A 57671-nucleotide genomic window follows, 5' to 3' on the forward strand; every position below is an offset into this window, starting at 1 on the left:
CAGGCCGACCGGAGAGCAGGATCTGTCCGATGCTGAGTCGTCAGCGGTCGATCGGGGGCACCTTGTCCAGGCCGCTCTCGCACAGGATCCGCTGGATGGTGTCGTCCAGGGTGCTGGTCGCGTCGATGACGGTCTCCAGGGCGTTGGGCAGGAGATCCTTCTCCCGGTACCAGTCGCGCAGGTGGTCGGGGGTGACTTGTTCGAGGTACTCGGCATCGGCCTTCGTCGCGTGCCTCCGCACCGTCTCCGCGTAGGACACGTCGAGGTAATAGCAACGCGAGGCGCCACGGTGGGCGCGCACCAGGTCCTGGAGCATCGTGCCGTAGCGGTCGGCGTACAGGATGCCTTCCACGACGACGTGGAAGCCGTTGTCCAGGGCGTAGCGGGCGGTGAGATCGATCAGGCCGATGTTCGCAGCCCCGGGACGGTCGCGTTCTCGCAGTACGGTTCGGCGCAGATTGTCCTGGCCGACGATCGCGAGGTTACGGCCGAACCTCTCCCTCAGTCCGGCCGCGACGGACGACTTGCCCGAGGCGCTGTTGCCCCGGACCACGATCAGGCGTGTGTCTTCGTTTCCCACCACGCCCGGCACGATAGCGGCCCCTCGTAGGACCTGCTTGGACCGTGTCGCACCTGGCGGTCTTGCTCGGTACGACGTCGACGGCCCCCCGTGCGCGTCCAGCCAGCGTGCGCGCGAACCGGTGCACTGCGCGGACCCCCGGCGTCTCGCCCGCGCCGTTCTCCGGCCGCGGCTCAATCGGCGTCGATGCCGCCTGTGTCCGCGTCGCCTTCGGTGCCGTCGTCGCCGTCATCCCCACCGTGCGCGCCCGCCGCACGGCGCCGCGCCCGCACCTTGTCGGAGACGAGCGCTCCGGCGAACAGGCCGGCGATGCAGGCCAGGATGAGGGACGTCGCCGAGAAGAGCACGGCGCCCCACGGGGGCTCGTCCACGTCGCCGCCGAGGAAGATGAGCAGCATGAGACCGGGGAACACGGCGAGGAGCAAGGTGCCACAGACAGTGGTCAGCGTCAGACTCTCGTGGATGCCGGCGTATCGGGTGACGTCCTGTGGTGTCGCCGTCCGTCCCGGCACCACGACGGGATACAGGGCGAGTGCCTGGCATGCCAGGCAGGCGAGTTGGACGGCTCCGTAGTCGGCGAGCGAAAGCGGAGTCGACCAGTGCAGCACGATCCCGGTGACGGCGCAGACAACGGTTCCCGCGTTGCCCACGAGCACCCAGACCCAGCGGGACACCACGACGTCGACCAGGGTCTCGAACACGACCTCCCAGAAGGATCTCTGGGTGAACTCCCCGAGCCTGTGGCTGTTCCTCATCCTGTCGAACATGCGCCCCCGCGTCCCCTCGTCACCACCCCTGCAAGGCAGGCTTCCCGCGCAGAGCACGCGGAATCCGGGCGCTGCGCTGCGGAGGATGCGCGACGGCCCGCCCGCCCCTTGGTCGGGGGCGGGCGGGCCGGTTACTCGGTCAGCGGGTCACTTCAGGCCGTTGCTGATCGCGCTCACGAGTTCGCCGTCGACGGTGTCGCCGTTGAACTCCCAGAAGAACGCGCCGCCCAGGCCCTGGTTCTTGGCCCACGTCATCTTGGTGCCGACGGTGGCCGGGGTGTCGTAGCTCCACCAGTCGGTGCCGCAGTGGGCGTAGGCGGTGCCGCCGACGGTGCCGGTGGCGGGGCAGGTGGTCTTGAGGACCTTGTAGTACTGGTTGCCGGGCTCGACGCCGGCGGCGGGTCCGGTGGCGCTGCCGCCGGGGGCGGACTGGGTGACGCCGGTCCAGCCCCGGCCGTAGAAGCCGATGCCGAGCAGCAGCTTGGAAGCCGGGACGCCCTTGGCCTTCAGCTTGGCGATCGCGTCGGCCGAGTTGAAGCCCTGTGCGGGGATGCCGGGGTACGAGGTCAGCGGGGAGTGGGGGGCGGTCGGGCCCTGCGCGGCCCAGGTGCCGAAGTAGTCGTACGTCATCACGTCGTACCAGTTGATGTACTGGGCGGCGCCGCCGTAGTCGGCGGCGTCGAGCTTGCCGCCGCTGGAGCCGTCGGCGGTGATGGCGGCGGTGAGCAGGTTGTTCGGGCCGAACTTGGCGCGCATGGCCTGCATCATGTTCTTGAAGGACGCGGCGCCGCTGGTGTCGCAGGTGAGACCGCAGGCGTTCGGGTACTCCCAGTCGAGGTCGATGCCGTCGAAGACGTCGGCCCAGCGCGGGTCCTCGACGAGGTCGTAGCAGGACTGAGCGAAGGCGGTCGGGTTCTGCACGGCCTGGCCGAAGCCGCCGGACCAGGTCCAGCCGCCGAAGGACCAGAGGACCTTGATGTTCGGGTAAGCCTTCTTCAGCTTGCGCAGCTGGTTGAAGTGGCCGCTCAGCGGCTGGTCCCAGGTGTCGGCGACGCCGTCGACGGACTGGGCGGCGGTGTAGGACTTCTGGTAGTCCTCGTAGGGGTCGCCGATGGTGCACTTGCCGTTCTGCACGTTGCCGAACGCGTAGTTGATGTGCGTGATCTTCGAGGCGGAGCCCGAGGTCACGAGGTTCTTCACCGTGTAGGAGCCCCAGTTGGTGAAGTAGCCCAGGTTGATCTTGCCGTTGCCGCCGGGGTTCTCGCCGCCTCCACCGCCTCCGGTGGTACGGACCGGGGTGGCACCGGAGGCGGGGCCGGTCTGGTCGGCGGTGTCGCGGGCGACGACGGTGTAGCTGTAGTCGGTGCCGGCGGTCAGGCCGGTGTTGGTGTAGGTGGTGCCGGTGACGGTGGCGACGGTGGTGCCGTCGCGCTTGACGTCGTAGTTCTTGACGCCCTTGTCGTCGGTGGCGGCGGCCCAGGTGAGCTTCACCGAGGTGTCGGTGATGTCGGAGGCGACCGGGGTGCCGGGGGCGGAGGGGGCGTTGTCGCCGGGGTTGGTGGTGCCGCCGTCGCAGGAGGCTCCGTTGAGTTTGCAGCCGGTGGGGGCGCCGGTTCCGCTGCCGTTGAAGCCGAAGGAGACCGAGGCGCCGGGGGCGAGGGTGCCGTTCCAGCCGAGGTTCTTGGCGGTCCAGTGGTTCGCGGAGTTGGTGACGGTGGCGTCCCAGGCGGAGTCGACCTTGGTGCCGGTGGGGAAGTCCCACTCGACGGTCCAGGAGGTGAGGGTGGTGGTGCCGGTGTTCTTCACCGTCCACTTGCCCTCGAAGCCGGAGCCCCAGTCGGATGCCTTGGCGTACGTGGCGGTAGCGGAAGTCGCCGCCTCCGCGGGCGCGGCGAGGCCGACCATGGCGGCCAGCGGGAGGAGCAGCGCGGTGGCGCCCGCAAGGGCCTTGGACCGCGTGTTCGGGACGATGCTCCATGGCGATCCGGTACTGCGCCGTCGCGTGTGAGTGCTCAAGGATGCTCCTCGGGAGGGGGTCAGCGCACAGGGGGGTCCCTGGCCTGTCGACCCTGCGGGTCCCTGGGTACGTGGTGTCCCTCCTTTGCACCCACCGCAGTGTTGTCGTGACCCTAGGAAGGACTAGACCAATCGTCAAGTGGTCTGGACCAAAAGGCTGTTATGCGCCACCGCGCCCGTCCCGCATCAGGTGCTCCTCCCCGTCCGGCCGCGGGGATTGAACATTCAGGACCGGCGACGGTGGGCGACGGCCCGGCATCTCCGGGGCCTGCTGGGAACCGCGTCCTGGAGGTCCCGTCCCGCGTCGGCGGCGGCCGGGAGGCTGGGAGGGGTTCCTGCGAGGCGTTCCCGGGCGGAATCGAGGTGTCGGGCTCGGGTTGTGATGTGGGTGGCGCGGCCGCAGCGGGTGCGGGTGGAGTGGTCGCGGGCGCGTCGGTTCTCGGGTCAGCGCGTCCGCAGCTATTGCAGGTCCGGGGTGGAGGCCGGGTCGGCGACGGTCACCTTGGTCCCCCGCTGGAGTTGCTCGATCTGGCGGTGGATCGCGCCGAAGCCGACACCGAGGATGGCCCGATTCGATCTGCCCTTCGCCTTCACATTGCGGCCGGAGCGCTCCGCTCGCCGCGGGCCGAGGCGGTCATGACCTTCACCCGCCGGTCCTCAAGGGCAACGTGGCCATACCGGGTCGCGATCCGCTTGGTGAGCAGGCGTCCGGTGGAGAACTTACGCGCTGCCAGCAAGGCATGCAGGCGGTCTCGCCGCTGTACCGGACGGAGTGCTTTGAGCCATCCCCACACGCGCAGGAAGCAGTTTCCCGGCCCCGAGCGTCCTCGGCCGCCGAGGAGCCATCCCTGCGCGAGCGAGGAACGGGATCGGCGCACACGGGAACGAGCGCCGACTTTCAGCGGAGAGGGACGTCGCCGAGTCTTGGGTTCTGGCACACAGCTTGGGGAGCGGTCGCGGAGCGTCACCTCGATGTTCGGGTGCGCTCGTTGATCGGCTACTCAAGGGCTAGGACTTGTCCGGGCGATCACGTGCGGAGCCAGATCGTGAGGGCTGCGACGGTTGCGGTGCCGAGGTAGACGTATCGGCGCTTGTCGTAGCGGGTGGCCACGGCTCGGTGGTGCTTGAGCCGGTTGATGGCCCGTTCGACGGTGTTGCGTTTCTTGTACTGCTCTTCGTCGAAGCCGGGTGGTCGGCCGCCGTATGAGCCTTTGCGGAGCCGGGAGGCCTGGCTGTCGGTCTTCTCCGGAATGGTGTGCCTAATGCCCCGGCGTCGCAGGTACTCGCGGCAGGGTCGGTTGCTGTAGGCCTTGTCGGCGGCGACGCTGTCGGGCTTTTTGCGGGGCCGGCCCGGCCCGATCTTCGGGACACGGATCTTCTCCAGAACCGGCTTGAACTGCGTGCAGTCAGCCCGCTGACCTGGCGTGACGATCAGGGACAGCGGACGGCAGCGGCCATCTGCACTCAGGTGGAGCTTGGTGGTGAAGCCGCCGCGCGAGCGGCCCAGGCCCTCACCTCCTGCACCACCTCCGCCAGGCGGGCCTGCAGGCTCTGCCACGGCGTTTCGTCCTGATGTTCTGCCCCTTCGGCCCCCTTTGAGGTGGGGGCGGGAGGTGGGCCGGTGCGGGCACCCGCGGCATGCTGATGCGCCCGCACGATGGTGGAGTCAACGGAAACATCCCAGTCGATCTCGCCTGCGGCGTCGGCGGCGGCCTGGACCTGCTGGAGCAGAAGCTCCCACGTCCCGTCGGCCGACCACAGCCGGTGCCGTTCATAAACAGTCTTCCAAGGCCCGAATCGTTCGGGCAGGTCACGCCACTGCACGCCGGTCCGCACGCGGTGCAGAACCCCGTCGATCACCTGCCGGTGGTCCCGCCACCGGCCACAACGCCCGTTGCTGACCGGCAGGAACGGCCGCAGCCGTTCCCACTCAGCATCACTCAGATCACCCCGCCCCATGGCCGGAAGAACGACCCGGGCAGACGGCAGTCACAAGATCACACGAGCCTTGACCCCTACTCCGTGACGAAGGGTGCGTATCCGACCGGGACCTCGCTCACCTGAAGGTCCGAGAAGAGCAAGGTCACGTTGTGCGCGTTGGTTTCCATGCGCACCTCGTGAAAGTCGATCCCGAGGGCCTTCGACCAGCGGCGGGTTGCCTCGGACTCAGGAAGGAGTTTGGCTCCCGGGTACAGGGCGTGCCACTTCACGCCCCAGACGTATCCGTCGAGGTCGATACCGGTTTCGTGGTCGATGAGCCGGTCGTCCAAGGAGACCCGCCAGGTCTCCGTCGGCACTGAGGTCTCACACCGGGCCTCAACGCAGTACCGGAAGAGATACCGCAGGTGGGACGACGCGATGCCGGTACTGGGATCAGCCGTCGCGTAGACGATGACCTCGTAGTCGCGCATGTAGTTGGTGTATCCGTGGTGCACAACAGCGTGATCGAAGGTCTCGTCCAGCATCTGCTCAAGTACGGCGGTGTCCATGCCGCCCTTCTACCTCACTCGACGAGACCTTCGATAACGAGATTCACGGGTGTTGGGCGCCGTTGCCTCAAAGATCGCCCGGACAAGTCCTAGGTAGCCAGGTGACGGATGAACCAGCTCGGGGTGTTCCACTACGTACCGATCCCCGTGGATCGACATCATTGCCCAGTGCCATGCCTCGTCGTGAAAGATCAGCCCGCGGAACGACGTCTCAGCCGACTCGTACGGGTAGTGCGCCAGGGCGGCCTCCCTCGCCTCCTCCGGCGTCCGCCCACCGTGATGCTGCATTACCCATGCGTAGGCACGCCGCTCGGACTGCAGGTAGTCGACGTACTCAGCTTCGTTCCATGTCACGGCGTAGAGGGTAGACCGGTCGCCGAAGGAGGCGGCGCTCAGATGATGTCCACGCCGGGGTGATGGACCGGCCAAGGGGCCGGCGGACCGGCCTCACGCGTCGGGAGCACATCGACCACGCGATGGTCCTCGACGCAGGTCAAGACGGTGGAATCCGTCTGGCCTTGGCGGATCGCGAGGTCGTCCACGCCCAGCACCCGTGGAGTGCTGGGCGTGGATCGGGCCATGCCATGACCCTGCGTGACAGGGTTGTCCTGCCCGTGCCGAGACCCAGCTGGGCCACCGACCGAGCGCCGGCCCGCCCCGCGAGGGCGATCCCCACGCGCTCCAGGACGTGGTTGAGCCGCGTGATGAACCGTGCGTGCGGGGCGGCCAGCCGGGAGAACGGCTCGGCGAACGTCCGGCGTGGGCAGTCCGCCGACCCGCAGATGAAACGCCGGACCGTCAGCCGGATCACGAAGCCCTGCTCGGCGAGCGGAAGGTCCTTCAGCCTGCGCTGGTAACGGTCGTACATCCGGTCCGAGATGTGGCCGCGGTCCGGAGACATGCCGCCCCGGCCGTGCGGCCTCTCGCCGGCACCCCGACCGTGCCGAACACGGCCGTAACCGCCTCGACCTCCACCTCGTAGATCCCGCCGAACACCAGCGAGTCCCAGGACGGTGCATCGGTCTGCATGACCAGCGCCGTCCACAACCGACCGGAACAGCGACGAGGAAGGATCTGATGGAGCGCGATTTCCGGACGCCAGCCGGCAAGGTGTACGCGGTCTCACGCCACCGAGCCCCTCACCATCGCATCCCAAGGTGACGCTCCGTGACAGCCACCCAAGGTCTGTACCAGAGCCGAGTCTTGAGATCGACGGGGAGCTCGCTTCGTGGCCGTCATCGACTCCTGTCGCCTCGCCACGACCCGCGCCCGCGGCGGGCAGCAGGCTGCCGCCTGAACATCCGGACAGTGAGAGGCCACCCGCCACTCAGTTCTCCGTGAATCGCCGGCGCCCAATATCCCCAGGCACCGAACGGAGCTGTCGGCGTGAGGTGAAAGCCGAGGGAAACAGCCCTGCGATCGAACTCGGCGTCCAACCTGGCAACGAGTCTGCCGAGGTCAGCGCGAGCACCACCCGGCAGCCACAGCAGCACATCTTCCAGACAGTCTCTCGCCACCAGAGGATCACACCAGTCGCAACCCGTCACCGGATCCGGCAGAAAGCCCCCTGGCTGCTGCCTCAGATACCGCCGGCACTCCGCCAGGGCAGCGGCCACAGCTCCCGGCCACAGACGCTCTTCTTCCAGCTTCCGGATCGCTACACGAGTCGCCGCAAAAACACCACGGATCCGGCGAACCGGAACCCCTCGCCTGGGCCGCCGGCGCTCCGCGCGCAGACCCTTCGGATGCCTACGCGGCATCAGCCCTTCGGATCGACATGCCGTCATCCTGCCACGGCCCCACTACCCCACACACGGCACCGCGGGTCCATCCCCCATGCAAGCAGGGAGCCGACCAACAGCATCGGACCGTCACCAGTTCCGGTGCGATCGTCCTCGCGCGTCGGCTGAGGTCTGACCCACATCGTCACCAGGACTCACCCGCGTGTGCGCCGAGAGGGCTGGAGAGACGGCGCGGCGGCCGCCGTGTCCGCCGTCTTCGCACGTGTGGAGGCGCCTCGTATGCTGGCCCCGTGGAGCGGGGAAAGCTGATCGCGGACCGTTACGAGCTGATCGGTCGTCTGGGGCGGGGCGGCATGGGCGAGGTGTGGGCCGCGCGGGACCGCGTGCTCCACCGCGAGGTCGCGCTCAAACTGCTGGATCTCGACGGAATCACCCATGCCGACCTGCCCCGGCGGTTCGAGCGCGAGGCGGTGGCCGCGGCCCAGATCGTCCACCCCAACGTCGCCGCCCTGTACGACCGGGGCGTCCACGACGAGGTGTTGTTCCTGGTCATGGAGAAGGTGGACGGCCAGACGCTCGCAGCGCGTCTCCAGGCCGAAAGTCCATTCCCTCTGACGCGTGCCGTGGCGATCGCCAGCGGCGTCTGCGCAGCGCTGGAGGCCGCGCACCGGGCCCAGGTCATCCACTACGACATCAAGCCCCACAACGTCATCCTCACCGGCGACGGGCTGGTGAAGGTCATCGACTTCGGGATCGCCGGGTTCGTCCAAGCCGCGTTCACCGTGGCGCGTTCCTCCCAACTGGCCCCGGCCGGAACACCGGAGTTCGGCGCGCCGGAGCAGTTCCTCACGGAACGCGGCGACGAACGCTCCGACCTGTACGCACTCGGTGGGATGCTCTTCGCGATGCTCGCCGGCCGGCCGCCCTTCACCGGGCACAACAGCATCGCCGTCGTCCGGCGCAAGCTCGACGAAGGGGCCCCGCCCCTCGACGCGCTCCGCCCCGGCCTGCCGCCCGAGGTGACCGCGCTCGTCGCCGAACTACTGGAGCGCGATCCCGACCAGCGCCCCCAGTCGGCACACCAGGTCCAGCAGCGGCTTCAAGCACTCCTGGCATCGTGCGCGGCAGCCGAGGCTCCCACCACTGTGGTGCCCCCGACCCCGCGCACCCGCCTGATGGACGACACACGGCGCGAGCCTCGGCCGCCCTCTCCCGACTCCTGGAACCACGCCTCCACCGACGAGACGCCGTTCACCGCGGACGCCTTGCTGCCGCGGCGCTTCACCAACGACATGGACATCGAGTTCGCGCGGATCGCCGAGGACACCGGCCACTCCCGTGAAGCAGGCCCCAGCGACCTGGTCGGGGAACTCGCGCGCCGCGACTGTACCGGAATGGTCGTCGGCGTCTACGTGGAGCAGCCCGGTCCCCACGCCACGCCCGAGAACCCTCTCTACGTCTGCCTCCAGGTCTTCGCGTTCCCCGACTGGGCGATGGCCCGGGACGCGCACGGGTACCTGGGCGACGGGGGCGGCGCCTGGCGCCTGACCATCTGGAGCGCCCGCGACGGGGGTGGCCTCGTCCCCTGTCCCGACGAGGTCCACCGCAGCCACCGACGGCGGTACAGCTGGAGGGCAGACCGCTACGTGAGACTGGCGGTGGCCTACCGTGCTGACCTCACCAACGAAGGCTCCATCTGGCCCTGGCTCGATTCAGCCGCCCGCAGGGCCGCGCTCTCCGCCGGGCCGCAGAACCACCACGGCTAGGCAGTGCCTGCAAGATGAACACCGTGGCGGATCATGGTGTCGTGATAGGTCGCCATGAACTGTTCGCTGCCGAGCGGGAGTTCGTCCGGCCGTTGCTGCCGGTGTCGTTGCGGGGGCGTAAGCGGCTGGATGACCGCCGGGTCTGCTCCGCCGAGTCCAACGGGTGCTGGAGTGCTGGACGGGAAGGAGTCGACGTACCGGCAGTCCGTCGGCCACCCACGCGGGCGCGACCATCTCGTCCGTGGTGCAAGCGCGTGACGCACACTGCCCGTCACAGGAGGCGTCGCACAGCCTCCACGATCGCGCTACGGCATTCCGCCAGGTTCGACGTCAGGACAGGCGTCGCCGGCATGCTCGCGGCGTTCGTCGGGCTCCAGGCCGAGGCGATGGCCAGGACGAGGGTGAGAAGCGTGGCCGGGGCGAGGCCCGGTGTGCCCTCTCGGTCCTTCCGGGCCGCTTCCAGCGAGGCGAGCTTGTCGTCACGGGCCGGTTGGGCGGCGGCGGGGTCCCGTTCCACGGCAGTGCCGCGTTCCAGTCGGTTCCACGTCGCCAGTCGGAGCACCTCAGGGTGCTTCTGGTAGAAGTCGAACAGTCGCCCCGCATAGTCCGGCAGGTCGTCAGGTGTGAAGGGCACCATGTCGAGGCCCCGCCCGACGTGTGCGTCGAAGACGGCGTCGAAGAGACCGTCCTTGTTGCAGAAGTAGACGTAGATGAGGTTCTTGTTGGCCGAGGCAGCTTTGGCGATCCGGTCGACGCGGGCTCCCGCGATCCCATACGCCGCGAATTCCTCGGTCGCCGCCTGGAGGATACGCGCCTTCGTGGCCTCGGCTCGGGACATGAGAATCATGCTAACAGCGCCTCATGGACCCTTGCCGGGGCGTCGAGACGCGTTGCCGCTGCCGCCGGTGGGGTGAGCCATTAGCCGCCGGAACCATGGTGAGTCTGCGGTCGGACCGTGCCGCCGATGGTCTGCCGGGAGGCCGGACCGCTGGTGGGGGCGAAACCAGCCGCCGGTCGTGGGTGCAGGCTACTGAGCGCCGCCGGTACCAGGTCTGCGCGATCAACCCGAGGCAGGTCGCCCGTTTGAAGGGGTGGAACGGCACCTCCAGGGCCAAGAGCAAGACATGCGACGCGCACACGGTCGTGTTCCGCATCGTCATCACTCGCGCTCTCCAGACCCCGTCGCCCGCCTCCGCGGGTACCTGTTGTGCCTCACCGCACTCCCGCTGGACCTCGCGGCCCCGGGCCGGTCAGGGGCGTGTGTCGTCACCGCAGGCCGAAGGCGTCGATCAGCGCCTCGGAGGCGAGCAGCATAACGGTGCACCACAGGGTGACGCCTGCCATGAGCCAGCCGATCAACCGCCACCGGGGCAGGCCGAGCGCCGTGCCCAGCATGGCCGATCCCCAGGTGCCGAAGAGCGCCGGCCCGATGATGCCGAAGCCGATCACGCCGTACCGGTTCACCACACGTCGGGCCCGCAGGCCGGCGCGTCCGTCGATGCGGGGGCGACGGCCCCCGGGCGGCGACCCGGTGGTGACGGGCCGCCGCTGTGAGCGCCAGATCAGCCATCGGGTACGCAGCCACCCGGCCGCGAAGACGGCGGACAGCAGACACCCGGCCGCACCGAGGAGCACGGCGACGAGAGCGATGGGTGGGGCAAGGGAGATCGAGAGTCCGAAGGGTACGGCCGGGGTGCCCAGGGCGAACCCGGCGAGCACTGCCCAGGCGAACTTCAGCACGTAGCACTCCTCGTCATGGGAACGGACGCCACGTCGGTTCGCGGCGACAGTGAATTAACTAACCAGTTATGCTAGAGCAATGAACACCTCACCATCTCCCTCAGCACCCTTACCGGGCAGCCAAGTTGAGCGACTGTCGGCTTCTCGTTACGTCCTTCTCACGACGTTCCGTCGGGACGGGCGGGCAGTGCCCACTCCGGTGTGGGCGATGAGAGACGGGGACTGCCTGGCCGTGTGGAGCGCAGCCGACGCCGGCAAGGTCAAACGGATCCGCAACAGCGGCCGGGTGACCGTCGCCCCTTGCGACTGGCGAGGGACCCCGAGGGGGGAACCCGTGCCGGGTATCGCCGAGTTGCCTGGCGACCAGGACACCGTTCACTATCTCGACCTGATGAAGCGCAAGTACGGTCTCGTCGCGCGGGTCGGCTTGCTGGGCAGCAGACTGAAGGGGCCCGGGCACCGCACGGTGGGCATCAGGATCCGACTCACGGAGTAACCCTCGCGCGGTCCCGCCGCGCCCGATCCGCGCCCCGCCCCCTCCTGTGTCGCCGGACCTTCGGAGCCCGGGAAGCCTTGCCCCGACAATCAACCATGCGGTCAGTCAATTCCACTCGTACTCGACTCGCGAGACAGTGGCCCGAATGGCGGCCCATCCGACTGGTTGTCGCCCACGGTCCCCGGCCGGAACTCAGACGGCGAGGTGGTGTTCTGCGCCGGAGTCGCCGGCGGCCGTCTCGGGGGTGATGCCGTGCTGCTCGTCCTCGGGGCGGCCCTTGGTCGGCAGCAGGAACGTGATCGCGATGAAGACCACCAGCAGGCACGCCTGGACGAGCAGCGCACGGTGGAAGCCGCCGGTGAGGTGACCGGTCTTGGCCTGGGCGAGGAACACCGAGCCGAAGACCGCGACGCCGATGGAACCGCCGACCGCCTGGACCGCCGACAGGACACCGGATGCGGATCCGATCTCGTCATCGTCGACCGCGGCCAGGATGAAGCTGAACAGGCGGCGATCACCGTGCCGGCTCCGATGCCCGCGACGGTGTCGCGGAGCAGCGCGAGTGGCTGATGGAGTCGTTCAGGACCGCCAGCAGGAAGGGGCGCACCCGGCGAGCGCGATCCACGCCTCATGGACGAGGTGGACGCGCGGAGCACGGAGCACGGAGCACGGAGCACGGAGCTGATGGTGCAGGCCGGACTCCCCCGATGATGGCCAGGGTGCTCGCCGCGCTGTTCCCCACCGACAGCGGCAGCCTGACCTCCGCGGAACTCGTGCGACGCCTGCGCGTCAGCCCCGCCTCCGTCTCCAAGGCCGTCGGCTACCTGGAGAACCAGGCGCTCATCACACGCGAACGCAACCTCCACAGCCGCGCCGAACGCTAGCCCATCGACGACGACATGGGGCTCCAGTCCATCGCGGTCGGCGCGCGCGCCCAGACCCGGATCGCCGAGGCGTGCAAGATCGCCGCCCGGAAACTCGGCACCACCACCCCCGCCGGCGCCCGCCTGGAGAACACGCGCCAGTCCCTGCTTCACGTCATCGACGACCTGGTCTGTTCAGCCGGCACTGGCACACGATCTACCCCACCAGCCTTGAGAGGTCGCCCGAAACGGATCACTGAGCAGATCACGCCGGTCTCGGAAGAGAGTCTTCGATCTCCCCGGGCGACTCGTCGACGCGTCCACCACGCGAGCCCACCGCACACCTCTGGCTCGTCAGCGCCATCGATGCCCGGCTCCGCACACGAACACCTGTCGTCGCGGCGCTCCGCCCCGTCTTCCACCTCCTGCTGCGTCCATCGCGGCGCGCACGAGCCGACTTCTTCAAGCCAACCCTGCGCCCGAGGCAACCCCTCGCCGGCCTGGATCGTCTGTCGGGTCGTGTCTCGTACGACGCGATCCGGCGGGTTCGCCGCCTCAGTGGTGGTCTCTGCCTCGACACCACCCGTCAGGCCGTCGCCGCCGACTCTCGCCGGCCTCTCCCATGGGCCGCATCGCACCGACCTCGGCGCCTGGCATGGCCGCCCACTCCATCGTCGTGCCCGCAGATCCCTCTCGGATTCGTGGCCATGAAGAGCAGACCGACGACGGAGTCGGGCGTTCCCTCACACGGAGTGGATTTGGCACACACCGCTCATGCGCCGCCCAAGAACCCGTACCCTGCACATCAAATGGCTGGTTTCCTTCTGTCCGGCCCCCCTCTCTCAAGGAGCCGTCCGTGTCTGCTTCTCCCACCCCCGTTCACAGCATCGACGCCACGACCGCGGCACTCCAACAGGAGCTTCCTCAACTGGAGCAGCTTCAGCAGGAGCTCGAGAAGGAGCTGGCCGCGGTCTCGGAGCGCGTCCTGTCGGTCCGTACGGCGCTGAGCGCTCTGCTGACCCTGGCTGAGACGCCTGCCCCCCGTGCCGCGCAGACCGCGCAGGTCGCGCCCGAACCGGCCGCGGTGGAGGACGTAACCGCCGTCGATCCGGCCGAGGCGGTGACGCCTCAAGAGGCCGGTCCGGTCCCCGCGCCCCGGAAGGCCGCGACCACGCGCGCGGCCGGCGGGCGGAAGACGGCGCCTGCCAAGGCCGAGAGCCGGAAGGAACGTTCCTCTGCGAAGAAGCCTCGCGTCACGGCCTCCGCATCGAAGGCCGCTCCCGCCGCGAAGGACCCTGGTGGCTTCACCGAGCAGGTGATCGCCGTTCTCGCCCGCTCGCCGGAGACCCCGATGCGCGCGCGGGACGTCGCTCAGGCGCTCGGCCGCGATTCCTCGACGGGCGCCGTGAACGCCGTCCGCAGCACGCTCGACCGTCTCGTGGGCACCTCTCGGGCCGCCCGCGCCGGCCGTGGCCTCTACCAGGCCGCTGGCCTCGCCGTTCCGGTCGGGGCTGCTGGGCGGGGCTGAGCGAGGTCGTTCGATCCGGCCGCTGCTGCGGCCCGCCGGGTGCTGGGTTGCCGGCGCGGCGGGTGCGCAGCGCGGCAACCTCGCAGCGGCCGACCTCGGCGACATCACCAGGGCCGTGAAGCGCAGGCTCAAGCAGATCCGGTACCGACCGGACAGAGTCGACGTCTGCCTCGCCGGCGCTGGCCTTGCCATCCATGAGTATCGAACCCAGGGAACGGCCGGCCAGCTACGTGGCCCTACGCTCGCGGCACCCTGCCGAACGCCTGTACCCAACGAATTGAGAGAGCCCGTGAGCGACGACGTCCTGTCGATCATTCCGACCGATCCCCAGTGGCAGCCCGACCGGACGGCGGCTGAGCGGACTGCCGCGCTCGCCGCGGACCTGGCTCCCGGCCTGCCCGATGGCGTGGAGGTCGAGATGGACGTCACCTGGCACGACACCCTCACCCCCGTCGACTGCGGCGACAACCTGGAACGGATCGGCTGCCCGCACTGCGGCGCCTCGATCGACACCGAGTGGTACGCCGACCTGTTGGAAAGCCACGGTGAGAACGGCTTCACCACCCTGGTCGTGGAAGTGCCGTGCTGCGGCACCGACACGTCGCTGGATGTGTTGGACTACGACTGGCCGTGCGGCTTCGCCCGCTTCGAGATCGCAATCTGGAACCCCGAACGTGACTGGTTCGGCGACGAGGACCTGGTCGCTCTCGGCGACACACTCGGGCACCCGGTGAAGCAGATCAGAGCCCACATCTGACTCAGGTCTCAGCAGGAACCAAGGACAGCCGTCCAGCCCGACAGCACTCATACGAGTTCAATAGCTGATCCGGTCGCGGATATCGCCTCTGGCACCGCCTCGGAGGTGGGCCTCCGGAGGTGGCGCGGCGCCTGACAATCGGAGATCCGCCCACTGCTGATCCCCGGCTTCCTGGGCAGTCGGCATGGATTTCATGGACAGCGGGCGGCAGTTGACATCGATGAAGGAGTGAAAGGGAAGCAGTGGCCTCGCACGGGCCCAGTCATCGGCGGATCCGAAGTCCCGGCTGGAGGAGGTGTCCGCAGGTCAGGCGAATGGCGGCTGGCGAGGGCGCTCTCTTCGATCACCTTTCGAATGAGCAAGCTCCATGCGTCCGGAGATCTCCCTCTCCGCCGGCTGACCGATGCTCTCGCGGTGAGGGCTCTTCGGCCGGCGGCCCTCTGACTCCGGCGGGGACGCGCCTCGGGCCGGCGCTCGTGGGCCCGGCCGCCGCGGCGGGACGAGCCCGTTCGAGGTTCCGCTTCTGCTTCAGTAGACGTCGCGTACATAGCGCTTGTCGGCGGACATCTGCTTCACATACGCGTCCGCCCCTTCGTCGCCCATGCGCCCGTGGCGGGCGACGATCTCCCGGAGCGTCCGGTCGACGTCCTTCGCCATGCGCGCCGCGTCCCCGCAGACGGCGAAGTGGGCGCCCTCCTGGAGCCAGGACCACAGGACGGCGCCGTGCTCGCGCATGCGGTCCTGGACGTAGACCTTGGCACGCTGGTCGCGGGAGAACGCGGTGTCGAGCCGGTCGAGGTGGCCACTGGCCCGGTGGGCCTCCAGTTCCTCGCGGTAGTAGAAGTCGGTGGCCTCGCGCTGCTCGCCGAAGAAGAGCCAGTTGCGGCCGGTGTGTCCGCGGGCGAGCCGGTCCTCCAGGAATCCGACGAAGGGCGCCACTCCGGTCCCCGGGCCGATCATGATCAGCGGAGCGGCGGGATCGGCCGGCGGCCGGAAGTGCGGGGCGCGCTGCACGAACACCGGGACCGGGCCGTCGTCGGCGTGATCGGCGAGATAGGCGGAGCAGACACCGGCCCGGGCACGGCCGCGATCGTTGGCGTAGCGAACCACCGAGACGGTGAGGCGGACCTCGCTCGGCCGGGCGAGGGGGCTGGAGGAGATCGAGTACAGGCGCGGCTGGAGCCGCTTGAGGACGCCGGCCCAGTCGGCGGTGGAGGCGCGCACCGGGTACGCGCCGATCAGGTCGGCCGCCTGGAGGCCCCAGCTCCACTTCGCGAGCTCGTCCTTGTGCCCGGGGCGCAGCAGCCGCTTCAGCTCCTGGCTGCCGGTGCGGTCGGCGACGAAGCGAAGCAGGTCCGGCGTGATGCGCGCGATGTCGAGGCGGGTCCGCAGAGCCTCGGCCAGCGGCAGCGGACCGCCCTCGCCGACGGCCACCGGCTCGGCGGGGTCGAGACCGGTGAGGGCCAGCCACTCGGTGACGAGTGCGGGGCTGTTCGCCGGCCACACCCCGAGGGCGTCGCCCGCCTCGTAGGCGAGCTCGCCGCACCGGGTGTCGAAGGCGAACTGCCGCACCTCCTTCTGCGAACCGGGCAGGCTCAGGAGCCGGTTCCCGACGAGCAGCGTCGGAAACGGCGACGCCTTGGAGTACGGCGCGGGAACGACGGCCGGTATCGGCGCGGAAGAGGCCGCCGAGGACTCCCCCGGCAACGGGACCTGAGCGGGAACGCGGGCGGCGACGGGGGCGGCGAGAAGCTGCACGACGGTGGCAAGCCAGGCGGCGGAGCCGTCCTCGTGGTCGGGTTCGCAGTCGGTACGGGGGTGCAAGCGGGTCGCACCGAGCTCGGCCAGCCGCTCGTCCACGCGACGCCCGTACCCGCAGAAGTCGTCGTAGCTGGAGTCGCCGAAGGCGAGGACGGAGAACCGCACCCCCTCCAGCCGGGGTGCGTCGGGGGAGCTGAGCGCCTGCCAGAACGCGGCGCCGTTGTCCGGAGCCTCTCCGTCCCCGAACGTGCTGGTCACCACCACAAGGTCCGTACCGGAGCCGATGTCCGCGGGGGCGACGGCCTCCATGGGGGCGAGGACGGCTTCCCGGCCGGACGCGAAGCACCGGGCGGCGACGGTCGCTGCGAACTCCTCGGCGGTGCCCGTCTGAGAGGCCCAGAGGACGAGAAGGCGCCGCACCTGGGACGCGGGCTCCGGTGGTTGGTTCACGCGTGCCGGTGCCGGCACGGGTGCCGCGGAGGGCGTGGCCGCGTCCGCACGGGAGAACATGCCTGCCAGGACTCCGTCCACCCAGATGCCGTGGTCGGGGGCGAAGGGTGCGGAGGCCGGCAGGACCGGGACACGCCCCTGGGCGGGCGCGGTCGACAGCCCGGTCACGTAGCCGGCGAGGTAGCGGCGCTCCGGCTCGGTGAAGGCGGGGGGCGTGAGGTCTGCGACGCCGAGCAGCGCGGCGAGGGCGCGCGTCGGTTCGTCCGTGGCGGTGGTGTCCGTGGCTGTCTCCGTCTTCCTCGCGTCCGCCGGAACCGCCGCGGGTCGGACGGGCGGCACGGGCGCGGTCGTCTTCGTCAGGGTCACGGCGCATGCCTTGAACTCGGGCTGGAAGGAGAGCGGGTCGACGGCGTCGTTGGTGACCGCGTTGATGCTGAGGTACTCGCCGAAGAGGTCGTTCCAGTGGAAGGGGGCGAAGCAGTTGCCCGGCAGGACCCGGTCGGTCACCAGGACGGGCAGGACGGCGCGCCCGCGCCGGGAGGCGATCTCCAGGTGGTCGCCCTCGGTGACACCGAGCAGGAGGGCGTCGTCGGGGTGGACCTCGACGAAGGGTCCGGGGTTCAGCCGGGTCAGCTTGGCGACCTTCCCGGTCTTGGTCAGGGTGTGCCACTGGTGCTGGAGGCGTCCCGTGTTCAGGACGAAGGGGTAGTCGTCGTCGGGGAGTTCGGCGGCGGGCAGGTGCGGCCGCGCGAGGAAGCGGGCCCGGCCGCTCGGTGTCGGGAAGGCGAGGCGCGGCCGGCTGCCGTCCGCACGCTCCAGGAGGGTCTGGCTGATCCCGTCGTTGAGGTAGCGGACCGGATTGCGGTCGGGGCCGTCGATCGTGGGGGCCGGCCACTGCACGGGGGTGTCGCGCAGCCGCTCGTACGAGACTCCGCGCAGGTCCCAGCCGGTCTGCGGGTTCCACGCCCGCTTCAGTTCCTCGAAGACCTCCTCGGCGGAGCCGTAGGTGAAGGCCGCGGCGAAGCCCATCGCGCAGGCCACCCGTGCGATGAGCTCCCAGTCGGGCAGGGCCTGGCCGGGCGGGTCGACGACACCCCGGACCAGGGTGAGGTTGCGCTCGGAGTTGACCATGACGCCGTCCGACTCCGCCCACAGGGTCGCGGGCAGCACCACGTCCGCGTACCCGTTGGTCTCGGTCTCGGCGAACACGTCCTGGGTGATGACGAGTTCGGCGGCTTCGAGGGCCGCGATGACGGTCTTGCGGTTGGCGACCGAGGCGACCGGGTTGGTGCAGATGATCCAGCACGCCTTGATGTCCCCGGCCGCCATCCGCTCGAACATCTCGACGGTGCCCCGTCCGACGTCGGTGCGCAGCGAGCCCTCCGGGATGTCCCACAGCTCCTCGGTGAAGGCCCGGTCGGTGTCGGAGGCCACCGAGCGCTGCCCCGGCAGCCCGGGTCCCATGTATCCCATCTCCCGGCCGCCCATGGCGTTGGGCTGGCCGGTGAGCGAGAACGGACCGGAGCCCGGCCGGCAGATCGCCCCGGTCGCGAGGTGCAGGTTCACCAGCGCGTTGGTGTTCCACGTGCCGTGCGTGGACTGGTTGAGCCCCATCGTCCAGCAGCTCATCCACTCACCGGCCTCCCCGATCCACCGGGCGGCCCGCCGGATGTCCTCCTCGGGTATGCCGGTGACCTCGGCGACCCTGGCGGGCGGGTAGTCGGCGAGCAGGGCTGCCGTCTCCTCCCACCCTTCGGTGAACTCGGCGATGAACGCCTCGTCCACGTGCCCGTTCTCGACCAGCAGGTGCAGCAGGCCGTTGAGGAGCGCGAGGTCCGTGCCGGGCCTGATCTGGAGGAAGAGGTCGGCCTTGTCGGCGGTGGCGTTGCGCCGCGGGTCGACGACGATCAGCTTCGCTCCGGCCGCCTTGATCCGGTCCGTCATGCGCAGGAAGAGGATGGGATGGCAGTCGGCCATGTTGGAGCCGATCACGAAGAACAGGTCCGCGTGATCGAAGTCCTGGTACGAACCCGGCGGCCCGTCCGCGCCCAGCGACAGCTTGTATCCCGTTCCGGCGGAGGCCATGCACAGGCGGGAGTTGGACTCGATCTGGTTCGTCCGCACGAAGCCCTTGGCCAGCTTGTTCGCCAGGTACTGCGCCTCCAGCGACATCTGCCCGGAGACGTAGAACGACAGCGCGTCGGGCCCGTGCGCGTCCAGGATCGCCCGCAGCCGCCCCGCCACGTCCTCGACCGCGGTGTCGACGTCCGTCGCCACCGGCGTGCTGCCCCGTTCGTCCCGCACCAGGGCCGTGGCGGCCCTGCCGGGAGCGGCCATCATGTCCGCGCTGGTGGATCCCTTGGTGCACAGCCGCCCGGAGTTCGTGGGGTGGGCCTTGTCCCCGGTCGCCTTCGTGGCCCGCCTGCGCCCGGTCGTCCCGTCCCGCGCGATGTCGAGGACGATGCCGCAGCCGACCCCGCAGTACGAGCACGCCGTACGGATGGATCCTGCCCCCGCTTCGGCCGACGTCACCGGAAGCCCCTTCCTTCGCCCATTCGTGGGTGAGCCCCACACCCGACGACGGTAGGAAGCCGGGGTTACTGGATGATCACGTGCTCCGCACACCAGGGGTTACACCCCCCGCACGACGGCTCGGGGCAGTGGGTGAGGGGGCGGCTCCGGCCGCTCGCTCAGGCATCGTCCACGGTGGCGGACGCTTTCGGCCCGGACCCCGGTGGCCCGGTGGGCCGGCTCCTGGGCCTGCCACCAGGCTCTGGCGCGGGGCCGTGGTGGGCATCGTGAGGACGGTCGTCCCTCGCGTCCGATCTGGCGCCGAGATCTCGTGTGAGCACGACCGCGCGGGCCCAGGAGACCCAGGCCGCACCGGATCCCGCCGTCTCCTTCACCGAGACCCGCATCGCCCGGCTCGTCGAGCTCACCGTCCCCGGCACCGCCGGGGACCAGGTCTCCCTCCCGGAGCTGGAACACCGGCCTGCGGGCGACGGCGAGGAGTTCACCGTGACCGTACGCAACGCGGGCAACGTCCTGTACACCTTCGCCGGAACGCTGAACGTCACCGGCGGCGTCTCCGCGGGTACCGTCCCGCTCACCCCCACAGGGATCTCCGTGATCCCCGGCGGCAGCGCCACTGTCACCGGCCGCCTGGCAGATCTCCCCGCACTCGGCCGCCTCGCGGTCACCTCCTCGGTGACCGCTACGGTTCCGGCGGCACGGCGAAAACTCTGGACAGCAACACGGTCCGGCTGTCCTTCCTCCCCTGGCTCAGCGCCGCCCTCGTCATCGGCGGTTTCCTCGCCCTGGTCCTGCTCCTCGTCCTCACGCGCACGCGACGGCGTGCCTGGCTGCGGCGGCGCGCGGAGGAACGAACCGCGCTGCGCGCACTGCGGCAGGAACCGGGAGCGGGAAGCGCGTCCGTCGGCACTCCTCATGAAGCGCCGGCAGGCAGCGCCGAACCCTCATGAGTACGGCACCAGCCGCTCGGCCATCACCACGCGCTGTCGCGCCTACGACGTGCTGGAGCAAGTGGTCTCGATCCAGGTCGCCCGGAGGTCACGGCAGACCAGCGTGAGGGTGCCGTTCCAGCACGCGATCTCGTGGCTGCACCCGTCCCTGTGCGGCAGGATCTCGTCGAGAATCACCGTCCCGAGGTCAGGTTCCAGGTCCTCGTCGGCGGGATCGACGAGGAAACCGGACACCCCCGCGTAGCGGATCAGCAGGTCCTGGTCGTGCTTCCAGCAGTTGTGCCCGAACTCGACCTCCACCTCCTCGCCGCCGGCGCCCCGGACGGCTCGAAGCTTCAGGTCCTTCACACAGCGCCTGCTGCGGAAGTCGTAGTGGTCCGCGTCGGTGGCGAAAGCCCGGGCGCCCGGCGGCAGCTCGCTGGAGATCGAGGGCAGGTGGCTCAGGTAGCGAGCCGGATCCAGGACCCCTGACGCGTCGCCGACCCGTGCGTCGAGATTGACGTACTGCATCGGCCTTCGCCCCCGGTCGTGGTCGCTCCTGACCGAGGAATCGTTGCACAGGCCCCCCGCATGAGATGACGTCCATCAGAGAGTTCTGGGGCACCCCGGACGAGGCATGGTGGCCCGCACGCAGGTGGCTGGCTGGCTGGCCCATGCGCGCAGGGATGGTCAGCTGCCGGCCTCGCTGGACCGGCGGGAGGTCAAGGTAAGGGTGAGCGTGAGGGTTCACTCGACCAGACGCTGAACACCCGCCTGCAGGAGTCGGAGATGAGAAGGTCCCTTCGAATGAAAGACGCGGGGGCGCAGATGCCTCTTCGATTCGAAGGCCACGGCTGTGCCGCACGCACCCCTCAGCAGCGTCGGGTCGTCGAGGGCATGCCCGTACGCATCCCCGACGGCGTACAACCCTTCGACTGGACGGACCGTCCTACTCCCCGGGCGACGTCATCGAACGCGTCCCACGACATCCGTTCGTTCTGGGGGATCACTTGACCCGCTCCACCCGCATCCGGGGGCGCCGTCGCGCTCTCGGGGCCGCCCTGACCGTCCTCGTCTCCTCCGCCGCGCTCACCGCGGTGACGACGGCACCGGCCCAGGCCGCCGGGGTTACGCCGAAGCCCCGCGTGGTCTTCACCGAGTACAAGGACATCGCCGGCGTCCGCCACAGCACCATCGTCACGGTCAACGCCGATGGCACCGACCGGCGCACCCTCCAGCCCACCGGCACGGGCCTGACCAGGGCCGACATCAGTGGGGTCGCCTTCTCCCCCGACGGCCTGCGCATGGCCTTCATCAACAACGACGGCTTCGGAGACATCTGGGTCGCCGACGCCGACGGCCGCAACGCGCGCCCCGTCCGCATGGACATCGACGAGCCCGACGGCTGGGTCACCGGCCTCGACTGGACTCCCGACGGCAAGCAGCTCTACCTCAGCTTCCGGGCCAAGCCGGGCCACGACCGCCTGCGCATCATGCGGGTCAACCTCGACGGGAGCGGGCTCGGTTACGTCTTCGCCTCCCCCGAGCGGACCTGGGACACCCAGGTCGACGTGGCCTGGGACGGGCGCATCACCTTCCTGCGCGGAAGCTCGGTCCACCTCTGGGACCCGCGCGTGGGCGGCACCCCGAAGCCCGTCGCCTACGGCCTGCACCCGACGTTCTCACCGAACGCTGAGCGGATCGCCTTCTCGGCCTACGCCGACGGCTCGTACGACGTCCGCGCCCGCGTCCTGAGCAGCGGCGGCGAGTACTCCCTGTCCAAGGGCATGAACGTCATGTTCCCCGAGTGGTCCCCCGACGGCTCCCACGTCGCGTACATCTCCGGCGGCACGAGGCAGCAGGCGACGGTCAGCAGCGCAACCGCTCCCGGCAGCACCCCCAAGATCCTCTCTGCCTCCGACACCACCGCCTCCGACCTCTCCTGGGTCACCCCGCGCGGATGGAATCCCCACGGCACCTTCCGCCGCGACTACAACGGCGACGGTCGCGCGGATGTCCTCGCCCTGGACGGCGCGGGCGTCCTCTGGCGCTACGACGGCAACGGAACGGGCGCCCTCAAGCCCCGCGTGAAGATCGGCTGGGGCTGGAAGGGCTACCGCCTCACCGCCGCCGGCGACCTCAACGCCGACGGCCGCCCCGACGCGCTGGCCCAGGACGCCGCCGGCGGCCTCTGGCGCCTCGACGGGACAGCGGACGGCCGTTTCGCGGCGAAGGTGAAGATCGGCACCGGCTGGAAGGACCTCCGGCTCACCGGAGTGGGTGACCTGACGGGCGACGGCTACCCGGACGTCCTGGCCACCGACCGCTCGGGCGCCCTCTGGCAGTACGCGGGCAACGGACGCGGTGGCCTCCAGAGCCGTCAGAAGACCGGTCACGGCTATACCGGCTACCGCCTGACGGGCGTCGGCGCGGTCACGGCGGGCGGCTACCAGAGCTACCTCGGCCAGACCCCGGCCGGAGACCTGTACCGCTACGAGCGGGGCGGCCGGTCCAGGATCGGCCAGGGCTGGAAGGCTCTGCACCTGACGGGTGCGGGCGACGTGTCGGGCGACGGCGTACCCGACGTCCTCGCCACCGACACCGCCGGCATCCTGTGGCGCTACGACGGCGACGGCAAGGGCGGCCTGAAGTCCCGCGTGAGGATCGGCTCGGGCTGGAAGGGCGTCACCACGTCCTGATCCAGCCCCTCATGACCGGCCGGCATCCCGCCCCTCTCCACGTCTCCGGGGGCGGGATGTCTCCGAGATGCCCGCCGGTCAGGGGGCAGGGGCGGGTCCTCCGGGCCTGAACCGCTCCACCCCGACGATGTGCCGTACCTTGACCGGGCGCACGATCACCGCGACCCGCTGTTCCCCGGGCATGATCCACTCGTAGTCGCTGCCCAGGTACTTGCGGGCCAGCCGGTCCATCCGGTCGTGCGCCTCCTCGCCCTCGATGAAGCGGGCCACCACGCCGCTGATCTGCACCCGGTCGAAGGGGTCGGTGGCGTCCGCGTGCGAGAGATAGACACGGGGATCGCGGCGCAGGTTCTCCTCCTTCACCCGGCCCACGGAGGTGTTGAACATCAGCTCCCCCTCCCCCTCCAGATCCACCCACATCGGGCTGACCTGCGGTGCTCCATCGGCGAACACGGTTCCGACGTACCAGATGTTGGGGGCCCGCAGCCGGGCGCGGACAGCTTCATCGAATGTCGCGGTCATCCTGGGAGCGTACTGACCGTGATCGAGAGAGTTCGGGGGAAGCCACGGAATCCGCCCGTGCGAATCGGAACGGACACGCCACCCCCCGCTGGCGTGACCGTTGATCAGAGGCCCTCTCACACCGCCGTGGCGCGGACCGTACTGGGGCTGAGGCCCTTGTGGCGTTTGAAGGCGGCGCTGAAGCCGAAGGCGTCGGCATAGCCGACGGTCCTGGCGATCTGGGCGATGCTGAGGTCGGTGTCGGCCAGGAGCGCCTCGGCGTCGTCCATGCGGCACTCGGTGAGGTAGGTGAGCGGCGGACGGCCCATCAGTTCGGTGAAGCGCCGGGCGAACAGGGCCCGGGACACGCCGGCCCGGGCGGCCAGTGACGCGACCGTCCAGCTTTCGGCGGGCTGCCCGTGGAAGGCGTGCAGGGCGGGGGCGAGGACCGGGTCGGCGAGGCCGCGGTACCAGCCGGGCGCGTCGGCGCCCGCGCGGTCGAACCAGGTGCGCAGGGTGCAGACCAGAGCCCAGTCGAGGAGCCGGTCCATCAGCGCCTGCGAACCGGCGGAGAGCCGGGCGGCGTCGGCGGCGGATTCCTCCAGCCAGGCGCAGACCTCGGCGTCCTCGGCGACGACCAGGACGGGCGGCAGGGCGCGCAGGAGCCGTTCGTGGCGGTGCCCCGAAGCGCGGTAGGCGCCCACGATGAGCGCGGTCGCTCCCTCCGGGCTGGTGCCCCAGTGGATGCCGTCGAGTTCCTGGCCGGCGCACGCGGCGTCCGCGGCGAAGCAGTGGATCTCGTACACGGGGTGGGGACGGTGGACGGTGGCTGGTTCGTCCGCGAGGCGAAACCGTGCGGGGCCCCGGACGATGGCGGTGTCGCCCGCGCCGATCGCCCGCTCGGTCCCGTCGGACAGCAACAGCGTGCCACCCCCGCGCAGCACGCTGACCATGGTGAGCGGAGCGGCGTCGGCGAAGGTGATGCTCCAGGGCGCCGTCAGGACCGCATGGCTGACGACCGAGCCCTCGGCCCGGATGCCGCTCAGCAGTGAACTCAGGGGATCCACAGCGCAATCGTAGACGATCTCCTATGTTGTGGAGAGTTTCTCCCATGGATCATCTACGGAGCTGCGGCTGTACTGGACTCACTGCACCGATCGAGCCCTCGGGAGACACCGTGCCGCAGCACAGCAGCAACAGCAGGACAGCCCTCCTGGTCGTCGCGCACCACCGCAGCGACTCCCTCACCGCCCACACCGCCCGCCGCACGGCGGCCCAGCTCGAGGCCGCCGGGTACCACATCGACCTGCTCGACCTGCACGCCGAGGGGTTCGACCCGCGGATGAACGTGGAGGACCAGCCGGACTGGGGCAACCGGGAGAAGCCGTACTCGGACGAGACGCACAGCCACATGCGGCGGATCCTCGACGCCGATGTCGTCGTGGCCGTCTTCCCCGTGTACTGGATGAGCGTGCCCGCCATCCTCAAGGGCTGGATCGACCGCGTGTGGAACTACGGGTTCGCCTACGGCCGCAGCAAGCCCCGCCTGGCGGGCAAGCGCATTCTGTGGCTGGCCCTGGCCGGCGCCACCTCCGACGATCCCGTCGCGGAGTCGATGCAGTCCGTCCTCGAGGCCAACCTGAGCGACGGCATCGCCTACTACTGCGGCTTCTCCCGCTCCACCGTGGGCCTGCTCCTGGACGCGGAGGAGCGACCGCAGCGCCTCGACGCCGAGGGCAACCTGCTGGTCGGTGAAGCGGTCGCCGGCGCCGAGCGCGAGGCGCACTACACCGACTTCGACCGCCGGGCGCGGACGTTCGTGGACGAGTTCCTCGCGGACGAACTCGTCGCGGTCTGAATCGCTGCGGATCTCGTGGGCTGACGCTGCGGCAGGACGGTGAGTCCTGCCGCCGTCACGGCCTCGGCCGAGCCACCGGACAGCGTCGGATCGTCGCTCCCGGGGCGATCCGACCACCTCGAAAATCATTCTGCGGGGCGGTCCCACAGAGACCCGGAGATGCCCGGAGATGCCCCGTCATCACGAACGAGCGGCCGGCATCACGCGGCTCCGGGGGTCCCGAACGGGCGTGACCGCACCACCCGGCAAGATGGTGTCCACGACCTTCGATGGCCTGGTCGAGCCGGTCAAGGGCTGGAACTCCCTCGACTCCAACCCGGCGGCTCCCGCTGGTACGGGCCCAGGCCGCCGGGCTGCGCGGACTCCCTCACCCCCTGCTCCGCGCGCTCGTCGCCGACCCGGTGCCTGCCGTTCGGGCCGCCGCCTGCGCACCTGCCTGGGCCCACCTCACGCCGCTCCTGCGGGAACGGCTCCTCACCGACTCCGACGAGGCCGTCCGGACCATCGCCCGGCTGAGGCACCACCAGGACCACCCGCTGGACGAGGCCGGTTTCGAACGCCTCGGCGGCACGGCGGGCACGGCCCTGGAGACCTGCCGTCTGAGACCCGAACTGGCCCTGCGGCTGGCAGCGCGCGAGGATGCGGCCGTACGGGACAGACTGGCGGAGAACTTTCGTCTCGACCCGGCGGCCGTAGCCGTCCTCGCCCAGGACGAGAACGACTGGCTCCGGCACGTCGTCGCACTCCGACCCGAACAGACCGACGCCCGGACCTCCCGGCCACTGACCGCCGGAGAAATCCGCCGCGTCCCTGACACGGGGGACGGCCTGGAGCGGAAGCCGGCGGCAAGGTTGTCGAGACGCTCTCGTCGTCGTCTCTGCAGGCGCTCTTCGGACCACACCGCCAGGAGGAACCAGTGTCATACGCGCAACCGCTCACGCCAGAGGAGAGACTCGCCGACGCGAAGAAGCGGCTGAGCCTGCCGCGCATTGTCGTGATCTGCGGCTCCACCCGTTTCATGGCCGAGATGGCCGAGGCCGACCTGCGGGAGACCAGAGCCGGAAAGATCGTCGTCAAGCCGGGCTGCGACCTGAAGTCGCCGCACGAACTCTGGTCCGATCCCGTCGAGGCCGAGGCGCTGAAGGGTCGACTCGACGATCTGCACCGAGCGAAGATCCGGCTCGCCGATGAGGTGCTCGTCGTCGGCGACTACGTCGGAGACAGCACCCGGGCTGAGATCGCCTACGCCCGGTCGCTGGGGAAGCCCCTGCGGTTCACTCACCCTGAGGTCGCCCTCGACGCCTGACCGCCCGTACGCCGCCCTCCGCAGGCACCCCTGGGCATTGATCATCCAGGTGGCGGCTATGCGGAGGACGGCGGACTGATCGACGTGGCGCTCCGGGGCCGGGCCTCACCGCGCCCGGGTGCACGGGCGAGGTGGGTGCGGCCCGATCCCGCTATCGCGCGGCCGTCGCCAGGTAGGTGATGCGGAGGGTGCGCGTGGCCGGTTCGCGGTCGACGAGTACCTCGACGCCGTAGACGGACTCGATCAGGTCCGGGGTCAGCACGCTCTCCGGGGCGCCCGACGCGACCACGCCGCCGTCCTGGAGGAGGATCAGGTGGTCGCAGTAGCGCGCGGCGAGGTTCAGGTCGTGCAGGGCGACGACGCAGGTGACGTCCAGGGAGGTCAAGAGGTCCAGGAGTTCGAGCTGGTGCCGGATGTCGAGGTGGTTGGTCGGTTCGTCGAGCAGGATCTCCCGGGGCTCCTGCGCGAGGGCGCGCGCGAGCTGGGCGCGCTGTTTCTCCCCTCCGGAGAGGGTGTGCCAGCTGCGGTGCTGTTTGTCGGCGAGGTCGGTCCGTTCCAGCGCCGCGTCGACGATCCGCCGGTCCTGTGCGCCGAGGGCGTCGAAGCGACCGCGGAAGGGGGTGCGTCCCAGTTCCACGACCTGGCGGACGGTGACCTGGTGGTGGGCCGTCACATCCTGTTCGACCACGGCGAGCCGACGTGCCAGCGCCCGCCGGCCGAGCCCGGACAGGTCGGTGTCGTCGTAGCGGACGGTTCCGCTGTCGGGGCGGCGCAGTCCGGCGAGCAGCCTCAGCAGAGTGGACTTGCCCGAGCCGTTGGGTCCGAGGAGACCGGTGACCTTTCCGTCATGGGCCTCCATGCCGATGCCGTCGAGGAGGTGTCGTCCCTTGATCGAGTAGCGGAGTTCCGTGGTGTCGATGCGTCCCATCAGGACTCCAGACGCTTGAGTACCAGAGCGAAGGCGGGTGCGCCGAGGAGGGCGGTGATGACGCCGGCCGGCAGCTCGTGCGGCGAGAACGCCGTACGGGCGAACACGTCCACCCATATGAGGAAGACGGCCCCCGCGACCGCGGACAGCGGCAGCAGGGTGCGGTGCGCCGGGCCGGCCAGGATCCGGACGGCGTGCGGGACGAGCAGGCCGATGAACCCGATCGCACCGGAGGCGGCGACCGCCGCCGCCGTGATGACGGAGGTGAGCACCATGAGCCAGACGCGGGCCGCGGTGACGTTGGTCCCCAGGGCGGCGGCGGAGTCCCAGCCGAAGGTGAAGGCGTCGAGTGCGGGCGCGAAGAACTGCACGGCGACCACACCGGCCAGGATGATGACGACGGTGACGGTCACCCCCTCCCACCGGGCGCCGCCGAGGGTGCCGAGCAGCCAGTAGGTGAAGCCGCGGGTGGAGTTGGCGTCGCCGCTGACCATGAGGACGACCGAGGTGACCGCGGCGAAGAACTGGGACACCAGGACGCCGGTGAGCACGACGCGGGAGGGGCTGGCGACGCGCCCTCCGCCGAGCAGGAGCAGCAGCAGGCCGAACGAGACGAGGCCGCCGGCGAAGGCGCCGGTGGAGAGGGAGACGCTGCCGCCGATTCCGAGGAGGAGGACGGCGACGGCGCCGGTGGAGGCGCCGGAGGAGACTCCGAGCAGGTAGGGGTCGGCCAAGGGGTTCCTGGTGACGGCCTGCAGGACCGCGCCGGAGACCGCCAGGGCCATGCCGACGGCGGCGGCGAGCAGGACTCTCGGGAAGCGGGATTCCCAGACGAGGGCGTCGAGGAGACCCGGCAGGGGCTCGGTGGGGGCGATGCCGCCGAGTCCCATGTGCCGCAGGATCGTCGAGACGACATCCAGTGGCTGGACGGCCGCGCTCCCGAACAGTGTCGCGAGGACGATCGAGGCCAGCAGTGCGGCGCCGGCCAGAAGGACGAGCGCTACCGCCGGGGCGCGCCGCCGGCGCCCCGGAGCCTTCTCACTCGTGGTGGTCGGGGCTCCGGTGCGCGCGGCGGTCTGCTGTGGACGGGAGGTCATGGTGTGACGGTTCACCTGAGCTTGTTGAGGCCGTCGACCAGCGCGGGGACGACGGACGCGCTGCCGTAGCCGGGGTCCATGTGGCTGCCGGGGACGGCGATGAACCTGTCGCCCTTCACGGCGGTCAGCTTGCTGGTGAGGGGGTCTTTCTTGAGGAGTTCGATCTTCTCCTCGGCGGTGTCGTTGGGTTCGCCGCGCGTCAGGTCGGCCAGGACGATGACATCGGGGTTGCGGGCGGCGACCTCGTCCCAGCTGACCTCGGCCCACTTGGTCTTGGCGTCGGCGAAGATGTTCTCGACCCCGACGAGCCTGGAGATGTGGTCCGGCAGACCGCCGGGGCCGGCGGCCCAGGGGGTGCCCTCGTACGTGGAGTAGAACCACATCAGCTTCAGCGGCTTGTCCCGCTTCTGGACGGCGCCGACCGCCTTGTCGACGACGGCCTTCTGCTCGGCGGCGAGCTTCTCGCCGGCCTCGGGCACGCCCATGATCCTGCCCAGGCGGCGGTACTCCTCGAAGAGCATGGCGAAGTCCGCGTTCGCCACGCTCTCGTGGTACGTGCAGTCGAACTCGGTCAGGTAGGTCGGCACGCCCAGGTCGTGGAGCTGCTTGCGTTCGCCGGACTGCTCCTTGGTGAACATGCTGGCGAAGGAGCCGTACACGAAGTCCGGCTGGGCCTCCAGCAGCTTCTCGTGCTTGATCTCGGCCCCGGGGGCGGAGAGGACCGGGATCTTGTCGTACCGCACCGCGATGGCGGGCGGCGTCTTCTCGATCTCGTAGCCCGTGCCGGCTATCCGGTCGCCCACCCCGAGGTGGATGAGGATCTCCGCGGCGGTCTGGTTGAGCGTGACGGCCTTCTTCGGCACGGCCTTGAAGGTCACGTCGGTGCCGCAGTTCTTGAGCGTGAAGGGGTGGGACGCCGCGCTCGTCGCCGTCGTCGTCCTGTCGTGCGCGCCTGCGTCGGGGGCCGGGTCCGTGGCGCATCCGGTGATCGCGATCAGCATCACGACAGAAGGAATGGCAATCGTTTTCATTGTCTGTACGCTATTCGTTCGCAGGGAAAGGGGAGAGAGGGCTGCCGGCTGCCCCGTGGGGTGGCGTCAGATCGGAGCGCACGCGCCGGCGGCTACCGCAGCAGCGCGGCCAGCCGGCGGGCGGCCTGCTCGTCGAACAGGCCGTGGGCGGCCATCCAGTCGTCGTCGAAGACGGTGTCGAGGTACTTGTCGCCGCCGTCGCAGACCAGGACCACGATCGTGGTGCCGGGGGGCGCGGTCCGCGCCCGCTCCAGCGCCTTGTACACGACGCCGCCGGCCGAGCCGCCGATCATGATGCCGAAGTGCCTGGCCAGGTGGCGGCACGTCTCGAAGGCTTCCGAGTCGCTGACCTTGAGCCCCTCGTCGAAGACGTCGTAGTCGACGACACGGCCGATCTCCGACCCCTCGGGCGTGCCGGTTCCGGACTGGTGGTAGGGCGCTCCCGGGCCGCCGAAGACGACGGAGCCCACCGGTTCGACACCGATGATCTTCAGGTCCGGGATGCGTTCGCGGAGGAAGCGGCCGGTGCCGCAGAGCGAACCGCCGGTGCCGACGGCGCCGTACAGGTAGTCGATGGAGTCGCCCAGGTCGTCGTGGAGTTCACGGGCGAGCGGCCGGTAGCCGTTGGGATTGCCCTCGTTGCGGTGCTGGGCGGTCCAGTACGCGCCGTGTTCGGCGGCGAGCCGCTCTGCCACGGTGTCGCGTTCGGCGGTGGCGAGGCCCTCCTCGTTCCCGGCGACATTGAGGATGTCGGCGCCGTAGGCGCGCATGCCCCGCAGTTTGTCGACGCTGGAGTGGTTGTCGACCACGGCGGTGAACTTGTAGCCGCGTTCGGCGGCGATGAGCGCGAGGCCCAGCCCGGTGTTGCCGGAGGTGGACTCGACCAGCCGGCCGCCGGGGGCGAGAAGTCCCGCCTCCTCGGCCTCGTCGACCATGTTCCTGGCCATGCGGATCTTGGCGGTCCCGGTGGGGTTGAACTGCTCCAGCTTCAGCAGGACGGTCGCCCCGCCCTCCGCGAGGGGCAGCTTGAGCAGCGGCGTCCGTCCGATCAGGTCGGAGATCCTGGTGGTGATCACAGTGTGCCCTTCGCGCAGATCTCGGTCAGGCACCGGACGAAGACGTCGTTGTCCCCGGGTGTCGACAGGGAGGCCCGGATGTAGGTCTCGTATCCGGGTTCGCGCCATGCCTTGACGATGACCCCGGCGCGGTGGAGTTCTCGGGCGACGCGGTCGGCGGGGCGGCCGGTGTCGATGAAGAGGAAGTTGGCCGCGGACGGGACGACGTTCAGGCCCGCGTCCCGCAGGTGGCCGGAGACCCGGTCGGTCTCCAGGGCGGTGCGGCGGACCGTGTCCGCCAGGTGCGCGTGGTCCCCCAGCGCGGCGATCGCGGCCGCCTGCGCCGGATGGTTGACGTTGTACGGGGTACGGACCCGGTCCAGGGCCTGGATCAGGGCCTCGTCGGAGGCGACGCCGTACCCGACCCGGACGCCCGCCAGACCGTACGCCTTGGAGAAGGTCCGCAGCACGATCCACGGCCGGCCGAGACCGCGCAGGGCCTCGACCCCGTCCGGGTAGCCGGGACGGGACCGGGCGAACTCTCCGTACGCCTCGTCGAGCACCAGCAGGGCCGACTCCGGGAGGGCGGCCACGATCCGCTCCAGCTCGCCGGCGGTGAGCGTCGCGCCGGTGGGGTTGCACGGGTTGGCGAGGAAGACGAGCTTGGGACCGGCCGCGAGCGCGTCGCGCCAGGCGTCCGCGTCGAACCCGAACCCGTCGGTGACCGGGACCTTGTGGACGCGGGCGCCCATGACGCGGGGGAAGGTCTCGTGCAGGCTGAACCCGGGCGCCTGGGTGACCACGAGGTCACCGGGGTCGAGAACGGCCCGGCAGAGCAGTTCCAGGATGTTCTCCGAGCCGTTGCCGAGCACGACACGTCCGGCGGGCACGTCCAGGCTCGTCCCGATGGCCTCCGCGAGCCGTCGCCCGGAGGGGTCGGGGTAGCGGGAGACGCCGTCGGCCAGGGCGTTCCGGACGGCTTCGGCGACCGCCGGGGAGGCGCCGAACGGGTTCTCGTTGTTGGAGAGCTTGATGACGCGGCCGGAGCCGCTGAGGGCGGCCACCTCGTCCGGGTCGGCGCCGGGGTCGTAGCGGGGCAGCCCCGCCACCTCCCGGCGGATCAGCGAGGCCGAGGAGGCCGGTGCGTGGACAGGTTTCATGAGGGCTCCGATTCCGGTGCGGGTGAGCCGGACGTCTCCCGGTGGATCCGGTCGACGCGGCGCAGGAAGGCGGCGAGGAGGAGGGCGGCGGTGGCGGCGAGGCCGATGGTCTGGCCGGTCCAGACGCCCTCGACGCCCCAGCCGGCGGTCACGCCGAGCAGGTAGCCGGCGGGCAGGCCGATCAGCCAGTAGCCGACGAGGGAGATCCGGAAGGGCCCGGCGGTGTCGCCGATGCCGCGCAGGATGCCGTTGCCGATGTTCTGGGTGGCGTCGAAGACCTGCATGAGGGCGGCGATCAGCAGACCGGTGACGGTCAGCGCGATGACGGCGGCGTTGTCGGCGCGCTCGGCCGAGAGGAACAGGGACACGATCGCGTCCGGGATCGCCAGGTACACGACGGCGACGAGCAGCGTCACGATCACGCCCCAGGCGGTGGCGAGCAGCCCCAGCCCTCGTGCTTCCCGGTGGTCACCGCGGCCGTCGGCCTCGCTGATGAGGATCGACGCCGCGTGGGAGAGGCCGGCGGAGATCATGAAGACGATGTAGACGATCTGGTTCAGCGCCGTCTGCGCCGCCAGCGCCTCGACGCCCAGGGATCCGATGACCAGGGTCAGCACGCTGAAGAACCCGGCCTCCGAGGCGTAGGTGCCGGAGATCGGCAGCCCGAGGCGCCAGACCGACCGGACCGCGTCGCCGTCCCAGCGCCGCGCGTGGGGGGAGGCGAGGTACGGGCGGAGGGTGTCGTCGCGCAGGATCACCGCGACGAACGCCAGGAAGGACAGCAGGAACACGGTGACCGTGGCGATCGCGACACCGACGAACCCGAAGGCGGGCAGGCCGAACTTCCCGTAGATCAGGACGTAGTTGAGACCGATGGTCACGCCGACCGAGGCCAGGGCGATGCCCAGCAGCGGGCCGGGCCGCTTCAGGCCGGTGGTGAAGTGCCGGAGGTTCTGGAACCACAGACAGGGCAGCATGCCCGGCGCCAGGACCATCAGGAAGTCGCCCGCCTTGTCGACCACCGCCGGGTCCTGGCCCAGCAGGACGAGCAGCGGGCCGATCAGCAGCAGCGCCACGCAGAAGACCGCTCCGCAGACGGTCGCCCAGAAGAAGCCCGCGAACAGCAGCGCGCCGACGCGCTCCCTGTCGTCCCGCACGCGCGCCTCGGCCACCAGGTTGCTGACCCCGGTCACCAGACCCGTGCCGGTGGTGCGGAGCTGGTTGAAGAGTGCGATGGCCAGACCGGCGGCCGCGATCTCGACCGCGCCGAGCCGGCCCAGCATCACGATGTCCACCGTGGTCAGGGCGACATAGGCGAAGTTGGTGAGGATCAGCGGGAACGCGAGCTTGAGCAGCGCACGTGACCTCCCGACCCACCGGCCGGCATTGGGCGACCCCGCCTCGGGGGTGCCGGTCGTCTCGGTGGCGCTCACCAGAAGTCGACCTTGTCCCCGCGCCCGGCCGCCAGCGCGAGGTCGGCCACGTACCGGCCCAGTGCCGCGTCGGTGACCGCCATGCCGCTGTTGTAGGCGAAGACCACATCCTCCGGCCCGCGCCGGGCGGGTGCCAGGCCGAGCAGGATGTCGGGGAGCTGCGCGTCGACCGACGGCAGGCTGCCGTCCGGCCCCCGCAGGTCGTCGCAGGTGGCTTGCATCTGGGCGGCGTCGGTGGCGATGCGGTAGTCCGCGCCGTGGCACACGTCCGCGTGCACGCCGTACCCGAGGAGTACGGCGACCGAGCCGGGCTTCATCCAGTCGCGCCGGACCTCCTCCGTGACCGAGAGGCCCGCGGCGCCGATGACGATGTCCGCCTCGCCGGCGGCCTTCCTCAGGTCCGTGACGATCTCGACCTCGCGGCCTTCGACGCTGTCCTGGACGGCTCGCAGCCCCTCGGGATACGTGCCGGACACCTGCAGCCGCTCCAGCTCCGGCATCGCCGCCACGAGCATCGGCAGGGCCGCCTGGCCCTGGACCCCGGTGCCGACGACGAGCGCGGTCCGGGCGTCGGGGCACGCGGCGCGGGCGAACAGGGCGGTGGTGGCCGAGGACCGCAGGGGTCCGAGCTTCACCACGTCCATCAGCGCGATCGGCGCCCCCGTGGTGTCGTCCACGAGGAAGACGAACGAGTGGAAGCCGTAGGCACCCTTCGTCCGCCTCGGGTCGAATTCGTAGACGGCCTTGAAGCAGACGGTGCCGCTCCCGGAGTCCCTCGCCACCATCGAGTAGCTCAGCGAGCGGTGGTCGGGCCCGTCGACGATCGTCTTCACCGGGTTGTCCGAGCCGCCTTCGCGCAGCGCGCGGTAGGCCCGCTCGACGACCGCGATCACCTGTCGGCGATCGAGGTCGAGGTTCTCCTGCTGGGACTGCGGCAGGAGCCACAACTGTCCTGGCAGGGCGTACTTCTGTGGCATGCGGGGTCTCTCCTTCGTCGTTGTTCGTGCGGGAGTCGTTCAGGGGGGCGCGCCAGATGCGTCAGATCCCGTCCAGGCGCCAGCGGGGCGCGTCCGCGCCCTCGTGAAGCCGGAGGACGGCCTTCGTGGGGAGCGCGGCGTCGTGGAAGGGCGATTCGTTGGAGTCCATCTGGTACCCGGCGGTGTTGAGGTAGACCAGGAGGTCACCGCGGCGCACGGGCCGGGGGAATCCGATCTTGCGCCAGGTCACCATGTCGCTCTCCAGGCAGGTCGAGCCCGCGACACAGGCCGGGAAGGGTTCGTCGGCGACCGGGTCGGCGGAGATCAACAGCGGATCCGGGAGGTAGTCGCTGTTGAACCACTGCTCGGAGAGGCTGAAGCTGCTGCCCGCGGCGGTGACGATGGCGTACCCGTCGGTGTCCCGCCGGTCGTCGACCTGCTGCACCCGGTAGAGGGTGAATCCCGCCTGGTCGAGCAGAGCCCGGCCGGGCTCGACCAGGAAGCGGACGGCGTGGCGTCGCGCCTTCGCCGCCAGGCTCTCACCGTCCCCCACCGGGTACGTCATGATCGCGCGGGCCGCCTGGTCGGCGGTCTGGCCGCCGTACGGGTAGAAGTCCTTGAACGCCTTGCCGGCGTGGTACTGATCGGGGTGGTTCTGCGCGAGGAACGCGTCCCAGAGGCGGGGTTCGACGTAGCGGACCGGCAACCCGCCCCCGATGTCGACGAGTTCCGCGCCGGGTGCGCCACGTCGACGAGCGTCCAGGCAGTGATCGATCATCTCGCTCGCGGCCGCGGCCCGTTCCGCCGCCGAGTAGCCGTTGAGGTGGAAGGAGAAGCCCTGGAGCTCGATGTGCTCGGCGAATTCGGCGCAGAGCGTGACGGCGGACTCGCGCTCGCCGGCGGACATTCCGAAGCGGCTTCCCGGCTGCCCCTCCGTCCGGGACCTCAGCAGCACCCGCGCCCTGCGCCGCACACTGCGCGCCGTATCGGCCAGTCGGCGCAGTTCGCCGGGCGAGTCGACCGCGACCAGACTTCCGTGCTGGACGGCGAGCGCGTGCAAGGTGTCGTCCTTCTCCGGTCCGGATACGCCGATCCGGTGGCCGGGGACTCCCCCGGCCAGCGCCTTGACCAGCTCCGGGGAGCTGGCGACATCGACCCCGACGCCGAGGGCCGCGGCCGATCTGACATAGCAGTCGGCCTTGTTGGCCTTCTTGGCGAACAGGATCTCCGCGTCGGCGCCAGCCTCGGCGAACACCCGCCGGAGCCTGACGACGTTCTCCTCGAAGATCTCGGGCAGGACGACGTGCAGGGGTGATCCCAGGCCGTCGAGGAGGTCGGCGAGCAAGGCACGGTGATCCGCCAGAAGCCTGGAGACCGTGGGGTGACGTAGTGCGGGCAGCGCGAAGGGCCGGACTCCGGCCGTCGTGCGCTCCGACCGCTGTAGCGAGATGAGCACGTCCGTACTTCTATATGATGATGACACTCATTTTCAATACGGGCCCTTCCTGAAAGCCCTTCCCGCGAGGCGCGAATGGGGTGTAGAAGCACGAATCGGGCATTCGTTTCCTCGAATGCGTTCGACTGCGAGGCCGCCGGTGCGGTCCAGGCACGTCCGAGGGCGAGGTCCGTCATGGGCTCCCACCTCGGCCAGGGCGAGCATCGGCACGTCGTTCGGCAGCTCACGCGGGTTCGCGACGCCCTGCCGAACCCGCCGGACATGAGCGCGCCGAGTACGGAGGCGGCCGGCACGGTCGTCCTGGAGACCTCGACGACAGCACCAAGCCCACATCAGCGACTACCGACGCCGCGGCCGCGCTCCGCCCGAACCTTCCCGACCGGAAAGACCCGTCCTTCCCCGCGCCTCGGCTGTTCGGCGGGGATGAAAAAGACTTCGGAAAAGGTGTCGTCGAATGTCGAGGCCCCGCTCCCGGCTCCGACCAAGGGGTGACAGCGCGCCGGCAGGGCGCGCGCCAAGGGGAGGACACCCGAGATGAAGTACGTCGCGATGATCTACGGCAACCAGGCCAAGTGGGACGCGTTCCCGGCCGAGGCGTGGCCCGAGGCGATCGCCCGCCAGGAGGCGTTCAACGCCAAGTACCGGCAGACCGGTGAACTGATCGGCGCCTTCGGCTTCGCCGACGCGGCCCTCGCCCAGCTCGTACGACGCGAGGCCGGTACCCCGGCGGTCACCGACGGCCCGTACCTGAAGACCGAGGAACACATCGCCACCCTCTACCTCCTCGACTGCGACAACCTCCAGCGCGCCCAGGAGATCGCCGCGGACATGCCCATCGCCGACACGGACCCGGTCGAGCTCTGGCCGATCCTCCACGCATCCACATCCGACGCGTAAGGAGGCCCGGCCCCGCCGGGCTCCGCGCCCCCGGCGGACGACAGGACGAGCCGCGGCCTCGTCGAGGGGCTGTGCCCACGCGGGCGGTGCTGTTCTCCGGCCCGCGCGTCCACCGCAGCGACGTACCTCTCCGCATCCGCCCGGCACAGCGCCCGGCGGGTCTCGCCCGCAGAGACAGCCCCGTATGGAGTTGTCGTCGGGCGGCGAAGGCCCAGCAGACGTACCTTCGCGGTAACGCTCCATGTGAGCGTGCATCGGGTGGCCTCCGCGTACTTCGCACGGCGCGGAGGCCACCACCCTGCGCCACCGGCCCGGATGGTAAAGGCGGCCAGAACAGCCGCGATCACGAGCGAGCCGAGCGCACGGATCAGCGACCTGCTCCAGAACTCGGCCCGTCGGCCGTCGGGAGTGTGGGTGCCGTGGACGGTCGGAATGTCGACACGTCCTTCGGCGATGGCCTCCACGGCGCGAGCGCGCAGGCCGACGGGTCGGTCCGCGCGCTCGCGCACAGGCCGTGGTGCTGTGGTGCGGGGTGGTCAGCAGCCCTTCTCGGTGACGCTGACCGCCTTCATCGGCACCGTGTGGTCCTCACCAACGACGCCGTTGTTGGAGACCTTCATGGTGATGGCGTCGAGGGTCAGGGTGTAGCTTCCGCTGCCCCGGCACCGGTAGCCGTCGGTCTGGGTGCGGGCGCCCGAGTGCGTGGCTTCGGTCTTCATGCCCCCGTTCTCCTTCCACGCCTGGACGCCGTCCTTCGTCATGGACAGGCGACCGGTCCAGTCGCAGTGGCCCGCTTCGCTCCACAGCAGCGGCGTCCTGCGGACCGTGCGGTCGTCCGGGTTCTCCAGACGCGCGCTTCAGTCCGTGGCCCCGGCCGGCAGGGAGCCGGTCAGGCGTCGGTGGGCGCGGGTGAGGATCACCGCGGTGGCGATGAGGATGATGTCGAGGAGAGCGAGCGAGGCAAGTGGGGGCAGCCAGACGGCGGCCACGCCGGTGCCGGCGAGAGCGACGGCGGCGAGGAGGCGCTCCTTCCAGGCACCGCCGGCGGTGGTGCCGAAGAACCAGGCGGTGGTGGCCAGGTAGAGGGCGGGGCCGCCGAAGAGGAGGAGGGCGAGGGTGGTGGAGCCGTGGCTGGTGGGATGGGCGATGACGAGTTCGCTGCCGACGGCGAGGGCGACCAGGGCGGCCAGGACCAGGTAGGCGCTGTTGACTCCGAGCCGGACGGAGCGCACGGGGTCGGCGGAGGTGGTGACGGCGGTGGTGATGACGTCTTCGCCACCGCCGAAGTAGGCGGCCCACAGGCACACCAGGGCGGTGAAGACGCCGGCGGTCGCGAGCACGCTGGGGACGTCGACCGGTGCTTCGGACATCGCGCGGCCGGCGGTGAGGACGGTCTCGCCGAGCAGGATGATGAAGAACAGCCGAAGGCGTTCGAGCATGTGCTCGGCGTCGAAGGCGAGCTCGCGGCCGCTGAGGGTGCGGCCGGGCAGCGGGTGGGCGAGCCAGGTGCCGGTGAGGTCGATCAGCGCGGCGGCGGCCCACCACCACAGGCGGGGGCCGGAGCCGACCACGGCGCCGACGATCCACAGGGGGGCGGAGAGCGCCATCCAGACCAGGGTGCGGCGGAAGTGCTCGCGCAGGGCGTCGGTGCGGCCGGCCAGGGCCGTGACCGCGCCCGCGAAGAAGAGGATCGCGAGGAGCGGGATCACGAACGCCCAGGCCCGGTCCTCGAAGGCGCCGGGGATCGCGGCGTTCATGAACAGGCCGAGGCCCATGACGATGACGATCATCCACCGGGTGACGTCGCGCTGGACGTCGAGGAGGGTGGCCTCGTAGCTGGTGTAGGCCCAGGTGCCGAAGACGGCGACGAGCAGCACCGCGGTCTCCGCCGCGCCACGCCAGGTGAGGTGCTCCAGGAGGTGGTGGGAGAGCTGGGAGACCGCGAAGACGAAGACCAGGTCGTAGAACAGCTCCAGCGGAGAGACCTCCCGGCGCAGTCTGAGCGACTCGGGCACGCTGCTCATGATCGGACTCTCCTATGGGTCGGCGGACCACCACCGGGGCGGAAGGAGGCGAAGGCCGTGTGGCGGCGGCCGGAGATCAATGCCCGGCCGCCGCCTGCCCGTAAGGCGTCGGTTGCTCAGCCCTGGTCGGCGGGCTTGGCGGCCAGGTGTTCGTCGTAGAACGGGACGGCCTCGGCGATGGCCTGGTCGACGTACTTGGGGATGTCGTAGAAGTCCATGTGGGCGCCGCCTTCGACGATCCGGAGCTTCTTGGGGCTGCGGGCGCGGCCGTGGAGTTCGGTGGACATCCACAGGGATCCGGCTTCGCTGCCGGCGACGACGAGGAGGGGCTGGGTCAGAAGGTCCTCGACCATGTGGAAGGCGTCGAAGGTGAAGATCCGCGAGACGCTCTTGGTGAAGAGGAACTTGTTCTTCGCGTTGGGGTGCTGGGCCCGGGGGGTGAGGTAGTACTCGCTCGCCTCGGCCAGGTCGCGGGGGGTGTTCTCGTCCGGCTCGGCCGGGACGTAGGGCAGGTAGGCGGGCTCGGCGCCCTGGGCGGCTTCGGCGGTGCGCTGCTGGGCGACGGCCCTGAGGGTGGGGACGGCGGCGGCGTCGGAGTCGGTGCCGTACCAGCCGCGGCGGAAGTTGGTGCCGATGTTGACGGCGCTGACGGTGGTGAGGGCCTTGATGCGGTAGTCGGTCATCGCGGCGTTGACGGCGTAGCCGCCGCCGGCGCAGATGCCGAGGGCGCCGATGCGCTCGGGGTCGACGAAGTCGAGCGTCTGCAGGTGGTCGACGGCGGCCCGGACGTCGTCGACGCGGGCGTAGGGGTCTTCCAGGTGGTGCGGCTCGCCGCCGCTGTCGCCCTGGTACGAGGCGTCGAAGGCGAGGGCGACGAAGCCCTGCTCGGCGAGCTTGCTCGCGTACAGGCCGGCGGCCTGCTCCTTCACGCCGCCGCCGGGGTGGACGACGACGATGGCGGCGTGGCGGGTGGTGCGGTCGAGACCATCGGGGAGGTAGAGGTTGCCCGCCATGGTGATCGGGCCGTTGGGGAAGGTGATGGCGTCCATCGTGGTGCTCCTGCTGGTGTCGTCAGGTGGTGGGGTGGTCAGCGGGTGCTCAGCCGCGCGAGGTCGTCCTCGACGCGGACAGGTTCGGCGTCCAGGGGGAGGTTGTCGGTGTCCTTGACCGCGTCGAGGGATCCGGGCGCGTCCTGTTCGGCCTCGGCGAACAGGACGGTGAAGTCGGTGGTGGCCGGGCCGGGGCCGGAGAAGACCTCGAAGGTCCGGCCGATCGCCGTGTCGTCGAGCAGGGCTTCGACCAGGAGCGCGCCCAGGACGTCGCGGCCGATGCCGCCTTCGCCGGTGTCGCCCTGCTCGATCCGCAGGTGGGTGCCGCCTTCGCCGGCATCCAGCCAGCCCGGGCGCACGATCGTGTAGGGAGCGCCGCTGAGCCGTACGAGCCGTTCGGAGCGGCGCTTCCAGTCCAGGGCGTGGCCGCCGTCGTTGAAGGCGTGGTCACGGCGGGTCACGAAGATCGTCGTCTGCAGGACGATCCTCGGGCGGCGCCCTTCGAGAGCGCCGAGGATGTGGGCGACGCCGCCGTAGTCGATGCGTTCGAAGGACTCGGGGCGTCCGTCGTCGTCCGACCCGTGGACGAAGATCACGGCGTCGACGTCCGCGACGGCCTGGGTGAGCGTGTCCGGGTCCGTGAGGTCTCCGGCCACGATCTCGGTGCCCGGCGGCAGGAGCCGGCGGGCCCTGGAGACATCCCGGGTCAGCGCCACGGGAGTGAGGCCGCGCGCGGCCGCCGCCTCGACCGCGCGACGGCCGGTACGGCCCGTCGCCCCGACGACCAGAACGCGGTCGATGTCCGGCAGGTCGATGTCCGGCATGAGAATCCAGCTCCTTCGAGGCGCACAGGCGCCGCAGGGATTTCCGTCGAGTACGGAGAAAGAACGGCCGGAACACTTCCGGACCGAATGTGGCGGTCAGTCTCAGCAATTCTGTCCGGGCCACATGAAAGACGGTCGCACGCACCGTTCTCCTCCACCAGAGGACAGTTCCCTCCCTGGAAGGATCCATCCAGGGAGGGAACTGTCCCTGTCTCCGGCGTCGCGTCCCGGGGAGACTGGCGCCCATGAGCCCGAACGTGTCGCGCCCCGACGAACTCGGGGCCTTCCTCAAAGCCCGCCGGGCGGAGCTGAGCCCCGGTGCGGTCGGGCTGCCCGAGACCGTGGGGCGCCGCCGCGTGAACGGCCTGCGGCGTGAGGAGGTCGCGCTGCTGGCCGCCATCAGCACCGACTACTACGCCCGCATCGAACAGGGCCGCATACAGGCGTCCTCGCCTGTCCTGTACGCCTTGGCCCGCGTCCTCCGCCTGGACGACGACCAGCGCGCCTACCTGCTCGAACTGGCGGGCCGCCCCCCGGCCCGTGCGGCGCGCCGTACCTCTCAGAGGGTGCAGCCGCGCCTGCGAAGGCTGCTGGACGACCTGGGGACCACCCCGGGAATCGTTCTGGGGCGGCGCATGGACATCCTTGCCTGGAATCCGCTCGCGGCGGCCCTGGTCGGCGATTTCTCCAGCATTCCGGAGAAGAACCGGAACTACATACGCATGCTTTTCACCGATCCCGGGATGCGGGAACTGTTTGCCGACTGGACGAATGTCGCCCACACGTGTGTGGCGCAGCTGCGCATGGAAGCCGCGAAGGATCCCGGGAATCCCCGGCTCGCCGCTCTCGTCGGGGAGCTGTCGGTGCGGGACGCCGACTTCCGCCGCTGGTGGGCCGCCCACCACGTCGCCGTCCGCGGGGTGGGAACCAAGGTGCTGCGGCACCCCGTCGTGGGTGAGCTGACCCTGGACTGGGACACCCTCGTCCCGACCGTGGACGCCGACCAGCAGCTCGTCGTCTGGACCGCCGAACCCGGTTCTCCGTCCCACGACGCGCTGCGGATCCTCGCCTCCTGGACGAACCGCCCAACGGCGGACCGATCTCCGGCGGACCGATCTCCGGCAGCGGGGGACGACGCCGCCGGAGACGGTGTTCCGCGGGATTGACGCCCCGGCGCGTACCGCTCGCTGTCACACTGGAACCATGAGCACCGGCAGCAGCGATCCGAAGGAACTGGGCGCCTTCCTCAAGGCACGAAGGGCCGGTCTCGAACCGCTCCAGGTGGGCCTGCCCGACCCCGGAAACCAGCGCAGGGTGGCCGGTCTGCGCCGCGAAGAGGTGGCCCAGCTCGCCGCCATCAGCACCGACTACTACACCCGGATCGAACAGGGACGCATGCAGGCGTCCCTGCCCGTCCTGGAGGCCGTCGCCCGTGCCCTGCGCCTGAGCGAGGACCAGCGCACCTACGTCTTCGAGCTCGCCGGCCGCGCACCGGGCGGACAGCCCGCGTCTTCGGGCCGGGAGGTCACCGAACACTGCCGCCGGCTCCTCGACCAGCTCACCGAGTCCCCCGCCGTGGTCCTGTCCGACACCATGGACGTGCTGGCCTGGAACCGGCTCGCCGCCGCCCTCCTCACGGACTTCGCCGAGGTCCCGGAAGCCGACCGCAACTACGTCTGGCTCCTCTTCAACGACTCCGCCCTGCGGGACCGCTACGGCGACTGGGCCGCCGGAGCCCGGTCGTGCGTGGCCTACCTCCGCATGCACACCGCACGCGGCCCGCGCGATCCCCGCCTCCAGCGCCTCCTGGCCCGGATGACGCCCCACGCCGACTTCCAGCGCTGGTGGCAGACACGGGAGGTCGCCGTCCAGGGCACCGGCAACAAGGTCTTCCACCACCCCGTCGCCGGCACCCTCACCCTCGACTGGGACACCCTCACCAGCTCGACCGCCCCTGGCCAGCACATCGTCGTCTGGACCGCGCAGCCCGGCAGTCCCTCCCAGAAGGGACTGCGGATCCTGGCGGCCGCCGCACAGCGGGCGGCCCCGGCTCTCGCCCTCGACGGCGGCGCCCGCGAGGATCTCGCGTAGCGGGCCTCGCCTGCGCTGCATACGAGCGGGGGCGGTGCCGCTGTGGGGCTGGGCGACACGTGGGTCCAGGGTTCTTCGGCGGCTGGACGACGGGCCGGCGCAGCGGATCCGCGAACGGCGTCTTCGGCTTGGTACGGGAAGGGTCTTCCCATGCGTCCGGCAGCCGTCAGCTCAGCGCCAGAACAGCGGCCAGCACCACCAGGCCCTGGGCATCGCCCCAGGGCCTGGGGTGTTCGCCCGGCACGGGGCGGTAACGGGCCAGCAGGACGCTGTTGTACGCGGCCCACACCAGCAGCGGCAGCGGCTGGAGGAACAGGCCGATGAGGGCACCCAGGCCGGCCAGCGTGTACGCGGTGAGCCGGGTGCGGCGCTCACCGAGCACTGCCGGCAGGGTGTGGGTCCCCTCGCGCCGGTCGGCCTCGCTGTCGCGCAGGTCGTTCAGGAGCGCCGTCACGCTGCCGATCAGCGGGCCGGCGAGCGCCAGCAGCCAAGCGCGCGGATCGTTCAGGGCGTGCTGCTGCGCGGCCGGCAGCAGCACGCAGAGCAGTGTCCAGACGACCATCACGTACGGGAGTTTGAGGTGGGGGATCTGACGGGCCGCGAGCCGTTCGCCACGCCACGGGACCAGGGGGGCCGTGTACAGCCAGGCCGTGACCATCGTGATCGCGAGCATCGCGGCGCACCACGGCCGCAGCACGACCAGCGGCAGCAGTGCCGCCGCGCAACCGTACGTCCACCAGGTCAGCGGCCGGCGGTTCCGCTCCATCCAGGCCGCGCGCGTACTCCCGTCGCTCTGTGCCGGCTGAAGGCGGTCGCGGGTGTACGAGGCCGCCATGAGGAGGAAGGCGAAAGCGGCGATCGTCGGATCGCCAGGGCGTTCCAGGAGCAGACTGGTGACCCAGGTGAAGGCCGCCGCGCTGGCACCGAGGGTGATGTTGGTCCAGGCGAGGAAGGTGAACGGTCCGGGGCGGGGGCCGGGGCCCTGCACGGACCCGGGCATGGAACCGTGGGCGGTGACCGACTGATGTGGTGGAGAAGAGTGCACATGCGTCCAACGACGTCGACGCGCCGGGGTGACAGCCGAACGCCCACACCCCCAGCCCCCTCCACAGCAAGCGGTCAGGGGCGGAACTGCACGCGACGAGGGTGTCGGTGAGGAAAGGGGCGCCGTCCCAGCGTTCGGTGTGACGCGCGACGAACTCGCCGTCCGCGCAGGAGTCCCCCGGACCTTCCACCACGACGCTGCCCCGTGCCCCTGCTCGCCAGATTGCGCGACGTCGCCGACTCGGCGCCAACCGCTGTACCGATGTTCCTACTGCCGTCCATTGCCTCGGATGCGATGAGGGCCTGGTGTGGAGGTGCTGGTCACAGGCGTGCGAAACCATAAGGTGACCTTCCGGCAGTTCGGGCATTCCGCTACGCGTTGAGGATGAGGGCGGGCCAAAGGTGACGATCTCCCTACCTGGACCACCGGCCCAGGCGGCGACGGGCAAGCGTCGGCAAGCGGCCGCGCGGGCGCTGGACTTCGTGAGCCGCTCGGTCGGCCGGACCGGCGCGCCCTCCGCGCTGCTGTCCCTCGACCCCCGCTTCGAACAGGGCTTCACCGGGGCGCGAGCCCGCGGGATCCTGCGCGAGCACTTCGGTGTGGATCCCGGCTTCGATCTCGCCGGGGAGGCGTTCTCGGCGATGGTGTCGCTGACGCTCCTTCCCCCGGCCTTCAACGAGGCGGACCCGCATCTGATCCTCCGCCTCGCCACCCACGTGAAGGCGTGTCGGTGGCGTGCCCGTTTCCGGTTCTTCCCGGGCGACGGCGGCTTCCCGGCCGACACCGACTGCACCGCGCTGGCCACGGGCGCCCTCTTCGCACACGGCCTGCTCACCCAGGAAGGACTCGAACGGGGAGCACTGGAGCTCCTGCGTTCCGCAGCCCCGCCCCACGCCGGCCGGCACTCACCGGACCCCCGGAACGAGCGACTGAACAAGGACGTCTTCCTGGTGTACTGGGAGGACGGCGAGGAACCTGCGACCCTGCGCCGGGGCCGCAAGCAGGACGAAGTGGCTGCCGCGAACGCCCTCTACACGCTTCTCCTGGCCGCGCCGGACACCGCACGGACCCGTGCGGTCGTCGACGCGACGACCCGCCGCCTCGCCCACCATCTCGACTCGGGCCGCTATCTCGCCGGCACTCGCTACTACCCCTCCCCCGACGCCTTCCTGTATGCCCTCTCCCGTCTGTGCGGACGCTTCCCGGCCAGCGCCGCAGCCCTGGCCGCGCCCGCACGCAGGGCTCTGGCCGAACGCGACACCAGCATGGCGGCCACCGCCCGCACGCCCGCCAACGCTCTGGAAACCGCCCTGCGGACGCTGGCGGCCGATCACCTCGGCATCACCACCGGCCAGGAGGAACGCCAGAGCCTGCTCACCGAGTGCCAGCGCCCCGACGGCTCCTGGCCGCCCGCCGCCTATTACCGGATGGGGCGCTTCCCCGTCTATTTCGGCTCGTCCTACCTCACCACCGTCTTCGCGATGAGCGCCCTGCGTACGACACCCCCCGTGCGCCTGGCCGACGGGAACCGTGCCCGCTCCATCCGTGACGCGTAGAGGTCACTCGCCGGCAATCGCCCGATCATGTCGCCTGCCGCGCGCTGGGCGACCGGCCGTACGCGGCGCGGAAGGCAGGGCTGAAGCGGCAGGCGCCCGAAAAGCCCCGGCGGCGCGCAACACCGCCGACGGCCAGGCCCTCTCCGACCGCGGCGGTCACCGGCGCCGGATCCCCGGCGGTGTACGGGGAACACGCGCATCGTCCCGCGTCAGGGGCGACGCCGCGGTGAACTCTCGTTTCTGGTGGTCGTGAGGGCCCACAGCAGGAACGCGGCGCCGCTGATGCCTGCGCCCAGGGCGCAGACCGCGCCCCAGCCGGCCGCGGCGTGGAGCGAGGTCGCGGCGAGGGCTCCGGTGGCGCTTCCGGTCGCGTAGAAGACCATGTATCCGCCGATCAGGCGGCTGCCCGCGTCGGGGCGGAGTTCGTAGATCAGGGTCTGATTGGTGACGTGGACCGCCTGCACGGCGAGGTCGAGGACGACCACTCCGGCCGCCAGCGCCCAGAGCGAGGACCGTGTGAAGGCCAGTGGCAGCCAGGATGCGGTGAGCAGCGCCAGGCCGGTGCCGGACGTCCAGCGCGACAGACCCCGGTCGTTCAGACGGCCCGCCACCGACGCGGCCACCGCTCCCACCGCTCCGACCAGGCCGAACGCCCCGATCGCCGTGTGGGAGAGCCGGTACGGGGCCTCGCTGAGCGGCAGCGCGACACTGCTCCACAGGACGCTGAACGCGGCGAAGATCAGCATGCCGAGCACGGCCCGGATCCGGAGCATCCGTTCCGCCGCGAAGAGCGTGAGGGTCGAGCGAAGAAGTCGGCCGTAGCGCAGCGACGCGGGTGCGGCGGCGGGGCGCGGGAGGGTCCGGTGCAGGATCAGGGCGAGCAGGACGGTGAGCAGGGCGGAGGCCAGGTACACCGAGCGCCATCCGGCGAGGTCGGCCATGAGGCCGGAGGCCGTCCGGGCGAGCAGGATCCCGATGACGATCCCGCTGGTCACCACGCCCACGACACGCCCGCGCCGGGCGGGGCCGGCGAGCGACGCGGCGAAGGCGACCAGCGTCTGCGCGACCACGGCGAGGAATCCGACCGCGGCCAGGCCGGCGAGGAGCGCCGAGGCGGTACGGGCGGTGGCCACGGCGACGAGGGCCACCACGAGGAGCAGCAGCTGCGCCACCACGAGCCGGCCGCGTGCGACCACGTCCCCGAGCGGGACGAGCAGAAGGAGCCCGGCGCCGTACCCGACCTGCGTGAGGGTGACGACACCACCGACGAGCGCCGGGGTCATCGCGAGGTCGTGGCCCATGGTCACGAGGAGCGGCTGGGCGAAGTAGACGTTGGCGACGGCCGATCCGCAGGCGAGGGCGAGGAGCGCGACGAGGCGCTTGGGCAGGACGGGATCGGAGGTGCCCACATCCCGGTGCGGGGCACCGCCCTGCCCCGCACCTGCCGCATCGGTCTCCGTTCTGCGGTCGCGGACCATTCCGCACCCCTCCCTCGCATCTGGTTGCAACTTGCTACCACATGGGACGCTATCCCCTCTTGGTAGCATGTTGCAACCAAGGAGAGGGTGACGGGCATGGTGAAGAGGACGCGCTTCGACGACAGCGACTGCCCTGTCGCGCGATCGGTCGACGCCATCGGCGACTGGTGGTCCCTGCTGATCGTGCGAGACGCCTTCGACGGGAGCCGGCGTTTCGGGGAGTTCCAGCGCAGCCTCGGCGTCGCGAAGAACATCCTCACCGCGCGCCTGCGCGACCTGGTCGCCGGCGGCGTCCTCGAGTCCGTGCCCGCGTCGGACGGCAGCGCCTACCACGAGTACGTGCTGACCCCCAAGGGCAAGGCCCTCTTCCCCGTCATCGTCGCGCTGCGACAGTGGGGCGAGGCGCACTTCTTCGCCCCCGGGGAAGCCCACTCCGAACTCGTCGACCGCAGACAGGGCCGCCCCCTGCGTCCGCTGGCCGTCCAGGCCGAAGACGGAAGGACCATCGACCCCGGCGACACGGTGGTGCACAAGCTCCCCGCGGACTGATACGACGCCGATGGGCAGCGTCCCACCCCCTGTCCGGCCGACGGACCGGTTCGGTGCCGCCGTGCCGTGGTTGCCGTGGACGCGGGCCGGTTCGCCGTCGCGGCCTCGGGGGGCGACCGGCAGAGTGGACGCGGGGGTCGCGCCCGGGCCGAGGTACTGGCCCGCCCGCATTTCGGCGACCCGTACCCGCCCTCCGTCCTGGGCGTCCACGGCACGCTGCCTGGGCTCGCCCGGCTCTCAGCAGTGTTCGCCAGGGCTCATGTGCCGGCGGGATCCGCGGCCTCTCGGTTCACCACGGGGACAGGCTCATCCCCCGCTCGACCCACTCGCCGAAGGACACGGGCCGGCCGGCCCACCTCAGCGGCAGGATCTGGTCACAGGTGGCGCGGCCGTCGAACCACATCTCGCCTCGGTGCGGACCCGTGACGACGAGGAGGGTGGAGAAGCCGCAGCCGCCCTCCTGGAGGTACACCGCGCCGGCCGTCTTGCGCTCCTGCAGCACCCCGCCCTCGCAGTCCCACTCTTCCCATGCTTCCGCCTCCTCGCGAGGCGGCTCGCGCTCGTCGAGTTCCTCGTCGTAGGCGCGGTACGAGTCGGGGTGCGGGAACGGCTCGTTCAGCAGGTCGTAGTTGGTGCCTGTGTCGCCGTACCAGCCCCAGCCCCGCGGTCCGCGCCACAGCTGCTTGAACCCCCGTTCGGGATTTCCCCGCCGCAGGAGATGCTCGCGGTACTCGACCGGAAACGTGATCCCGAGCTCCGCCTCCGCCTCCCGCAGGTTCGCCTCGGTCAGCCTCCGCTCCAGCGGAAAGCCCTCCCGCCGCACGGCTTCCAGGTCCGGGAGCCCGGTCCGGCGGCCGTCCAAGAGGCGGAGGTACTCCGCCCTCCAGTCGATCTTCATGCGGCGAGGTTAGCCGCGACGGGTGGGGCCGCGGCCCCACCCGCCTACCGCCCCCGCCCCATCGCCGCATCGCCGCATCGCCGCATCGCCGCAAAGGTGATCCGGGTCACTCGGTGTCACAGGGGGCGGTGGTCCGGTGTCTTGTGGCCGAACGCCTTGAGACCGAGGAGGAAGCCATGTCTGACAGGAACAGCAGGAAGCACCGCGTCGTCGTCCTCGGCGCCGGCTATGCCGGAGCCTACGTCGCGGGGACCCTGGCACGGCGGCTGGCGCCGGCGGACGCCGAGATCACCGTGGTGAACGCAGAGCCGGACTTCGTACAGCGGCTGCGGCTGCACCAGCTCGCGGCCGGCCAGGAGATCGAAGCACCGCGGCTCGCCGACGTCTTCGCGGGGACCGGGATCCGGCTGCGCCTGGGCCGGGTCACCGGCGTCGACCTCGAACACCGGGTCGTCACCGTGGACGACACCGACACCGACACCGGCACCGACGGCGACGGCGACGGCGAGGCCGGCTACGACACGCTCGTCTACGCGCTCGGCAGCCACGGCGCCGACCATGGTGTCCCCGGCGTCGCCGAGCATGCCTTCGACGTCGCCGGCCGGCCCTCCGCGCTGCGGCTGCGCGACCGCCTGCACGGTCTGGAGGCGCAGGGCACCGGGGGGAAGGTGGTCGTCGTCGGTGACGGGCTGACCGGAATCGAGACCGCCACCGAGATCGCCGAGTCCCGCCCCGGCCTTTCGGTGACTCTGATCGCCCGCGGCGAGCTGGCCACCCCGCTGTCCACGGGGGCCCGAGAGCACCTGCGCCGGGCCTGCGACCGGCTCGGCATCACCGTCCTGGAGCACGCCGGCGTGGAAGCCGTCGAAGCGGGACGGGTGCTGTGTGCGGACGGCACCGCCCTGCTGTCCGACGCGACCGTGTGGACGGCCGGGTTCGCGGTCGCCCCGATCGCCGCCGCCGCCGGTCTCCAGGTGTCCGGCGACGGCCGGGTCGTCGTCGACCGCACCATGCGCTCGGTGTCGCACCCGGACGTCTACGCCGTCGGCGACAGCGCGCATGCCCTCGGCGACAACGGCCTCACCCTGCCGATGTCCTGTGCCTCGGCCGGCTATACCGGCCGTCAGGCCACCACCGCGATCGTGGCCCGCCTGACCGGCGGCGAGGTCAAGCAGACCGGGCTGGAGTACGTCGGCAACCACATCAGCCTCGGACGCCACGACGGCATCCTCCAGACGGTCGACCATGACGCGCAGGCCAAGCCGAAGTACCTGGGCGGGCGGAAGGCGGCGCTGATCAAGGCCGGCATCCTCCGCATGTCGCTGTGGACCACCTCCCACCCCACCTTCGGCCTCCCCACCCGGAAGCAGCGCCTGGCCGGGACGCCGGTGTCGAGCGACGAGACGCCGGTCCGCCCGGCCGGAAGCGGAACGGCCGCCCGTGGCTGAGCCCTCTTGCCGTCCCTCCCTGAAGGGAGGCCCTGAGGTGGCCGGCGACACCACCGACCTGCCGACGGAAGCGTTCCTCGCCCACCGGAACCTGCTCTTCACCGTCGCCTACGAGATGCTCGGATCGGCGGCCGACACCGAGGACGTCCTTCAGGAGACCTGGCTCCGCTGGGCCACCGTGGACCTCGGGCAGGTGAGTGACCAGCGGGCGTATCTGGTGCGGATCGCGACGCGGCAGGCGCTCAACCGGCTGCGCACCGTCAAGCGACGACGCGAGGCGTACGTCGGCCCGTGGCTCCCCGAGCCACTGGTCACCACGCCGGATGTGGCCGAGGACACCGAACTGGCCGAGAGCATGTCGATGGCGATGATGCTCGTCCTGGAAAGCCTCGCTCCGACCGAGCGGGCGGTCTTCGTGCTGCGGGAGGTCTTCGAGGTCGGCTACGACGAGATCGCGGAGGCCGTCGGCAAGAGCCCCGACGCGGTCCGCCAGATCGCACACCGCGCCCGCAAACACGTCGGTGCCCGCCGTCCCCGCACCACGGCATCGCTCGGTGAGGCCCGCGCAGCCATGGAGTCCTTCCGGCGCGCCATCGAAACCGGCGACCCGCAGGCCCTTCTCGATGTCCTCGCCCCCGACGTGGTGCTGCTCAGCGACGGCGGCGGCCTCAAGAAGGCGGCCCTGCACCCGGTCGTCGGCGCCGAGAAGATCGTCCGCTTCTACCTCGGCGGCACCGCCAGGCTCCAGGCCACCGTGACCTGGACGCCCACCCTCGTCAACGGGAGCCCCGCACTCGCCGCCCACGTGGACGGCGCCCTCGACGGCGTCATGGCCGTCCGCGTCGAGAACACCCGCATCACCGGCCTCTACTTCGTGCGCAATCCCGAGAAACTCACGCACCTCGACTCCGAGACCCCGCTCACCCGGTAGGACGGAGCCGCGGCTCCTCGCCGACCTCGGCACCGGCCGGGAGGGACAACCCGCCCCATGCCCAGGCGGGCGACCACCACGACGCCTCGTGGCGTCGCCTTCCTCGGAACCGCGGTAGTACTGCAGGCCCGGGCCCGGCCTGGACACCACCCTGCTCGCTGCCCCGGCCCGGCACCGCAAGGTCCCCGCCGGCGACGTCCGCGCGGCGACCGGACCACTCAGGAACTCCCAGAAGGGACACCACCATGCTCGTCCGCTCCACGCTCACCGCTGCCGCTGCCACTGCCGCTGCCGTCCTGATCGGCTCTCTTGCCCTGGCCGAGCCGGCCGCCGCGTCGGCCACGCCGGTCGCCGCCGACTTCGCCACCCTGAGCATCGGCCGGATCGGGGCCTCCCTTTCGGCGCTGACCGGGCTGCTCGGCTCGGTCTGCGGCGGGATGGCCCTGGCCCGCACCAAGGGCAGGGGGCGCGTCGCCACCTGGGCCAGGCGGAACGGGACGGTCACCGCACTCGTCACGGGCCCGATCGCCGCGACCGTGGGCGCCACGGTCGCGGCCACCGCCAAGGGCGGCCTCGGCACCGGCAACGGGCTCGGCGGAGCCTACGTCGCCGTGCTCCTGGGCCTGACCGCCGTCACCCTCGGCCGGCTGGCCCGCACCCGTTCCCACCGGACACGCTGATCCCCTCGGCCTCCGGCAGCACGGGGTGGCCGATCAAGCCCCGAGGCCGGAGCCCCTGTGGGTGCCCCCTCATCAGGTGGCCATGGTCTTCGTACTCCTCACGGCTGCCGATGCCCATGGGGGGGCCGCCCATAGGGTCCGCCTCGCCCCCTTCGTCCGTGCCGGAGCACGCTCCGCGTGGCCTGTCGGTCGAACGTGGTGAGGCGATCACCGAGTGATCGGGAAATTTCCAGCCTACGATCACAGGTGCTGAAGCCCAGTGACCGCGACCGCTGAACGGGTGATGTCGAGTTGACCGCACAAGCGCTGACGATCCTGCGCGCGGCCGGAGCCGAAGAGATCGAGCACCCCGGCGGAACCCTGCTGGCGCACCTGCAGCGGGTCAGCGCCCTGCTTTCCTCGTGGGGCGCTCGACCGGCGCTGGTGTCGGCCGGGCTGTGTCACGCGTTCTACGGGACCGACGGATTCCCGGTCGCGCTGCTGGACCTGGAACACCGGACGGAACTGGTCGAGGCGATCGGCGTCGAGGCGGAAGCGCTCGTCTACTTCTACGCCTCTTGCGACCGCGAGTCCTCCTACCGGGAACTGACCGACAGCCGGGGCCCGTTCGTCGACCGGTTCACCGGCACACGGATGCGGCCAAGCCTCGCAGCGCGCCAGGACTTCGCCGAACTCACCGCCGCCAACGAACTCGACATCGCGGCGATCAGCCCCGAGGCCCGCATCCGGTACGGGGCGGACCTGCTCGACCTCTTCACTCGATGGCGTCCCCTCCTGTCCGACGCGGCATGGGAACACTGCCGCGGCGTTCTCGGCCCCGCCGGCCACTGAACCTCCCGCACCTCCACGGGCGGCGGACGGCAGACCGCACGAGAGACGGGGCACCGGGGGTTGCCCCCCACCGTCCTGGCGCTGGGCCCTGGCGGCGGTCGGGCTCATCCGTGAGAGCCTCTGCCGCTCCCCCCTTGATGGACCATCACATGATCTTCATGCCGCTTCGACGGCACGAACCGACGACAACGAGAGCGAGTTCACCGATGGCAGTGGGACGCAGAATCTTCCTCGGTGCCTTCACCGCGGGCGCGGTCACCGTCGCCACGGGCTCGGAGGCCGCGGCCGCCGACGGCGAGTACACCCCTTACGCCTCACCGGCCCAGTTCTACGGGGCGTCGACGACAGCTCACACCGTCACGATCAACCACAAGGCTCCTTCCGGGGACACCGCGGCGCTGAACGTCACGTCCGACAACCCGGCCACTTCGGCCATGTATCTGACCGGCGTGGAGACCTCCCGCGGCACGCTGAAGATCTCCCACAAGGGATACGCCGACGGCTCGGATCCCGGGGCCTCCGGCCTCTCGATCGACCTCAGGACGGCCGGGACCGCGGCACAGGGCATTTTCGTCACCGCGACCGACGGTCCGACCAAGGGCGCCCTGATCGTCCTGCGGAACAACCCGGGCGTGGAGGACCTCGTCGTCAAGGGCACGGGCCGAACCGGTATCGGCATCGCCCGCGGTGCCACGCCCCAGTCCCAGCTCCACGTGGTCGCGGCGGCCGACGTCCCGTCCGCCATCCTCGCGGAGGGTGCGGTGCGGCTCGCCGACGTCCCCTTCGTACCGAACAACGCGCCGGCCTCGGCCGGTGGTGGATCCCTCTTCTCCCAGGACGGCAAGCTGTTCTGGAAGGGCGGCAACGGCACCGTGACCGAAGTCGCGCCGGCGTAGGGGGAGGACCACGGTGCAACTGACCCCCGAGGAATTGATCTCCGAATTCCACGACGCCGTCATGGAGCTGTACTTCGCCCGCAAGCGCATCGCCCATCTGGAGGCGGAGAACGCCCAGTTGAGAGCACGGCTGGAAGCGGTCGAGACGACGTCCGGCACAGACCCGGCCGTCTGAGCGCGATTGCTCCAAAAGCAGGCACGCGAGACAGGGGGCCTCCGCCGCACGGCGGGGCCCCCTCGGCCGTGAGGGCTCCTCCGCCGACCGGACAGCTCGCCCAAACGCACTCGCCGATCTCGCCCGTGCCCACGGCGAAGCCGCCGTCATCCGAGCCCAGGCCGCCCTCCCGCCCGCCGGCCACACCCTCAAGAAGAGCACCCGTCACCTCCGCCCTCGCCATGCCCGGGACCATCGGAGTGATGGCCGCCCTCGCCGGCTGCACGAAGCTCCGCCGCAGGCACACCCGCAAGCGCGCGGGACTCGCACGGGACAGCCAGGTGCTCCAGGCGTTCCCCTCGCTCGTCGAGCGCGGCCTCACCATGCCCACGCCCGCGGACTACGCCGCCCATCTGGGCGTCCCCGAGGACTGGATCACCCCGGCCGCGCTCCGGCACGGAGGGAGCACCGCCGAGGTGACCGCCCTGGATGCCGGGGCCGGGCCGGGCGACCGGGCCCGGGGGGCCGGATGAGCGTGCGAGGATGCGGGCGTGGTGACAGATGCCGAGTGGGCTCGGACGCGGAGCGGGCTGTGTTTCGGGCAGGACTTCGAGGGCACCGTCGTGAAGGTCCCGCGGCCCGGTGCGATCGGGATCTTCGTGGACATCGGCTTGGAGGTCGGAGGATTCGTCGACGTCGTGATGCTTCCGAAGCACGGCGACGCCTGGCCGGCGGAGGGCACTGTCACCGCTTTCGAGATCTGGTGGGCGGACAGCCGTCATCAGATCCGGCTGAAGCCGTCCGACCCCCGGTACCTGCGGAGCGACTTTCCGGACTTCGTCAGGCGCTTCCGGCCCCGCTGGCCTTCCGAGGTGGGCCGGCCCATCGGCGAAGCCAGTCCCCCGAGCCTCGGCGAAGGGCGCCCCGCCGTGACCTGACGGAGTGTCGGCCGCCTTCCTGTGAGTCCCGGACGCGGCGGCCCCCGTCGCCGGTTCCCGCCCTGTGCGGCCGAGGCTGGTGCACGATCGGGCAGCGACGAACCGCGGCCCGCCGGTGACCGCACGCGCTGAAGCCCGTCGGTCGCACCGCACGCGGGTCCGCGTACGTGAGTCACCGTGACGGGTCGAGTCCGTCGCCGTCCGGGAGTACGCGGCGGGGGGTCGGATCCGACGCGGAGGGTTTCCGCGCGGCGGACGGGGGCATGGAGCGCCGCCGACCGGCGAGGGCCTCCGCCGCCGCCTCGCGCGGATGCCGTCGCCGCCAGTACGGATTGTCGTGCGACAACTTGCTGGACACCCTTCCGTACATGCCGAAAGTAATGATCAGAAGGCCCATGACGAAGCTGAACACGACGTTGGTCATGCCGAAGTCGAGGAAGTTGGCCGGCCGGTCCAGCACGAACAGGTGGTAGAAGCCGCTCAGCAGGAACAGGGCCCCCACGATCATGTTCACCGTGGAGGCGACGTTGCCTCCCACCACCGCCCCCGCGAGCAGGACCATGCCCACCACGACCGAGATCACGCTCAGAGCGCTGTTGGTCGTCATGCCCGCGATCTTGTCCCCCGACGTGTCGAACGGGCTGAGCACGTCGGCGAAGCCCAGACAGCCGAAGACCAGCAGAAGACAGCCGCACACGGCTGCTCCGACTCGGTACACCGTGGCGAGGTGGTGGTCGACGGGAAGCTCTTCCTTGAGTTTCACGATGGGTGCCTCCTCGGCCTGTCACGCGGGACCGGAGCCCTACGTTCCGACTCTCATCGGCTTCTTCGCCTCAGAGGGCGATCCGGATGCGCGACCTCGTCGCCTCGGGGCTCCTGCCGCGCCTGTTGCGGCCCGCGTCCGCCACGTCGGCGTAGTGCACGGCCAGCGCCTCGGCCATGGCCGTCGACGAGTACGTGGAGCGGACGAGCCGCTGGGCCCGGCGGGCCATCACGGCGGCGTCCTCATCGCTCACCCGGAGCAGGCGCACCAGCCCTCTGCCCAGCGAGCGCGCGCTGGAGGTGTCGAGCAGAAGGCCGTTGACGCCGTCGTCGAGATAGTGCGGGACACCGCCCCGGAGGGGGCCTGCGGCGAGCAGCCCCGCGTCCATCGCCTCCAGGAGCGCGAGACCGAACTCCTCCTTCGCGCTCGGGCACACGTAGCGGGCGCGGAAGGGCCGCACCGGGGAGGCGAGGGACCGTTCGAGCATCCGCACGTCGGTGTTGGAGAGCGCGGGCAGCAGGATCAGCCGACGCCCCGCTTCCGGACAGGCCGTGACGGCCCGCCCGATGCGTTCCCGCATCGCGCGTTCCACGGGGTCCACGGCACGGGGGTGGCCGCCGACGATCACGAGTACCGATTCCTGGAAGGCTCTGGATTCGATCCAGGCACGCACCAGCACGTCCTGCTGCTTCACGGGGTGCAGCCGTCCGACGCAGAGCAGCACCACCGGGGCGCGGGCCGCGTCCGTCTCGGCCACCGCGTCGATCGCCCTGAGGAGCGCCTCACGCCGACGGGCCTCACCCGGCCCCGACCGGTAGGGGGCGATGCCCTCGGGAGGCGCGCTGAGGCCGGCTCCGCCGTACTCCGCGGCCAGCTGCGGGAAGTGCCGCAGCAGCTCATCGGTCCCGCCGCCCCGTCCGGCGATTCCGACCACGCGGTCCGCCCGCTCGACCAGACGGTCGGCGACGAAGACCCGGTGCAGGTCGTGTCGGACGGCGGCGGCGTCCGCGCCGGGTACGTCGTGCCGCTCCGTGATCTGGCGGTGGGGGTCCGGTGTGGCGGTGAAGACCAGGCCCGCGCCGGCCCGTCGTCCGGCCTCGGCCAGGGCGAGTGAACCGTCGTCGGCGTACCGGAGGTGCAGGACGTCGACGGGCCGGCCCAAGGAACCGAAGAGCCGGGTGGCCCACCAGGCCATCGCCTCGCGGTGCCGCCCCAGCTCCTCGGGACGGACCTGGTGGTCGCTGTCGACGGGAAGCCGGAGAATCCAGTGGCCGGACCTGCGCCGATGCAGGAGAGCCGGGTCCTCCTCCAGCTCCGGACGGCAGGCCGTGACCAGGGTGACGACGCCCGCGACGCGCTCGGTGCGTGCGAGGGCGTCCCCGAGAGAGCCGAGGAGAACGCCGAGACCGCCGCTGAGCCCCTCCCCCGGGCGGTCGAGCTGCCCCATCAGCATGGACTGGACGACAAGTGTGCCGGGCTCCTGTCCGATGGTCTCCGCCCCCGAGGGCGGAGGGTTGCGTACGGCGTCGCGGAGAAGCCGTTCGTACGCGTCGTCCGCGGGTCCGCCACCGGCGGGCGGGGGCCATGCTCGGCCGTACGCGGGGAGAAGGCGCCAGGCGGCGTGTCGTATGCGGCGCTCGTCCGCGTTCGCGTAGGCGAGGAGCGCGGCCGACGAGAGCGGCCGAAGGTGTCCGGCGGCAGCCAGATCGAGGAGGAAGGCGACCGTACCGGGCTCCCGGGCCGTGTGGAGTCCACGGCGAAGGGCGGTGACGGCCGCTGCCGCCCCGTGGCGGCGGACGGCCTCCGGCCAGATCTCGAACACGGCCGCCCGTGTGTTGTCGCAGGGGGCCAGGAGCTGGACACACGCGTCGGGCGAGGGAACCAGGCCGGCGCGCAGCCGGTGTCTCAGGCTCGCCAGGGCCATGTCGCCGGACGAGGCCCGCAGGGGGGTGCTGCGGGCGCCGTCCGGGCTGTACTCGGCCAGGACCAGTTCGGCCAGCAGGTTCGGGAAACCCGTGTGCCACCCGGGCAGACCGCCCGGCACCCGGCTGAAGTGCGCGGCCCTGGCCTCCACGAACGGGTCGGACGCATCCCGCGCACTGGCTCGCGGGGTGCGATCGGTCATGACCACGGCTGGACGGGGGCGTTTCATGGGGACTCCTCGACGACGTTTCGGCCGGCAGTGATTCGCCGGCGGTCACCGGCGTGGATGCACGCGTCGCAGCGAAGGTCACCGGCGCCCGCGTTCCGTGCCGGTGGGAGCCCGGCGCGGCCGCGGAGCGCTCCCACGACCTCGTCCATCGACATCGCCGCATCGGAGAACCGGCGCATCCGCGGGGCGTCCCTGGAGCGAAGACCCCGGCATGAAGTTCTCGCGCCATGGCGCCGGTGAGAGCCGCAGACCGCGCGTCGCGGTCATCAGCCCCCCGTTCCTGTCGCACGCCCAGCCGATGTCGGTGCTGGCGGGGGCTCTCGCCCGCGCCGGAGCCGAGGTGCATTTCGCCAGCGCTCCGTCCTTCGCCCCGCTGGCGGAGACGGCGGCGGTGAGGTTCGTCCCGCTGACGGTGACGCGGAACGCGAACAGCGGAGTCGCCCGCAACACTCCGCAGGGCGTGCGGGAGGCACGGCGTCTCGAGGAGTTCCTCGCCGCCACCCGGAACGGTCCGGTCGCCGCGCTGCTCACGCAGGCCCGCCATCGCGGT

General features: G+C 70.8%; 51 protein-coding genes and 1 pseudogene (1 of these 52 cut by a window edge). 22 read left to right on the forward strand and 30 right to left on the reverse strand.

What is annotated here, in order from left to right:
* Positions 1-40: 40 nt before the first annotated feature.
* From ACFVU3_RS13670 to ACFVU3_RS13695, 6 genes are all read right to left on the reverse strand, one after another.
* Positions 41-592, reverse strand: a complete 552-nt coding sequence (locus ACFVU3_RS13670) for an AAA family ATPase (protein ID WP_390066063.1) — start codon at positions 590-592, stop codon at positions 41-43.
* A 161-nt stretch (positions 593-753) separates the two neighbouring features.
* Complete coding sequence (locus ACFVU3_RS13675) at positions 754-1281, reverse strand: hypothetical protein (RefSeq protein WP_390066064.1); 528 nt, start codon at positions 1279-1281, stop codon at positions 754-756.
* A 213-nt stretch (positions 1282-1494) separates the two neighbouring features.
* Positions 1495-3363 carry a glycosyl hydrolase family 18 protein gene (locus ACFVU3_RS13680; protein ID WP_390066065.1) on the reverse strand — a complete coding sequence of 623 codons (1869 nt, stop codon included), beginning with the start codon at positions 3361-3363 and terminating at the stop codon, positions 1495-1497.
* A 1027-nt stretch (positions 3364-4390) separates the two neighbouring features.
* Positions 4391-5322, reverse strand: a protein-coding gene (locus ACFVU3_RS13685) for an IS5 family transposase (RefSeq protein WP_390066066.1) whose coding sequence is annotated in 2 segments (ribosomal slippage) — positions 4391-4927 and positions 4930-5322 — 930 coding nt in all. Because the reading frame shifts where the segments join, the coding sequence is not laid out codon by codon here.
* A gap of 56 nt (positions 5323-5378) precedes the next feature.
* Complete coding sequence (locus ACFVU3_RS13690; RefSeq protein ID WP_390066067.1) at positions 5379-5852, reverse strand: hypothetical protein; 474 nt, start codon at positions 5850-5852, stop codon at positions 5379-5381.
* 392 nt (positions 5853-6244) lie between these two features.
* Positions 6245-6394, reverse strand: a complete 150-nt coding sequence (locus ACFVU3_RS13695; protein WP_390066068.1) for a hypothetical protein — start codon at positions 6392-6394, stop codon at positions 6245-6247.
* A gap of 1490 nt (positions 6395-7884) precedes the next feature.
* Here ACFVU3_RS13695 and ACFVU3_RS13700 point away from each other — a divergent pair.
* Positions 7885-9360, forward strand: a complete 1476-nt coding sequence (locus tag ACFVU3_RS13700; protein ID WP_390066069.1) for a serine/threonine-protein kinase — start codon at positions 7885-7887, stop codon at positions 9358-9360.
* A 271-nt stretch (positions 9361-9631) separates the two neighbouring features.
* Here ACFVU3_RS13700 and ACFVU3_RS13705 read toward each other — a convergent pair whose 3' ends face one another.
* Complete coding sequence (locus tag ACFVU3_RS13705; protein WP_390066070.1) at positions 9632-10198, reverse strand: TetR family transcriptional regulator; 567 nt, start codon at positions 10196-10198, stop codon at positions 9632-9634.
* 428 nt (positions 10199-10626) lie between these two features.
* Positions 10627-11100, reverse strand: coding sequence for a hypothetical protein (locus ACFVU3_RS13710; RefSeq protein ID WP_390066071.1), 474 nt, complete (start codon positions 11098-11100; stop codon positions 10627-10629).
* Between the two features lie 79 nt (positions 11101-11179).
* Between ACFVU3_RS13710 and ACFVU3_RS13715 the strand changes: the two genes are divergently transcribed.
* Entirely contained in the window at positions 11180-11596 is a 417-nt protein-coding gene (locus tag ACFVU3_RS13715; RefSeq protein WP_390066072.1) for a PPOX class F420-dependent oxidoreductase, read from the forward strand.
* 192 nt (positions 11597-11788) lie between these two features.
* On the opposite strand, the pseudogene ACFVU3_RS13720 reads toward ACFVU3_RS13715, so the two are convergent.
* A pseudogene (locus tag ACFVU3_RS13720) lies at positions 11789-12141 on the reverse strand (MFS transporter); the annotation flags it as partial.
* A 162-nt stretch (positions 12142-12303) separates the two neighbouring features.
* Here ACFVU3_RS13720 and ACFVU3_RS13725 point away from each other — a divergent pair.
* From ACFVU3_RS13725 to ACFVU3_RS13735, 3 genes are all read left to right on the forward strand, one after another.
* A complete protein-coding gene (locus ACFVU3_RS13725) occupies positions 12304-12480 on the forward strand; it encodes a MarR family transcriptional regulator (RefSeq protein WP_390066073.1) in 177 nt (58 codons plus the stop codon).
* Positions 12481-13315: 835 nt separating this feature from the next.
* On the forward strand, positions 13316-13987 hold the full coding sequence (locus ACFVU3_RS13730; RefSeq protein ID WP_390066074.1) for a hypothetical protein: 672 nt from the start codon (positions 13316-13318) through the stop codon (positions 13985-13987).
* A 289-nt stretch (positions 13988-14276) separates the two neighbouring features.
* Positions 14277-14744, forward strand: a complete 468-nt coding sequence (locus ACFVU3_RS13735; protein ID WP_390066075.1) for a hypothetical protein — start codon at positions 14277-14279, stop codon at positions 14742-14744.
* A 528-nt stretch (positions 14745-15272) separates the two neighbouring features.
* Here the strand turns inward: ACFVU3_RS13735 and ACFVU3_RS13740 are convergent.
* Positions 15273-19487, reverse strand: coding sequence for a molybdopterin-dependent oxidoreductase (locus ACFVU3_RS13740; RefSeq protein ID WP_390066076.1), 4215 nt, complete (start codon positions 19485-19487; stop codon positions 15273-15275).
* A 992-nt stretch (positions 19488-20479) separates the two neighbouring features.
* Positions 20480-20947 carry a hypothetical protein gene (locus tag ACFVU3_RS13745; RefSeq protein ID WP_390066077.1) on the reverse strand — a complete coding sequence of 156 codons (468 nt, stop codon included), beginning with the start codon at positions 20945-20947 and terminating at the stop codon, positions 20480-20482.
* A gap of 479 nt (positions 20948-21426) precedes the next feature.
* Here ACFVU3_RS13745 and ACFVU3_RS13750 point away from each other — a divergent pair, with 479 nt between their 5' ends.
* Positions 21427-23115, forward strand: coding sequence for an FG-GAP-like repeat-containing protein (locus ACFVU3_RS13750; RefSeq protein WP_390066078.1), 1689 nt, complete (start codon positions 21427-21429; stop codon positions 23113-23115).
* A 78-nt stretch (positions 23116-23193) separates the two neighbouring features.
* On the opposite strand, the gene ACFVU3_RS13755 is transcribed toward ACFVU3_RS13750, so the two are convergent.
* Positions 23194-23637 carry a TIGR03618 family F420-dependent PPOX class oxidoreductase gene (locus ACFVU3_RS13755; protein ID WP_390066079.1) on the reverse strand — a complete coding sequence of 148 codons (444 nt, stop codon included), beginning with the start codon at positions 23635-23637 and terminating at the stop codon, positions 23194-23196.
* Between the two features lie 116 nt (positions 23638-23753).
* On the reverse strand, positions 23754-24683 hold the full coding sequence (locus ACFVU3_RS13760; protein WP_390066080.1) for an AraC family transcriptional regulator: 930 nt from the start codon (positions 24681-24683) through the stop codon (positions 23754-23756).
* Positions 24684-24793: 110 nt separating this feature from the next.
* Here ACFVU3_RS13760 and ACFVU3_RS13765 point away from each other — a divergent pair, with 110 nt between their 5' ends.
* Positions 24794-25474 carry an NAD(P)H oxidoreductase gene (locus ACFVU3_RS13765; RefSeq protein ID WP_390066081.1) on the forward strand — a complete coding sequence of 227 codons (681 nt, stop codon included), beginning with the start codon at positions 24794-24796 and terminating at the stop codon, positions 25472-25474.
* A gap of 916 nt (positions 25475-26390) precedes the next feature.
* The gene (locus ACFVU3_RS13770; protein ID WP_390066082.1) at positions 26391-26780 is read left to right on the forward strand and encodes a hypothetical protein; all 390 of its coding nucleotides are present in this window, start codon (positions 26391-26393) and stop codon (positions 26778-26780) included.
* A 151-nt stretch (positions 26781-26931) separates the two neighbouring features.
* Here the strand turns inward: ACFVU3_RS13770 and ACFVU3_RS13775 are convergent, their stop codons facing one another.
* The 8 genes from ACFVU3_RS13775 to ACFVU3_RS13810 all read right to left on the reverse strand — a co-directional run bounded on the left by ACFVU3_RS13775 (position 26932) and on the right by ACFVU3_RS13810 (position 35911).
* The gene (locus ACFVU3_RS13775; RefSeq protein ID WP_390066083.1) at positions 26932-27708 is read right to left on the reverse strand and encodes an ABC transporter ATP-binding protein; all 777 of its coding nucleotides are present in this window, start codon (positions 27706-27708) and stop codon (positions 26932-26934) included.
* Complete coding sequence (locus ACFVU3_RS13780) at positions 27708-28805, reverse strand: FecCD family ABC transporter permease (RefSeq protein WP_390066084.1); 1098 nt, start codon at positions 28803-28805, stop codon at positions 27708-27710. The genes ACFVU3_RS13775 and ACFVU3_RS13780 overlap by 1 nt, the downstream gene beginning before the upstream one ends.
* Before the next feature lie 11 nt (positions 28806-28816).
* On the reverse strand, positions 28817-29836 hold the full coding sequence (locus tag ACFVU3_RS13785) for an ABC transporter substrate-binding protein (protein WP_390066085.1): 1020 nt from the start codon (positions 29834-29836) through the stop codon (positions 28817-28819).
* A 92-nt stretch (positions 29837-29928) separates the two neighbouring features.
* Entirely contained in the window at positions 29929-30912 is a 984-nt protein-coding gene (locus ACFVU3_RS13790) for a PLP-dependent cysteine synthase family protein (RefSeq protein WP_390066086.1), read from the reverse strand.
* Positions 30909-32051 carry a histidinol-phosphate transaminase gene (hisC, locus tag ACFVU3_RS13795; protein WP_390066087.1) on the reverse strand — a complete coding sequence of 381 codons (1143 nt, stop codon included), beginning with the start codon at positions 32049-32051 and terminating at the stop codon, positions 30909-30911. Before hisC ends, ACFVU3_RS13790 begins: the two co-directional genes overlap by 4 nt.
* Positions 32048-33484 (reverse strand): MATE family efflux transporter, encoded by a 1437-nt coding sequence (locus ACFVU3_RS13800; RefSeq protein WP_390066088.1) that lies wholly within the window; start codon positions 33482-33484, stop codon positions 32048-32050. Before ACFVU3_RS13800 ends, hisC begins: the two co-directional genes overlap by 4 nt.
* Positions 33481-34461, reverse strand: a complete 981-nt coding sequence (locus ACFVU3_RS13805; RefSeq protein WP_390066089.1) for an ornithine cyclodeaminase — start codon at positions 34459-34461, stop codon at positions 33481-33483. Before ACFVU3_RS13805 ends, ACFVU3_RS13800 begins: the two co-directional genes overlap by 4 nt.
* A 61-nt stretch (positions 34462-34522) precedes the next feature.
* On the reverse strand, positions 34523-35911 hold the full coding sequence (locus ACFVU3_RS13810) for an alanine racemase (RefSeq protein ID WP_390066272.1): 1389 nt from the start codon (positions 35909-35911) through the stop codon (positions 34523-34525).
* A gap of 540 nt (positions 35912-36451) precedes the next feature.
* On the opposite strand from ACFVU3_RS13810, the gene ACFVU3_RS13815 reads away from it, so the two are divergent.
* On the forward strand, positions 36452-36814 hold the full coding sequence (locus ACFVU3_RS13815) for a YciI family protein (protein WP_390066090.1): 363 nt from the start codon (positions 36452-36454) through the stop codon (positions 36812-36814).
* 536 nt (positions 36815-37350) lie between these two features.
* Here ACFVU3_RS13815 and ACFVU3_RS13820 read toward each other — a convergent pair.
* The 4 genes from ACFVU3_RS13820 to ACFVU3_RS13835 all read right to left on the reverse strand — a co-directional run bounded on the left by ACFVU3_RS13820 (position 37351) and on the right by ACFVU3_RS13835 (position 40711).
* Positions 37351-37533, reverse strand: coding sequence for a hypothetical protein (locus ACFVU3_RS13820; RefSeq protein WP_390066091.1), 183 nt, complete (start codon positions 37531-37533; stop codon positions 37351-37353).
* A 138-nt stretch (positions 37534-37671) separates the two neighbouring features.
* Positions 37672-38838, reverse strand: coding sequence for a low temperature requirement protein A (locus ACFVU3_RS13825; protein WP_390066092.1), 1167 nt, complete (start codon positions 38836-38838; stop codon positions 37672-37674).
* A 116-nt stretch (positions 38839-38954) separates the two neighbouring features.
* Positions 38955-39887 (reverse strand): alpha/beta hydrolase, encoded by a 933-nt coding sequence (locus tag ACFVU3_RS13830; RefSeq protein WP_390066093.1) that lies wholly within the window; start codon positions 39885-39887, stop codon positions 38955-38957.
* Positions 39888-39925: 38 nt separating this feature from the next.
* Positions 39926-40711, reverse strand: a complete 786-nt coding sequence (locus tag ACFVU3_RS13835; protein ID WP_390066094.1) for an SDR family oxidoreductase — start codon at positions 40709-40711, stop codon at positions 39926-39928.
* A gap of 245 nt (positions 40712-40956) precedes the next feature.
* Between ACFVU3_RS13835 and ACFVU3_RS13840 the strand changes: the two genes are divergently transcribed.
* Complete coding sequence (locus ACFVU3_RS13840; RefSeq protein ID WP_390066095.1) at positions 40957-41877, forward strand: helix-turn-helix domain-containing protein; 921 nt, start codon at positions 40957-40959, stop codon at positions 41875-41877.
* Between the two features lie 37 nt (positions 41878-41914).
* A complete protein-coding gene (locus ACFVU3_RS13845) occupies positions 41915-42802 on the forward strand; it encodes a helix-turn-helix domain-containing protein (protein WP_390066096.1) in 888 nt (295 codons plus the stop codon).
* A gap of 166 nt (positions 42803-42968) precedes the next feature.
* Here ACFVU3_RS13845 and ACFVU3_RS13850 read toward each other — a convergent pair whose 3' ends face one another.
* Complete coding sequence (locus ACFVU3_RS13850) at positions 42969-43802, reverse strand: UbiA family prenyltransferase (protein WP_390066097.1); 834 nt, start codon at positions 43800-43802, stop codon at positions 42969-42971.
* Between the two features lie 527 nt (positions 43803-44329).
* On the opposite strand from ACFVU3_RS13850, the gene ACFVU3_RS13855 reads away from it, so the two are divergent.
* Positions 44330-45403, forward strand: a complete 1074-nt coding sequence (locus ACFVU3_RS13855; protein ID WP_390066098.1) for a hypothetical protein — start codon at positions 44330-44332, stop codon at positions 45401-45403.
* Positions 45404-45612: 209 nt separating this feature from the next.
* Here ACFVU3_RS13855 and ACFVU3_RS13860 read toward each other — a convergent pair whose 3' ends face one another.
* Positions 45613-46812 carry an MFS transporter gene (locus ACFVU3_RS13860; RefSeq protein WP_390066099.1) on the reverse strand — a complete coding sequence of 400 codons (1200 nt, stop codon included), beginning with the start codon at positions 46810-46812 and terminating at the stop codon, positions 45613-45615.
* 165 nt (positions 46813-46977) lie between these two features.
* Here ACFVU3_RS13860 and ACFVU3_RS13865 point away from each other — a divergent pair, with 165 nt between their 5' ends.
* Complete coding sequence (locus ACFVU3_RS13865; protein WP_390066100.1) at positions 46978-47430, forward strand: winged helix-turn-helix transcriptional regulator; 453 nt, start codon at positions 46978-46980, stop codon at positions 47428-47430.
* A gap of 289 nt (positions 47431-47719) precedes the next feature.
* On the opposite strand, the gene ACFVU3_RS13870 is transcribed toward ACFVU3_RS13865, so the two are convergent.
* Positions 47720-48328 carry an SMI1/KNR4 family protein gene (locus ACFVU3_RS13870; RefSeq protein ID WP_390066101.1) on the reverse strand — a complete coding sequence of 203 codons (609 nt, stop codon included), beginning with the start codon at positions 48326-48328 and terminating at the stop codon, positions 47720-47722.
* Between the two features lie 176 nt (positions 48329-48504).
* Here ACFVU3_RS13870 and ACFVU3_RS13875 point away from each other — a divergent pair, with 176 nt between their 5' ends.
* The 8 genes from ACFVU3_RS13875 to ACFVU3_RS13910 all read left to right on the forward strand — a co-directional run bounded on the left by ACFVU3_RS13875 (position 48505) and on the right by ACFVU3_RS13910 (position 54206).
* A complete protein-coding gene (locus tag ACFVU3_RS13875; RefSeq protein WP_390066102.1) occupies positions 48505-49776 on the forward strand; it encodes an NAD(P)/FAD-dependent oxidoreductase in 1272 nt (423 codons plus the stop codon).
* A 37-nt stretch (positions 49777-49813) separates the two neighbouring features.
* A complete protein-coding gene (locus ACFVU3_RS13880; protein WP_390066103.1) occupies positions 49814-50707 on the forward strand; it encodes an RNA polymerase sigma-70 factor in 894 nt (297 codons plus the stop codon).
* A 245-nt stretch (positions 50708-50952) separates the two neighbouring features.
* On the forward strand, positions 50953-51387 hold the full coding sequence (locus ACFVU3_RS13885; protein WP_390066104.1) for a DUF6223 family protein: 435 nt from the start codon (positions 50953-50955) through the stop codon (positions 51385-51387).
* A 291-nt stretch (positions 51388-51678) separates the two neighbouring features.
* Complete coding sequence (locus ACFVU3_RS13890) at positions 51679-52218, forward strand: DUF6817 domain-containing protein (RefSeq protein ID WP_390066105.1); 540 nt, start codon at positions 51679-51681, stop codon at positions 52216-52218.
* A gap of 206 nt (positions 52219-52424) precedes the next feature.
* Positions 52425-53114, forward strand: coding sequence for a hyaluronoglucosaminidase (locus ACFVU3_RS13895; RefSeq protein WP_390066106.1), 690 nt, complete (start codon positions 52425-52427; stop codon positions 53112-53114).
* Positions 53115-53127: 13 nt separating this feature from the next.
* Complete coding sequence (locus tag ACFVU3_RS13900; protein ID WP_390066107.1) at positions 53128-53289, forward strand: hypothetical protein; 162 nt, start codon at positions 53128-53130, stop codon at positions 53287-53289.
* 221 nt (positions 53290-53510) lie between these two features.
* A complete protein-coding gene (locus tag ACFVU3_RS13905; RefSeq protein ID WP_390066108.1) occupies positions 53511-53801 on the forward strand; it encodes a hypothetical protein in 291 nt (96 codons plus the stop codon).
* A gap of 18 nt (positions 53802-53819) precedes the next feature.
* Positions 53820-54206, forward strand: a complete 387-nt coding sequence (locus ACFVU3_RS13910) for a hypothetical protein (RefSeq protein WP_390066109.1) — start codon at positions 53820-53822, stop codon at positions 54204-54206.
* A gap of 172 nt (positions 54207-54378) precedes the next feature.
* On the opposite strand, the gene ACFVU3_RS13915 is transcribed toward ACFVU3_RS13910, so the two are convergent.
* Both ACFVU3_RS13915 and ACFVU3_RS13920 read right to left on the reverse strand, forming a co-directional pair.
* Complete coding sequence (locus ACFVU3_RS13915; protein WP_390066110.1) at positions 54379-54969, reverse strand: DUF4383 domain-containing protein; 591 nt, start codon at positions 54967-54969, stop codon at positions 54379-54381.
* A gap of 70 nt (positions 54970-55039) precedes the next feature.
* Positions 55040-57121, reverse strand: a complete 2082-nt coding sequence (locus tag ACFVU3_RS13920; RefSeq protein WP_390066111.1) for a glycosyltransferase family 4 protein — start codon at positions 57119-57121, stop codon at positions 55040-55042.
* 211 nt (positions 57122-57332) lie between these two features.
* Between ACFVU3_RS13920 and ACFVU3_RS13925 the strand changes: the two genes are divergently transcribed.
* Positions 57333-57671, forward strand: partial view of a nucleotide disphospho-sugar-binding domain-containing protein gene (locus ACFVU3_RS13925; RefSeq protein ID WP_390066112.1) — the start only. 1041 nt of this gene lie beyond the right edge of the window; 339 of the gene's 1380 nt are visible here — the first part of the coding sequence; the start codon lies at positions 57333-57335; its stop codon lies off the right edge, out of view.

It is taken from the genome of Streptomyces sp. NPDC058052 (genome assembly GCF_042885515.1).
GTDB lineage: Bacteria > Actinomycetota > Actinomycetes > Streptomycetales > Streptomycetaceae > Streptomyces.

Excerpts from the sequence above, each read along its gene's own strand:
- ACFVU3_RS13830 (WP_390066093.1), bottom strand. The coding sequence starts at position 39,887 with ATGGACGCCATCACCTTCCCCAACGGCCCGATCACCATGGCGGGCAAC.
- ACFVU3_RS13845 (WP_390066096.1), top strand. The coding sequence starts at position 41,915 with ATGAGCACCGGCAGCAGCGATCCGAAGGAACTGGGCGCCTTCCTCAAG.
- ACFVU3_RS13840 (WP_390066095.1), top strand. The coding sequence starts at position 40,957 with ATGAGCCCGAACGTGTCGCGCCCCGACGAACTCGGGGCCTTCCTCAAA.
- ACFVU3_RS13825 (WP_390066092.1), bottom strand. The coding sequence starts at position 38,838 with ATGAGCAGCGTGCCCGAGTCGCTCAGACTGCGCCGGGAGGTCTCTCCG.
- ACFVU3_RS13690 (WP_390066067.1), bottom strand. The coding sequence starts at position 5,852 with ATGGACACCGCCGTACTTGAGCAGATGCTGGACGAGACCTTCGATCAC.
- ACFVU3_RS13715 (WP_390066072.1), top strand. The coding sequence starts at position 11,180 with ATGAACACCTCACCATCTCCCTCAGCACCCTTACCGGGCAGCCAAGTT.
- ACFVU3_RS13805 (WP_390066089.1), bottom strand. The coding sequence starts at position 34,461 with ATGCCACAGAAGTACGCCCTGCCAGGACAGTTGTGGCTCCTGCCGCAG.
- ACFVU3_RS13865 (WP_390066100.1), top strand. The coding sequence starts at position 46,978 with ATGGTGAAGAGGACGCGCTTCGACGACAGCGACTGCCCTGTCGCGCGA.
- ACFVU3_RS13745 (WP_390066077.1), bottom strand. The coding sequence starts at position 20,947 with ATGCAGTACGTCAATCTCGACGCACGGGTCGGCGACGCGTCAGGGGTC.
- ACFVU3_RS13755 (WP_390066079.1), bottom strand. The coding sequence starts at position 23,637 with ATGACCGCGACATTCGATGAAGCTGTCCGCGCCCGGCTGCGGGCCCCC.
- ACFVU3_RS13705 (WP_390066070.1), bottom strand. The coding sequence starts at position 10,198 with ATGTCCCGAGCCGAGGCCACGAAGGCGCGTATCCTCCAGGCGGCGACC.
- hisC (WP_390066087.1), bottom strand. The coding sequence starts at position 32,051 with ATGAAACCTGTCCACGCACCGGCCTCCTCGGCCTCGCTGATCCGCCGG.
- ACFVU3_RS13885 (WP_390066104.1), top strand. The coding sequence starts at position 50,953 with ATGCTCGTCCGCTCCACGCTCACCGCTGCCGCTGCCACTGCCGCTGCC.
- ACFVU3_RS13870 (WP_390066101.1), bottom strand. The coding sequence starts at position 48,328 with ATGAAGATCGACTGGAGGGCGGAGTACCTCCGCCTCTTGGACGGCCGC.
- ACFVU3_RS13920 (WP_390066111.1), bottom strand. The coding sequence starts at position 57,121 with ATGAAACGCCCCCGTCCAGCCGTGGTCATGACCGATCGCACCCCGCGA.
- ACFVU3_RS13785 (WP_390066085.1), bottom strand. The coding sequence starts at position 29,836 with ATGAAAACGATTGCCATTCCTTCTGTCGTGATGCTGATCGCGATCACC.
- ACFVU3_RS13850 (WP_390066097.1), bottom strand. The coding sequence starts at position 43,802 with ATGCCCGGGTCCGTGCAGGGCCCCGGCCCCCGCCCCGGACCGTTCACC.
- ACFVU3_RS13895 (WP_390066106.1), top strand. The coding sequence starts at position 52,425 with ATGGCAGTGGGACGCAGAATCTTCCTCGGTGCCTTCACCGCGGGCGCG.
- ACFVU3_RS13725 (WP_390066073.1), top strand. The coding sequence starts at position 12,304 with ATGATGGCCAGGGTGCTCGCCGCGCTGTTCCCCACCGACAGCGGCAGC.
- ACFVU3_RS13875 (WP_390066102.1), top strand. The coding sequence starts at position 48,505 with ATGTCTGACAGGAACAGCAGGAAGCACCGCGTCGTCGTCCTCGGCGCC.
- ACFVU3_RS13775 (WP_390066083.1), bottom strand. The coding sequence starts at position 27,708 with ATGGGACGCATCGACACCACGGAACTCCGCTACTCGATCAAGGGACGA.
- ACFVU3_RS13820 (WP_390066091.1), bottom strand. The coding sequence starts at position 37,533 with ATGAAGACCGAAGCCACGCACTCGGGCGCCCGCACCCAGACCGACGGC.
- ACFVU3_RS13835 (WP_390066094.1), bottom strand. The coding sequence starts at position 40,711 with ATGCCGGACATCGACCTGCCGGACATCGACCGCGTTCTGGTCGTCGGG.
- ACFVU3_RS13780 (WP_390066084.1), bottom strand. The coding sequence starts at position 28,805 with ATGACCTCCCGTCCACAGCAGACCGCCGCGCGCACCGGAGCCCCGACC.
- ACFVU3_RS13815 (WP_390066090.1), top strand. The coding sequence starts at position 36,452 with ATGAAGTACGTCGCGATGATCTACGGCAACCAGGCCAAGTGGGACGCG.
- ACFVU3_RS13905 (WP_390066108.1), top strand. The coding sequence starts at position 53,511 with ATGCCCGGGACCATCGGAGTGATGGCCGCCCTCGCCGGCTGCACGAAG.